The sequence below is a fragment of the Bradyrhizobium campsiandrae genome, assembly GCF_014529705.1.
GTDB classification, from domain to species: domain Bacteria; phylum Pseudomonadota; class Alphaproteobacteria; order Rhizobiales; family Xanthobacteraceae; genus Bradyrhizobium; species Bradyrhizobium campsiandrae.
This window is the reverse complement of the sequence record NZ_JAANIH010000039.1, coordinates 1-57,671: the sequence shown is the minus strand read 5'-3', so window position 1 is coordinate 57,671 and position 57,671 is coordinate 1. Positions and strand designations below refer to the sequence as shown.

Annotated in this window: 47 protein-coding genes and 1 pseudogene (1 of these 48 running past the window's edge); 23 read left to right on the top strand and 25 right to left on the bottom strand. The window is 64.3% G+C overall.

What is annotated here, in order from left to right; translation table 11 throughout:
- Positions 1 to 1,181, bottom strand: the beginning of a protein-coding gene (locus G8O24_RS26220; protein WP_188104426.1) for an ATP-binding protein. Its footprint begins 1,651 nt before the window's first position; 1,181 of the gene's 2,832 nt are visible here — the first part of the coding sequence; its start codon is at positions 1,179 to 1,181; its stop codon lies beyond the left edge, outside the window.
- Positions 1,182 to 1,377: 196 nt separating this feature from the next.
- Here G8O24_RS26220 and G8O24_RS26215 point away from each other — a divergent pair, with 196 nt between their 5' ends.
- The 4 genes from G8O24_RS26215 to G8O24_RS26200 all read left to right on the top strand — a co-directional run bounded on the left by G8O24_RS26215 (position 1,378) and on the right by G8O24_RS26200 (position 4,328).
- Positions 1,378 to 1,797 (top strand): organic hydroperoxide resistance protein, encoded by a 420-nt coding sequence (locus G8O24_RS26215; RefSeq protein WP_188104424.1) that lies wholly within the window; start codon positions 1,378 to 1,380, stop codon positions 1,795 to 1,797.
- A 33-nt stretch (positions 1,798 to 1,830) separates the two neighbouring features.
- The gene (locus tag G8O24_RS26210; protein WP_188104422.1) at positions 1,831 to 2,862 is read left to right on the top strand and encodes an alpha/beta fold hydrolase; all 1,032 of its coding nucleotides are present in this window, start codon (positions 1,831 to 1,833) and stop codon (positions 2,860 to 2,862) included.
- Between the two features lie 73 nt (positions 2,863 to 2,935).
- Positions 2,936 to 3,490 carry a cytochrome P460 family protein gene (locus tag G8O24_RS26205; RefSeq protein ID WP_188104420.1) on the top strand — a complete coding sequence of 185 codons (555 nt, stop codon included), beginning with the start codon at positions 2,936 to 2,938 and terminating at the stop codon, positions 3,488 to 3,490.
- Positions 3,491 to 3,503: 13 nt separating this feature from the next.
- Positions 3,504 to 4,328, top strand: coding sequence for an SDR family NAD(P)-dependent oxidoreductase (locus G8O24_RS26200; RefSeq protein ID WP_188104463.1), 825 nt, complete (start codon positions 3,504 to 3,506; stop codon positions 4,326 to 4,328).
- Positions 4,329 to 4,331: 3 nt separating this feature from the next.
- Here G8O24_RS26200 and G8O24_RS26195 read toward each other — a convergent pair whose 3' ends face one another.
- The 6 genes from G8O24_RS26195 to G8O24_RS26170 form a co-directional block, all read right to left on the bottom strand.
- Positions 4,332 to 7,841, bottom strand: a complete 3,510-nt coding sequence (locus tag G8O24_RS26195) for a PAS domain-containing hybrid sensor histidine kinase/response regulator (RefSeq protein ID WP_188104418.1) — start codon at positions 7,839 to 7,841, stop codon at positions 4,332 to 4,334.
- A gap of 358 nt (positions 7,842 to 8,199) precedes the next feature.
- A complete protein-coding gene (gene hemA / locus G8O24_RS26190; RefSeq protein ID WP_188104417.1) occupies positions 8,200 to 9,429 on the bottom strand; it encodes a 5-aminolevulinate synthase in 1,230 nt (409 codons plus the stop codon).
- A gap of 228 nt (positions 9,430 to 9,657) precedes the next feature.
- On the bottom strand, positions 9,658 to 10,719 hold the full coding sequence (locus tag G8O24_RS26185) for an MBL fold metallo-hydrolase (RefSeq protein WP_188104415.1): 1,062 nt from the start codon (positions 10,717 to 10,719) through the stop codon (positions 9,658 to 9,660).
- Positions 10,720 to 10,908: 189 nt separating this feature from the next.
- Positions 10,909 to 13,062: a methyl-accepting chemotaxis protein gene (locus tag G8O24_RS26180; protein WP_188104413.1), complete on the bottom strand. Its 2,154-nt coding sequence runs from the start codon at positions 13,060 to 13,062 to the stop codon at positions 10,909 to 10,911.
- A 168-nt stretch (positions 13,063 to 13,230) separates the two neighbouring features.
- Positions 13,231 to 13,950 carry an outer membrane protein gene (locus tag G8O24_RS26175; protein WP_188104412.1) on the bottom strand — a complete coding sequence of 240 codons (720 nt, stop codon included), beginning with the start codon at positions 13,948 to 13,950 and terminating at the stop codon, positions 13,231 to 13,233.
- A 223-nt stretch (positions 13,951 to 14,173) separates the two neighbouring features.
- A complete protein-coding gene (locus G8O24_RS26170; RefSeq protein ID WP_188104410.1) occupies positions 14,174 to 14,494 on the bottom strand; it encodes a hypothetical protein in 321 nt (106 codons plus the stop codon).
- 122 nt (positions 14,495 to 14,616) lie between these two features.
- On the opposite strand from G8O24_RS26170, the gene G8O24_RS26165 reads away from it, so the two are divergent.
- The gene (locus G8O24_RS26165) at positions 14,617 to 14,964 is read left to right on the top strand and encodes a hypothetical protein (protein ID WP_188104409.1); all 348 of its coding nucleotides are present in this window, start codon (positions 14,617 to 14,619) and stop codon (positions 14,962 to 14,964) included.
- 86 nt (positions 14,965 to 15,050) lie between these two features.
- Positions 15,051 to 15,344, top strand: coding sequence for a hypothetical protein (locus tag G8O24_RS26160; protein ID WP_188104407.1), 294 nt, complete (start codon positions 15,051 to 15,053; stop codon positions 15,342 to 15,344).
- A 90-nt stretch (positions 15,345 to 15,434) separates the two neighbouring features.
- On the opposite strand, the gene G8O24_RS26155 is transcribed toward G8O24_RS26160, so the two are convergent.
- The 3 genes from G8O24_RS26155 to G8O24_RS26145 form a co-directional block, all read right to left on the bottom strand.
- Positions 15,435 to 15,644 (bottom strand): hypothetical protein, encoded by a 210-nt coding sequence (locus G8O24_RS26155; RefSeq protein WP_188104405.1) that lies wholly within the window; start codon positions 15,642 to 15,644, stop codon positions 15,435 to 15,437.
- Positions 15,641 to 15,805, bottom strand: a complete 165-nt coding sequence (locus G8O24_RS26150) for a hypothetical protein (protein ID WP_188104403.1) — start codon at positions 15,803 to 15,805, stop codon at positions 15,641 to 15,643. Before G8O24_RS26150 ends, G8O24_RS26155 begins: the two co-directional genes overlap by 4 nt.
- Positions 15,806 to 15,971: 166 nt before the next feature.
- A complete protein-coding gene (locus G8O24_RS26145) occupies positions 15,972 to 17,264 on the bottom strand; it encodes an NADH:flavin oxidoreductase/NADH oxidase family protein (RefSeq protein ID WP_188104401.1) in 1,293 nt (430 codons plus the stop codon).
- 80 nt (positions 17,265 to 17,344) lie between these two features.
- Here G8O24_RS26145 and G8O24_RS26140 point away from each other — a divergent pair, with 80 nt between their 5' ends.
- Positions 17,345 to 17,797 carry a MerR family transcriptional regulator gene (locus G8O24_RS26140; protein ID WP_188104399.1) on the top strand — a complete coding sequence of 151 codons (453 nt, stop codon included), beginning with the start codon at positions 17,345 to 17,347 and terminating at the stop codon, positions 17,795 to 17,797.
- Between the two features lie 117 nt (positions 17,798 to 17,914).
- Positions 17,915 to 18,184, top strand: coding sequence for a hypothetical protein (locus G8O24_RS44455; RefSeq protein WP_244645997.1), 270 nt, complete (start codon positions 17,915 to 17,917; stop codon positions 18,182 to 18,184).
- Positions 18,185 to 18,199: 15 nt separating this feature from the next.
- On the opposite strand, the gene G8O24_RS26135 is transcribed toward G8O24_RS44455, so the two are convergent.
- The 5 genes from G8O24_RS26135 to G8O24_RS26115 all read right to left on the bottom strand — a co-directional run bounded on the left by G8O24_RS26135 (position 18,200) and on the right by G8O24_RS26115 (position 24,077).
- Positions 18,200 to 19,819 (bottom strand): ABC transporter ATP-binding protein, encoded by a 1,620-nt coding sequence (locus G8O24_RS26135; protein WP_188104462.1) that lies wholly within the window; start codon positions 19,817 to 19,819, stop codon positions 18,200 to 18,202.
- Between the two features lie 2 nt (positions 19,820 to 19,821).
- On the bottom strand, positions 19,822 to 20,661 hold the full coding sequence (locus G8O24_RS26130) for an ABC transporter permease (protein WP_188104398.1): 840 nt from the start codon (positions 20,659 to 20,661) through the stop codon (positions 19,822 to 19,824).
- Entirely contained in the window at positions 20,658 to 21,629 is a 972-nt protein-coding gene (locus G8O24_RS26125; protein ID WP_188104396.1) for an ABC transporter permease, read from the bottom strand. Before G8O24_RS26125 ends, G8O24_RS26130 begins: the two co-directional genes overlap by 4 nt.
- Positions 21,630 to 21,836: 207 nt before the next feature.
- Positions 21,837 to 23,387 carry an ABC transporter substrate-binding protein gene (locus tag G8O24_RS26120; RefSeq protein ID WP_188104395.1) on the bottom strand — a complete coding sequence of 517 codons (1,551 nt, stop codon included), beginning with the start codon at positions 23,385 to 23,387 and terminating at the stop codon, positions 21,837 to 21,839.
- A 378-nt stretch (positions 23,388 to 23,765) separates the two neighbouring features.
- Complete coding sequence (locus G8O24_RS26115) at positions 23,766 to 24,077, bottom strand: hypothetical protein (protein WP_188104393.1); 312 nt, start codon at positions 24,075 to 24,077, stop codon at positions 23,766 to 23,768.
- A gap of 163 nt (positions 24,078 to 24,240) precedes the next feature.
- Here G8O24_RS26115 and irr point away from each other — a divergent pair, with 163 nt between their 5' ends.
- The 3 genes from irr to G8O24_RS26100 all read left to right on the top strand — a co-directional run bounded on the left by irr (position 24,241) and on the right by G8O24_RS26100 (position 25,629).
- A complete protein-coding gene (irr, locus tag G8O24_RS26110) occupies positions 24,241 to 24,711 on the top strand; it encodes a Fur family transcriptional regulator Irr (RefSeq protein WP_188104391.1) in 471 nt (156 codons plus the stop codon).
- Positions 24,712 to 24,790: 79 nt separating this feature from the next.
- Positions 24,791 to 25,177, top strand: coding sequence for an alpha/beta fold hydrolase (locus G8O24_RS26105; protein WP_188104389.1), 387 nt, complete (start codon positions 24,791 to 24,793; stop codon positions 25,175 to 25,177).
- Positions 25,177 to 25,629, top strand: coding sequence for an alpha/beta fold hydrolase (locus G8O24_RS26100; RefSeq protein ID WP_188104387.1), 453 nt, complete (start codon positions 25,177 to 25,179; stop codon positions 25,627 to 25,629). Before G8O24_RS26105 ends, G8O24_RS26100 begins: the two co-directional genes overlap by 1 nt.
- A 33-nt stretch (positions 25,630 to 25,662) precedes the next feature.
- Here G8O24_RS26100 and G8O24_RS26095 read toward each other — a convergent pair.
- Positions 25,663 to 26,433, bottom strand: a pseudogene (locus G8O24_RS26095) (winged helix-turn-helix domain-containing protein); the annotation flags it as partial.
- 132 nt (positions 26,434 to 26,565) lie between these two features.
- Between G8O24_RS26095 and mddA the strand changes: the two are divergent.
- Positions 26,566 to 27,354 carry a methanethiol S-methyltransferase gene (gene mddA, locus G8O24_RS26090; RefSeq protein ID WP_188104385.1) on the top strand — a complete coding sequence of 263 codons (789 nt, stop codon included), beginning with the start codon at positions 26,566 to 26,568 and terminating at the stop codon, positions 27,352 to 27,354.
- Positions 27,355 to 27,450: 96 nt separating this feature from the next.
- Positions 27,451 to 27,873, top strand: a complete 423-nt coding sequence (locus tag G8O24_RS26085) for a GFA family protein (RefSeq protein ID WP_188104383.1) — start codon at positions 27,451 to 27,453, stop codon at positions 27,871 to 27,873.
- A 119-nt stretch (positions 27,874 to 27,992) separates the two neighbouring features.
- Here G8O24_RS26085 and G8O24_RS26080 read toward each other — a convergent pair whose 3' ends face one another.
- Positions 27,993 to 28,400 (bottom strand): BA14K family protein, encoded by a 408-nt coding sequence (locus G8O24_RS26080; RefSeq protein WP_188104381.1) that lies wholly within the window; start codon positions 28,398 to 28,400, stop codon positions 27,993 to 27,995.
- Between the two features lie 352 nt (positions 28,401 to 28,752).
- Here G8O24_RS26080 and G8O24_RS26075 point away from each other — a divergent pair, with 352 nt between their 5' ends.
- Complete coding sequence (locus G8O24_RS26075; RefSeq protein ID WP_188104379.1) at positions 28,753 to 30,009, top strand: aminopeptidase; 1,257 nt, start codon at positions 28,753 to 28,755, stop codon at positions 30,007 to 30,009.
- A 12-nt stretch (positions 30,010 to 30,021) separates the two neighbouring features.
- On the opposite strand, the gene G8O24_RS26070 is transcribed toward G8O24_RS26075, so the two are convergent.
- Positions 30,022 to 30,576, bottom strand: a complete 555-nt coding sequence (locus tag G8O24_RS26070; RefSeq protein ID WP_188104378.1) for a Clp protease/crotonase-like domain-containing protein — start codon at positions 30,574 to 30,576, stop codon at positions 30,022 to 30,024.
- Between the two features lie 237 nt (positions 30,577 to 30,813).
- On the opposite strand from G8O24_RS26070, the gene G8O24_RS26065 reads away from it, so the two are divergent.
- Positions 30,814 to 31,269, top strand: a complete 456-nt coding sequence (locus tag G8O24_RS26065) for a cupin domain-containing protein (protein WP_188104376.1) — start codon at positions 30,814 to 30,816, stop codon at positions 31,267 to 31,269.
- An 84-nt stretch (positions 31,270 to 31,353) separates the two neighbouring features.
- On the opposite strand, the gene G8O24_RS26060 is transcribed toward G8O24_RS26065, so the two are convergent.
- The 4 genes from G8O24_RS26060 to G8O24_RS26045 form a co-directional block, all read right to left on the bottom strand.
- Positions 31,354 to 32,406, bottom strand: coding sequence for an amidohydrolase family protein (locus tag G8O24_RS26060; protein WP_188104374.1), 1,053 nt, complete (start codon positions 32,404 to 32,406; stop codon positions 31,354 to 31,356).
- A gap of 207 nt (positions 32,407 to 32,613) precedes the next feature.
- Positions 32,614 to 33,429, bottom strand: a complete 816-nt coding sequence (locus tag G8O24_RS26055) for an MBL fold metallo-hydrolase (RefSeq protein WP_188104372.1) — start codon at positions 33,427 to 33,429, stop codon at positions 32,614 to 32,616.
- Between the two features lie 92 nt (positions 33,430 to 33,521).
- Positions 33,522 to 35,048, bottom strand: a complete 1,527-nt coding sequence (locus G8O24_RS26050) for a permease (RefSeq protein WP_188104370.1) — start codon at positions 35,046 to 35,048, stop codon at positions 33,522 to 33,524.
- Entirely contained in the window at positions 35,045 to 35,794 is a 750-nt protein-coding gene (locus G8O24_RS26045; RefSeq protein WP_188104460.1) for an ABC transporter ATP-binding protein, read from the bottom strand. Before G8O24_RS26045 ends, G8O24_RS26050 begins: the two co-directional genes overlap by 4 nt.
- Before the next feature lie 270 nt (positions 35,795 to 36,064).
- Here G8O24_RS26045 and G8O24_RS26040 point away from each other — a divergent pair, with 270 nt between their 5' ends.
- From G8O24_RS26040 to G8O24_RS26015, 6 genes are all read left to right on the top strand, one after another.
- Entirely contained in the window at positions 36,065 to 36,940 is an 876-nt protein-coding gene (locus tag G8O24_RS26040) for a branched-chain amino acid ABC transporter permease (RefSeq protein ID WP_188104368.1), read from the top strand.
- 4 nt (positions 36,941 to 36,944) lie between these two features.
- Entirely contained in the window at positions 36,945 to 38,096 is a 1,152-nt protein-coding gene (locus G8O24_RS26035; protein WP_188104366.1) for a branched-chain amino acid ABC transporter permease, read from the top strand.
- Complete coding sequence (locus tag G8O24_RS26030; protein ID WP_188104364.1) at positions 38,093 to 38,851, top strand: ABC transporter ATP-binding protein; 759 nt, start codon at positions 38,093 to 38,095, stop codon at positions 38,849 to 38,851. Before G8O24_RS26035 ends, G8O24_RS26030 begins: the two co-directional genes overlap by 4 nt.
- A gap of 4 nt (positions 38,852 to 38,855) precedes the next feature.
- Positions 38,856 to 39,644 carry an ABC transporter ATP-binding protein gene (locus tag G8O24_RS26025; protein WP_188104362.1) on the top strand — a complete coding sequence of 263 codons (789 nt, stop codon included), beginning with the start codon at positions 38,856 to 38,858 and terminating at the stop codon, positions 39,642 to 39,644.
- 73 nt (positions 39,645 to 39,717) lie between these two features.
- Entirely contained in the window at positions 39,718 to 41,556 is a 1,839-nt protein-coding gene (locus G8O24_RS26020; RefSeq protein ID WP_188104360.1) for an AMP-dependent synthetase/ligase, read from the top strand.
- Between the two features lie 72 nt (positions 41,557 to 41,628).
- Positions 41,629 to 42,828: an ABC transporter substrate-binding protein gene (locus G8O24_RS26015; protein ID WP_188104358.1), complete on the top strand. Its 1,200-nt coding sequence runs from the start codon at positions 41,629 to 41,631 to the stop codon at positions 42,826 to 42,828.
- Positions 42,829 to 42,883: 55 nt separating this feature from the next.
- Here the strand turns inward: G8O24_RS26015 and G8O24_RS26010 are convergent, their stop codons facing one another.
- A complete protein-coding gene (locus G8O24_RS26010; protein ID WP_188104356.1) occupies positions 42,884 to 44,008 on the bottom strand; it encodes a lysozyme inhibitor LprI family protein in 1,125 nt (374 codons plus the stop codon).
- A gap of 86 nt (positions 44,009 to 44,094) precedes the next feature.
- Positions 44,095 to 44,826: a transglutaminase-like cysteine peptidase gene (locus G8O24_RS26005; protein WP_188104354.1), complete on the bottom strand. Its 732-nt coding sequence runs from the start codon at positions 44,824 to 44,826 to the stop codon at positions 44,095 to 44,097.
- Positions 44,827 to 45,566: 740 nt separating this feature from the next.
- Between G8O24_RS26005 and G8O24_RS26000 the strand changes: the two genes are divergently transcribed.
- Together G8O24_RS26000 and G8O24_RS25995 are read left to right on the top strand one after the other, a co-directional pair.
- Entirely contained in the window at positions 45,567 to 54,539 is an 8,973-nt protein-coding gene (locus tag G8O24_RS26000; protein WP_244645996.1) for a VCBS domain-containing protein, read from the top strand.
- Positions 54,540 to 54,595: 56 nt separating this feature from the next.
- On the top strand, positions 54,596 to 56,830 hold the full coding sequence (locus G8O24_RS25995; protein ID WP_188104350.1) for a CHASE2 domain-containing protein: 2,235 nt from the start codon (positions 54,596 to 54,598) through the stop codon (positions 56,828 to 56,830).
- A gap of 171 nt (positions 56,831 to 57,001) precedes the next feature.
- Here the strand turns inward: G8O24_RS25995 and G8O24_RS25990 are convergent.
- On the bottom strand, positions 57,002 to 57,671 hold a 670-nt coding region (locus G8O24_RS25990; protein ID WP_244645995.1), incomplete at its 5' end, for an ABC transporter substrate-binding protein.

The following is a 57,671-nucleotide window of genomic DNA, read 5'->3' as shown; positions in this document are numbered from 1 at the left end:
TGATCGGACAGCAGCCCGTAGCTCCAGTCCAGCGTCGCCTGCAGCGTCTTCTGCCGCGGTGAGGCGGTGCGCTGCCCTTGCCAGAGCAGATTGAGACGCTCGTCGAGCAGCGATGCGGTCTGCTCCAGACCATAAGCTTCGACCCGGCCGGCGGCGAGTTCGATCGCGAGCGCCATGCCGTCGAGCTTGCGGCAGATGCCGGCGGCGATGGCGGCATTGGTATCGTCGAGGGCAATCCGGGCGCCGCTCGCCTCGGCACGTTCGAGGAAGAGTTCGACGGCGGGATAGGTGCGGGCGACCGCAGCCGTCAGCACGGGATCATCGGGTGGAACTTGCAGCGGCGGCAGCCGGTAGACCTGCTCGCCCTCGACGCGAAGCGCCTCGCGGCTCGTCGCCAGGATGTGCACCTGCGGCGCCGCCTGAAAGATCTCCGCGGCGAGCGGCGCGGCCGCCGCAATCACATGCTCGCAATTGTCCAGGATCAGCAGCATGCGCTTGTCGTGCAGATGCGCAAGCAGGGCCGGCATCGGATCGTCGGTCTGATCAGGCAGCCCCAGCATCAGCAGCAGCGAGGTGATCACGAGATCGGGGTCGCTGAGCGCGGCGAGGTCGACGAAATGTGCGGCTTCCGCAAATGCCGGAAGCAGGTCATGCGCGATCGCGACCGCGACGGCGGTCTTGCCGACGCCGCCAGGGCCCACGATCGTGACGAAGCGGGATGTGACGAGCTTGTCCGAGACCGCGGCGACCGCGTCGGTCCGTCCAACCATTCGCTGCAATCGGTTGGGCAGCTTCACGGGCGGCAATTCCGGGCGCGGCGCAGGGAGGGGCCCTGATTGAACGCCGGCTTGCGAGATCGGGGCCACGAAGCAATAGCCACGGCCGGACAACGTCGTGATGTAGCGGGCGCCGTCCTTGCCGTCGCCGAGCGCCTTGCGTAGCGCTGCAATGTGGAAGCGGAGATTGGATTCTTCGACGGTCATGCCGGGCCAGACCAGGCCCATCAGGTCCCATTTGCTGACGACCTCGTTCGGCCGCGACATCAGCGCGATCAGCGTATCGAAGCTCTTGGCGCCCAGCGGCAGCATGACGCCGTCGCGCATCACCAGCCGCTCCTGCGGCGTCACGGTGAATGGTCCGAACGAGAGTGTTGCGGCAGCGGGCTTGACCGGCTCGGTCATCACGAAATCTTGCTCATTTGCAGCATCGCATAGCCAGCGCGCGGCGATCCCGCAAGGCCGGCCTTGCAGCGGCATCGCGCCGCGTTTGCAGGCCTCGAAAGCCGGTTCCGCAATGGCCTCACAACTTCTCACAAGTCCAAACGGGCCTCCTGCGGGAGGCGCTGATAGTCAATGGCGTGACGCTAAGGAGACCTTCATGAGCCAAACGGAAAAACTGCTCTACACCGCCCGGACCCATACCTCTGGAGGGCGCCAGGACGGCATGTCCCGCAGCTCCGACGGCCGTCTCGATGTGCGGCTGTCACCGCCTGGCGGCGCCGGCATCGGCACCAATCCCGAGCAATTGTTCGCGGCCGGCTGGTCCGCCTGCTTCGAAGGCGCGATGGAGATCGCGGCCCGCAAGCGAAAGATCGTGCTTCCAAGCAAAAGCGCGATCGATGCGGAAATCGATCTCGTGCTCGACGAGGGATCCTATGCGCTGAGAGCGCGCCTCGGCGTCAGCCTGCCCGGTCTCGATCGCGAGGTCGCTCGCGACCTCGTCCATGACGCGCACCAGACCTGTCCCTATTCCAAGGCCGTACGCGGCAACATCGACGTCAGCGTCGAACTGATCTGACTGTTCCGACAACCATCAAGAAGGTATCCGACCATGACACAGACTATCGACCAGCATCGCCGCTACTTCCTGGGCGTCGCAGCCGGGACGGCCGCCGTCGGTCTCGGCGTGATCGGCCTCGCGCGTGGTGAAACGGAGACGCCGCGATCTTCTGCAGCGAACGCGTCCTTCGGTACGACCAAGCAGGTCCGTGCCGGCGTGCTCGATGTCGGCTATGCGGAAGCTGGTCCCGCGACCGGTCCGGTGGCGATCCTGCTTCACGGCTGGCCCTACGACATTCACAGCTTCGTCGAGGTTGCCCCAATCCTGGCGCAATCAGGCTATCGCGTCATCATTCCCTATCTGCGCGGCTACGGCTCGACCAACTTCCTCTCCAGCGAGACGCCGCGCAACGGCGAGCCGGCGGCGCTGGCCGTCGACATCATCGCGCTGATGGATGCGCTCGACATCAAGAAGGCTGTCATCGCCGGCTTCGACTGGGGCGCGCGCACCGCCGACATCATCGCGGCACTCTGGCCGGAGCGTTGCCGCGCATTGGTGTCGGTCAGCGGCTATCTGATCTCCAGCCAGGCTGCGGGCAATGCGCCGCTGCCGCCGGCAGCCGAGCTGCAATGGTGGTACCAGTTCTATTTCGCGACCGAGCGCGGCCGCGCCGGCTACGAGAAGTACACGCATGATTTCGCCAAGCTGATCTGGAAGCTGGCCTCGCCGCAATGGAAGTTCGACGACGCCACCTTCGATCGCAGTGCGAAGGCCTTCGAGAACAAGGATCACGTCGCGATCTCGATCCACAATTACCGCTGGCGGCTCGGGCTCGCGAAGGGCGAAGCGAAGTACGAGGAGATCGAGAAGAAGCTCGCCGCAGCTCCCGTCATCGAGGTGCCTGCAATCACGATGGAAGGCGACGCCAACGGCGCGCCGCACCCCGATCCCAGCGCCTATGCCAAGAAGTTTTCGGGCCGCTACGACTATCGCCTGATCACCGGCGGCATTGGCCACAATCTGCCGCAGGAAGCACCGCAGGCCTTTGCCAAGGCCGTCATGGACGCCGACGGTGGCGCCTGAGCGTTCGTTCGATGCTTCGGTCCGGCACGAGTCGGACCGAAGCTGCGCCGCGCCTCCAGCCTGAAGATGCGTCATGACGTCAATCGAACCTGAAAAGAAGAAATCGCCCTATGTTACGGTCATCGCGCTGGCCGTGGCGCTGCTCGTCGTTCTCCTGACTTGCGTGCCCTATCTGGTCTCGATCGCGCTTGCGGAAAGCGCTGCTACGGCGGAAGCCTCGCCGATCTTCGGCGTCACGATTCCCGCGGGCTACAAGCAGTGGGAATTCGTTGCGCCGGCTGAAGAGGCGGCGCCCTTGAACGAGTTGCGTGCGGTCGTCGGCAACCGGACCGCCGTCGACGCCTACCAGGACGGCAAGCTGCCATTCCCCGACGGCACCATTCTGGTGAAGCGCGCCTGGAAACGCACGCAGTCTCCCGACTTCGCCTCCGCGACCATTCCGGGCGTCCCCACCACGGTCCAGGTCATGGTCAAGGATGCCAAGAAATACGCCGCGAGCGGCGGCTGGGGCTTTGGCCGCTTCGTCAACGGCAAGCCGGTGGACGAGGCGCAACACCGCACCTGCTTCGCCTGCCATGAAGCCCGGGCCAAGGGCCATGACTACGTCTTCACGCGGCTCGCGCCCTGAACCCGGAGGCCTCATCGTGAAGACATGGTTCATCAGCGGCAGCGCGCGAGGGCTCGGGCGCGCCATTACGGAAGCTGCGCTCGCCGCCGGAGATCAAGTGGTCGCAACGGCCCGTAGTCTCGGTCCGCTCGAACCGTTGCTCGGCCGCTTTGGCGACCAGGTGCGGCTCGCAACACTCGACGTGACCGACGAGGCGGCGGCAGAAGCTGCGATCGGTCTTGCCGTCGGGGCATTCGGCGGCATCGATGTCGTCGTCAACAACGCCGGCTATGGCGACCTCGGATCGGTCGAGGACACCAGCTTGGTATCGTTCCGTCGGCAGATCGACGCCAATCTGATCGGAACCATCATCGTCACCAAAGCCGCGATCCCGGTATTGCGCCGGCAGCGCCGCGGGCACATCGTGCAAATCTCGTCGGTGGGCGGCCGAGTCGGTGCGCCGGCGCGCGCGGCTTATTCGGCCGCGAAATGGGGGATCGAGGGCTTCTCGGAGTCGCTCGCCCGTGAGATGGCCCTGATCGGTGTGCACGTGACCATCATCGAGCCCGGCGGCTTCCGGACAGGCTTTGCCCAAACCGCGCATGATACGGACGAAGGCCGCCCGGAGTACGACGCGGTCGTCGGTGCCACCGTCAGGATGCAGCGCAATTATGACGGCCGGCAGCCGGGCGATCCGAAGAGAGCTGCTTCCGTCGTGCTCGAGCTCGCGGCCATGGATCAGCCACCGCTGCGGATCGCGCTCGGCAGTGATGCCGTCAACGCCATCGCGGCGGCGGACCGGCAGCGGCTCGACGAATTGGAAACGTGGCGCGCGCTCAGCGTCTCGACGGACTACTGACGCTTATTCCGCCGCCACCATCTGCTGCGTCCGCCATTGCCCGAGCAAAGCGCGCAGCGAGGCCGGCTTCACCGGCTTGTTCAGCACCGCGATTTTTTCGTCGCGCGCCGCCGTCTGCACGGCGGGGCTGCGGTCGGCGGTGATCAGGATCGCTGGGATGGTGTCGCCGAAGCGGCGGCGAATCTCGCGGATGGCGGCGATGCCGTTGCCGCGGTCGAGGTGATAGTCGACAAGGAGGCCGGTGACGCGCCGGCCGGCGGTCTCGATGGCCGATATCGCGCCTTCGGGATCGGCCACGGCGATCACTTCGGCGTCCCAGGCCTTGAGCAGGGTCCGCATGCCGTCGAGGATCGCGGCGTCGTTCTCGATGCAGACGATCAGGGCGCCTGATATCGGTGTGCGCGCCAGCGGCGTTGCGCTGGTCACCGCGGCCGTGAGTGTCACGGCCTTTGCCGTCGGCACCGTCACGGAGAACAGCGAGCCGCCGCTCGCATTGGCGTCGATGGCGATGCTGTGGCCCAGCACGCGCGCCAGCCGCTCCACGATCGAGAGCCCCAGGCCGAGGCCGCGCGCGATCCGCGCGCCCTGCTCGAGGCGGTGGAATTCCTTGAAGATCTCGCCGCGTTTGACCGCGGGAATGCCGACGCCGGTGTCGTAGACGCAGATCTTGAGCGAAGCGCCGTGGCGGCGGCAGCCGACCAGCACGCGCCCGCGCGGGGTGTATTTGATCGCGTTCGAGATCAGGTTCTGCAGCAGCCGCCGCAGCAGCAGCCGGTCCGACTCGACCGGCAGCGAGCAGGGCACGAAAGTGAGGTCCAGGCCCTTGGCGCGCGCGACCGGTGCGAACTCGATTTCCAGCGAGCGCATCAGGTCGGCCATCTTGAAGCTCGAGATCGAGGTCGTCATGGCGCCGGCATCGAGCCTGGAGATGTCGAGCAGCGCGCCGAGGATCTCCTCGATGGCCTGCAGCGATTCGTCGATGTTCTCGACGAGGCGCGTCTCCTCGCCATTGTGCTGGCGTTCGACCAAGCTCGTGACATAGAGCCGGGCGGCGTTGAGCGGCTGGAGAATGTCGTGGCTGGCGGCCGCAAGGAAGCGCGTCTTGGAGATGCTGGCGTCCTCCGCGCTGCTCTTGGCCAGCGCCAGCTCGGAGTTCAGCCGGGTCAATTCCTCGGTGCGGTCGCGCACGCGCTTCTCCAGCGTCGCATTGGCGCGCTCCAGCGCTTCGGCCGCCTCGAAGGTCGGCGTGACGTCGGTGAAAGTGATGACGAAGCCGCCCCCGGGCATGCGGTTGGTGAGCACCTCGATCACCATGTGACGCTCGGTCAGGCGTTCGAGATAGGGCTCGCTGTCGGTGGTGTAGGCCACGAGCCGCTGCTCGATCATCGCCTCGCGATTTCCCTCATTGGCCGGATCGCTCACGCCCATGAATTCGAGAATTTCGCGCAAGGGCGTGCCGAACTGGATGAAATGCGGCGGAACGTTGAGGAGTTCGCCGAACTGCCTGTTGGAGCAGATCAGCTGCAGATCGGCGTCGAATACCGCGATGCCCTGGCGCACATGGTTCAGTGCGGTTTGCAGGATCTCGCGGTTGAAATGCAGCGCCGCATGGGAATCGTCGAGCAGTTTCAGCGCGGCTTGCGCGGACACGGTTCGCTTGCGCAGCAGCAGCGACATCACGAGGCGGGAGGACGCGGCCCCGATCGACGAGGCGATCAGGTGCTCGGCGTGCTGCAGCAGCTCGAAATCGGCGGGCGCTCCCGCCTCCAGCCGCATATTGCGTCGTGCCGAGAAGGCTTCGAACGAATGCTGGGCGCGCTCAGGGCCGAGATATTGCGCGACCGTGGCCTGGATGTCCTGCACCGTGATGGTGGTGCGCCAGCGGCGGAAGCTCGGGGCGATCGGGGCGAGCGTATTGGGCACGAACAGGTCGGCCTGCACGAGCTCGATGGACGAAGGCTGCCGCGCCAGCGACAGCAGCACATAGGTGAGGATGTTGAGCGAGAGCGACCAGACCACGCCATGCATCAGTGGCGGCAGATCGGCGCCGAACAGCGCCTGCGGCCGCAACGCCTCGATCCCGAACGGACCATGCTGGAGCAGCAGGATGCCCGACGTCGAGGAATCCATGAAGCTCGGAATGAACAGCGTGTAGAGCCACACCGCGAAGCCGACCAGCATGCCGCCGATGGCGCCACGCGCGGTCGCGCGCCGCCACAGCAGGCCGCCAAAGAACGCCGGCGCCAGCTGCGCGATGGCGGCAAAGGAAAGCAGGCCGATCGCCGCGAGCTGGGTGTTGCCGAGCGCGCGATAGTAGAAATAGGCCATCACCATGATGGCGAAGATGGCGAGCCGGCGCGCGCGCAGCAGGAAGTCGCCGAAATCGGTAGCTCCGGCGCGGCCCTCGGGGCGGCGTTGCAGCACCAGCGGCACCACGAGATCGTTCGAGACCATGATCGAGAGCGCGACGCATTCGACGATGACCATGGCGGTGGCCGCCGACAGGCCGCCGACGAAGACGGCGACGCTGAGAAGCCCGGCGCCGCCCTCCATCGGCAGCGCCAGCACGTACATGTCAGGATCGACCGCGCCGAACGGGAAGGTGATGAGGCCGGCGAGCGCGATCGGGATTACGAACACGTTGATGGCGACGAGGTAGAGCGGGAACAGCCAGCGCGCACGGCTAACCTCGGCGTCCGAGGAATTCTCCACCACGCTGACGTGGAACTGCCGCGGCAGCAGCATGATCGCGCACAACGACAGCAGCGTCATGGTCAGGAAGTTGCCGATCGACGGCGCATAGTCGATGGCGCGCACCGCCTCCGGCGTCTTCATCGCGCGCTCGATCAATTCGTGCGGCGAGAACATCCAGAAGGTGACGAAGATGCCGGCGGTGAGGAAGGCCGCCAGCTTGATGATGGACTCGGTCGCAACCGCCAGCATCAAGCCGTGCTGATGCTCGGTGGCGTCGGTCTGCCGCGTGCCGAACAGCACCGCGAAGGCCGCCATCGCGAGCGTCACCATCAGCGCAATGTCGCCGAGGATCGGGATGTGGGAGAACGCCTGGTCCTCGCTCAGGATGACTTCGAGCGAGGAGGCGACGGCCTTGAGCTGGAGTGCGATGTAGGGCACCGAGCCGATGATCGCGATCAGCGCCACCGTTGCCGCCACCGCCTGGCTCTTGCCGTAGCGCGCACCGATGAAGTCGGCGATCGAGGTGATGTTGTGGGCTTTGGCGAGCTGGATCACCCGGCGGAGCACGCCGGCGCCAAGCCCGATCATCAGGACCGGGCCGACATAGATCGCGAGGAAGTCGGTCGAGGTGCGGGTGGCGAAGCCGACCGAGCCGAAAAAGGTCCAGGAGGTGCAGTAGATCGCCAGCGACAGTGGATAGATCAGCCCGGACGCGCGGCCGGGCCCGGCCGGCGAGCGGCGGTCGCCATGGCTCGCCACCAGGAACAGAAAGCCGATATAGCCGAAGGCGGCAGCAATCACGCCCCAGTCGTGCAGCATGGCGAGCGTGCGTCTCCCTGGGCGCAAAGGCGCCCGATCTCATTTTCCCAGAAAATCTAGCGCGTTGTCGGGGTAGAGGCGACAGCGAAATGGCTGGGTGGGGCGGGAACTGCTGATGTCGTTAAGGTGCACGTCGCTCGCGGGTACCGAAAGAGTCCCCGTGTGGCACCCCCTCCCTGACCCACAAGGGGGGAGAGAACGGAGAGAGCTTTGATTGTTGCGATGGGACGAAACAGCATGGGTGGCAGACCAAGTGAGGCGGGCACGCCTCTATCGCTCCCTCCCCCCTTGTGGGGGAGGGTTGGGGAGGGGGGTAGCTCCGAAGGCGGTGAAAGTTAGATCGAAGAAGGCGGAGCGCCTACTCCGCGGCCAGCGACTTCTCGCGCAGCGGCAGTCCCAGTTGGTCCCACACCTGCAGCAGGGCTTCGGCGAGCCGATCGATCAGGCCGTCGTCATGGTAGGGCGAGGGCGTGATGCGCAGGCGCTCGGTGCCCTTGGGGACGGTCGGGTAGTTGATCGGCTGGATGTAGATGCCGTGCTCTTCGAGCAGGAGGTCGGAGGCCTGCTTGCACTTCTCGGCATCGCCGATGAACAGCGGCACGATATGGGTGTCGCTCGACATCACAGGCAGACCTGCGGCATTGAGGATCGCCTTGACGCGGGCGGCACGGTCCTGGTGGCGCTCGCGCTCCCAGCTCGAGGCCTTCAGGTGCTTGATCGCGGCCGTTGCGGCCGAGCAGATCGCCGGCGGCAGCGCCGTGGTGAAGATGAAGCCCGGTGCATAGGAGCGCACCGCGTCGATGATCTGGCCGTTCGCCGCGATATAGCCGCCGAGGCAGCCGAACGCCTTCGCCAGCGTGCCTTCGAGGATGTCGATGCGATGCATGACGCCGTCACGCTCGGCGATGCCGCCGCCGCGCGGGCCGTACATGCCGACGGCGTGGACCTCGTCGACATAGGTCATCGCGTTGTATTTCTCGGCGAGGTCGCAGATCCTGGCGAGCGGGGCGACGTCGCCGTCCATGGAATAGAGGCTCTCGCAGGCGATCAGCTTCGGCCGGTTCGGGCCGGCCGCCTTCAGCAGCTCTTCGAGATGCGCGAGATCGTTGTGGCGGAACACCTGCCGCTCGCAGCCGGACTGGCGGATGCCTTCGATCATCGAATTGTGGTTGAGCTCATCGGAGAGGATGAGACAGTTCGGAATGAGCTTGGCGATGGTCGCGATGCCGGTCTGGTTCGAGACGTAGCCCGAGGTGAACAGCAGCGCCGCTTCCTTGCCGTGGAGGTCGGCGAGCTCGGCTTCGAGCTGCACCAGCGGATGATGCGTGCCGGCGATGTTGCGGGTGCCGCCCGCGCCGGTGCCGACGCGCGTCGCGGTCTCGACCATGGCGCCAACCACTTTCGGGTGCTGGCCCATGCCGAGATAGTCGTTGGAGCACCAGATCACGACGTCGCGCTTGCCCTTCGGCGAGTGCCAGACCGCGTGCGGGAAGCGGCCGGCGGTGCGCTCCAGATCGGCGAACACGCGGTAGCGGCGCTCGGTATGGAGGCGATCGAGGGCTGAACTGAAGAACTGGGCGTAATCCATCGGCAAAACCTAAGACGGAACTGACCAAAAGAGCCGCATCTTCTTAGAGCTTTTCCGGCTCCAATGTCTATGCGCTATCCCACATTTGGCCATGAGGGGCATCTGGGCAAAATGCCCTATCGTGCGATTTGAAACTTGATCCGAATCAAGTTGGCGCGAGATCCGATGCTGCTCTGCAGCATCAGGTCGCTCCTTGCCCTTCTTGCGGGGGGACGCGAAGACCGGAGCTCACGTCGTCCTGAACTGCAGCACGCCGTCCTTGGTCTCGGCCGTCAGCCGGCCTTCGACGATCATGTAGTTGACGTGGGCGACGAGTTCGCCGGCGGCAAAGCCCATCTGGTGCTCGTCCAGCACGTGCTTGTTGAACACGACGGGCACCAGCGCGCGCGAGGTCTGCGGCACCTCGCGGCAGGCCTCCGCGATCAGGCGGCAGCGCTCCTCGTGGTGGTCGGCGAGCTGCTTGATGCGGGTCTTCAGGCCGTAGAACGGCACCCCGTGTCCGGGCAGCACCAGCAGGTCATAGGGCAGCGTCGTCGTGAGGCTTGCGAGCGAGGCCAGATATTCGCCGAGCGAGTTCTGGTCGGGCTCGACCGCCCAGACGCTGACATTCGGCGAAATCTTGCTCAGCACCTGGTCGGCCGAGAGGAACAGCTTGTCGTCCGCGCAATACAGCATCACCTGGTCGAGCGCGTGCCCGCCGCCGGTGATCACCTTGAAGCGGCGCGTGCCGATCACGACCTCGTCGCCATGCGAGATGCGGCGGTAGGATGGTGGCAGCACCGAGACCTGCTTGAGATAATCCTGGCCGCGGCCGAGCAGCTTCTCGGTGAGCGACTCGTCCATGCCGTGGCGGCGGAAGAACAGCCGCTGCGCGTTACGCCGTTCCTCAGTGCCGCGGTTCTGGTGGTAGACCGATTGCAGATATTCGACCTGCGACATCAGAAGCGGGCATTTGAACCGCTCGACGATCCAGCCGGCGAGGCCGACATGGTCGGGGTGCGAGTGCGTGACGATCAGGCGGGTGATGTTGACGCCCTTCAGCGGGCCGTCGAACAGTTTTGTCCAGGCTTCGATCGTCTCCTCGTTGCCGAAGCCGGCATCGACCATCGCATAGCCGTCGCCGTCGGCGAGCAGATAGATGTTCACATGGTTGAGGCGGAACGGCAGCTTCAGCCGCGCCCACAGCACGCCGGGCCTGATCTCCACGATCTCCTCGGGGCCGGGGTGCTGTTCCCAGGGGTAGCGCAGGGCCTCGGCGGAGGACTGCACGGTGTCGGTTTTCGCGTTCATGCTACCGGCTTAAACCCAGTGCGGGCAGGGCGCCAGCCGAAAAAGGGGGGGCCGTGGTCTCCGCATGGCGGTCATACCGGGCCGTATTTTCCGTAGCCCGGATGGAGCGCAGCGAAATCCGGGGCTCGTGCCGCAAGCGAGACCGCCCCGGATTTCGCTGCGCTCCATCCGGGCTACGGGAAGGCGTCGTTACGCCGCCCGCATGTTGTTGAGGAACGCGTCGATCTCACTGCGCAACATGTCGGCCTCGCGTCGGAGCGCGTCCGACGCGCTCAGCACCTCGGTCGCCGCAGCGCCGGCTTCGGCCGAGGCGGTAGAGACGCCGACGATGTTGCTGGAGACCTCGCTGGTGCCGCCGGCCGCATGCTGGATGTTGCGGGCGATCTCGCGGGTTGCCGCACCCTGCTCCTCCACGGCGGCCGCAATGGTCGTGGTGACGTCGTTGATCTCGCCGATGATGCGGCCGATGCCCTGGATGGCGCCGACGGCCGAGGTCGTGACCTGCTGCATGCTGGCGATCTGGGTGCGGATCTCTTCCGTCGCCTTCGCGGTCTGGCTCGCCAGGCTCTTCACCTCGGAGGCGACCACCGCAAAGCCGCGGCCGGCTTCGCCCGCGCGTGCCGCCTCGATGGTGGCGTTGAGCGCGAGCAGATTGGTCTGCGAGGCAATGGTCTGGATCAGGTCGACGACGACGCTGATGCGGCTCGCGCTGTCGGCAAGGCTCTGCACCGTGGTGTCGGTGGCGCCGGCCTCGTCCACCGCCTTCTTGGCGATCGCGGCCGAGGTGACGACCTGCTTGCTGATCTCCTCGATCGAGGAGGAGAGCTGCTCGGTGCCGGACGACACGGTCTGCACGTTGACCGACGTCTCCTCCGCGGCGGAGGCAACCGCGTTCACCAGCGCGTTGGACTGGTCCGCGGTGGTCGACATGCTCTGCGCCGTTGCCTGCATCGAATTGGCCGATTGCGCGAGGTTGTCGAGCGCGGCGCGCACGGTGCTCTCGAACTCGGCGATCCTCGCTTCCACATGCGCGGCACGCTCGGCCTTGGCGGCACGGTCCTTGTCCTGCTCGCTCGCAAGTGCACGGGCTTCGATCATGCTGTCGCGGAACACGGTCAGCGTTTCCTTCATCGCGCCGATCTCGTCGTTCTGGCGGGAGCGGACGATCTCGGTGTCGAGGTCGCCGGCCGACAGCAGCTGCATGGCGCGCTGCAGCTCACGGATGCGGCGCAGGATGTTGCGGCCGACATAGAGCCAGACGAACAGCGCCGAGCCGATCAGGGTGAGACCGCCGAGCGCCAGCATTGCCGTCGTGGCGAGCGAGATCTCCTGGCGGGCCTGGAAGGTCGAGGCGTTGGTCTCCTTCTGCACGCCGTCGACAAGCTGCTGCACGCTGATGCCGAGGCCGACATTGAGCTTGCGGGTCTCGTCCAGGATGGTCTGACCGTAGTCGATGGCATCGAGCTCCTTCTGGCGGATCTTGAACACGCCGGTCTTGCCCTCGCCGAAGGCGAACAGCTTCTGCACGGCATCGCGCACGGCCTGTATCGAGGGAATGTTCGGGAGGTCCTCGAGGTTGGACTTGACGCGGTCGCGCGTGGCCTTGAACTCCTTCTCGATCGCCTCGAGCGTATCGCTGTTGTTGGCCGAGAGGGCCGCCATCATGTCGGCGGCCATCAGATTGCCGTTGGCGGAGACGGTCGAGATCTGCGAGACGGTGCGGGCCGCTTCGGTCGCGTCGTCGGCGGACACTTCCGCCGCGCCGAGGATCGCGTTGAGGCGCGTCTGCGCATCCAGCATGGCCGGGCCCGCGGCCCCGACGAAGGAGAGCTGGGCCTTGCGTAGCGCTTCATACTGCTTGTCGTGCAGCGCGCCGGTATCGAGCCGCTCGCGCGCCGCCGAGACCAGGCTCTGCGTCGCCTCGTCGATGCTCTTGGCGGTGTCGCGGAGCGCATTGGCAATCTGCGGGTCGGCGCCGAGCTCGATGATCTCGCCGAGCTTGGCCATCGCGAGCTGCTGGATGTCCTTCACGTTCTTGGTGCGCTCCTTCAGCGCATCATCGCTGGGCGATGCGAGCAGGCCCGGGCCTTGTGCCGCGAGCGTCGCGCTTTGCGAGGCGAGCTGAAGGCTGGCGGAGAGGCGCGGGATGTCACGGCCGCTCAAATCCATCATGGTCGAGCCGAGATGGTTGAACACGAAGCCGGCGCCGGCTGCGATCACGAGGCCCATGCCAGCGATCACGGCGAAGGCCGCAATCAGGCTGCCGCGCAGGCCCCATCTGGGCATTTTGAAGCGAGGAATGAAACGGCCAAGAACACGGCCAAGGCCCAGACGAAACGCCATCGAAAATTCCCCCACACCCGTAATCTTTGTATTTTCGCCGCGCAGTATCCTCGGGCCGGGTTAAAAAATCGCAAGTTGCACAAATGCTTGGCAGTTCCGCAGAGCGAAAGCGGAAAGGGCCGGCATCGCTGCCGGCCCTTGATTTCGAACGGATGATTTCAGGCGCGATCAGTAGCGCGCGACGACCGGGCTGGCCCAGTTGAAGCGATAGTTGACGCCCGCCTTGAAGGTGTGGTCGTCGGTGGTGAAGTTGCCGGTGCCGACCAGCGGACCCGCGGTGAAGCGCGCGTCGCCGAAATTGTAGTACTGGTACTCGGCCTTGGCCGACCAGTTGGGCGCGAACATATATTCGAGGCCGGCGCCGACGGTGTAGCCGTTGCGATGATCGCCGGAGATGATGAAGGCGGCCGGCACGCCGCCGACGGTCACCTTCTCGTTGTTGTCCGAATAGGCGTAGCCGCCCTTCACGTAGACCAGGCCCGGACCCCAGGTGTAGCCGACGCGGCCGGTGATCGAACCGAGGCCGCGCTGGTCGTTGGTGTAGGTGCCACCCGGGAACACCGCGCCCACACTGCCGGAGAGCCAGGAATACTGAGCTTCGGCGCCGACCACGAAGTTCGGATTGACCTGCCAGTCCATGCCGGCCTGCAAGCCGCCGAGGAAACGGCCGTTGCCGTTGTTGCCGGTGGACAGGCCGCTGAAATTATTGTCGCTGGAGAACGCGCCGCCGAGATGCGCACCGATGTAGAAGCCGGTCCAGTTGTAGATCGGCGCGGCGTAGGCCGGCGCCTTGTTGTAATAGGGGCGGGCGCCGAGATCGGCGCCGATCGCCGGCGCAGCCGCGCCCAGCGCGAGCAGTGCAACGGTCGCAAACAGAATCTTCTTCATCGTCCTAACTCCAACACTAAGGTCCCCGGCAAGCGCGCTGTCCGCGCCGCGTTGGGTTTTGCAGATAGCTCGCTTTTGACGAAAATGCTGTCACATGCGTGGCACAAGTGTGCCCAACCTAACTTATTGGCCTGCAATTGATTTTCGTGCTTAATGGCGGCTTAAGAAGTGGTGAAGGAAGGCTTAACCCGCGCCTCTTCCGGTAACCTGCGCGCGCGTCTCGTTAACCAAGACGGCGCCGCACCTCGTCGCGCATCTGCGCGCGGAAGGCCGCGCGCTTTGCGGGACGCTCGTCCTCGCGCACGTCGTGGCGATCGAAGATGTCGAACTTCTCCAGGATCGGATAGCGCTCGCTCGCCATCGCCAGTACGCGCAGCACCTTGGTCGCGGCGAGCGTCGGGCCACGGACCTCCCAGCGCCGGATCGTGTCGGCGCCGCCGGTCTCCGGCAATCCGCACAGCTTCGCCATGTCGGCCGCGGTGAGCTTCCGCTCGATCGCGTCGGAGAGGTCGTCGCGGAGTTGCTTCAGTTCGGGGCCGGTCATGTCAATCGCAATCGGTGGAAGCTGCCAGAGCCAATCCACTAGCGCTGATTCGGGTCCATCCGAAGGCAGGCATGATCGTGTAACATCCCCGTGCCGGTCGAGCGTCAGCGAGGGAAATTGTCATGCCCGTGTTCAAGCTGCCCCTGTCGGGGGACGTCGTGCAGTCCATCAACCCGATCACCTCATTCTTCAGCCCAACTGGTAGCCAGTTCGGCCTCGTCAACATCACGCTTGGGCAATCCTCGGCGCCCGAGGTCGAGATGGACGTGCTGTCGGACGTCGCCAGCTACGGCAAGCAGATCGGCCAGGTCGCGGATGCGTTACTGGCGGTGATCGAGCATTTGGAAGAAAAGCATGGACACCCGCTTGGAGAAGACGAGGCGATCGCCGACTTCAAGAAGTTGATGCATGCGGTCGCGGCCGTGAAGGAGCGCCACAAGCGCAAGGCGTATCGCCCGAAGCGGCCGTGACCAGGCCTTGCGACGTCGGGCACATTTCCGCCCATGGCGCGTTGGGAAACGGTTTCCGAAGCGCCGCGCCCATGAAAGGACCAGCCATGACGACAATCAGGCTCGTTATTGCCGCACTCATCACGACCGGGCTCGCGGTGGCGCCCTTTGCGGCTGAAGCAAAGCGGCACCGGCACGCCAGGTACATCAGCACGGGCGTGCTGGCTCCATCCTATGGAAGCTCCGGCGCGATCGCGACGCAGCCGAGGCCGACCTACGGGTCGTCAGGACAGACGGTCGGTACGGTCACCGCCCCCTCGATCGGCACGTATAATTGGCCGTCGGTCGGCGTGACCAACGCCGTCCCGACCTGGAGCAATACGAATCCACCGGTGCGATAGACGGCGACAATCGTCGGCGCGGCCCGCGGGGTTGCGCGACAACGATCCGGCGCAGACGACCGCGGCGAGCGTGTCGAGCGGCGCGCGGCCTCAGGCGCCTCTGCCGGTCTGTTGACCGATCACGCAGCGCCATCCCGCCAGCCGTTCGGCCGGATGCTGGTTCATCCATTCGGCGAGTTGCGGGGCGCCCATCATGCAGGACTGCATCGAGACGTCGGCGAAGTCCGAGCTGGTGACGAGTTGCTCGTGGCAGCTTCCTGGCGAGGCGAGGCTGCAGAGGACGGCGATAATCTTGATCACGCGAGGTTGCCCCTGTCGCTCTGGTGCGCGGTGGCTCCGCTTGACGGCTCGCCCGCCGGATCAACCGGCGGGAAGATGCTGTCGTAGATCGCACGTGCTTCCTGGATGAGGCGAAGACGCTCGCGCTCGGACTTCGAAACGAACTGAACAACCTGGCCCATATCGGCCTCCAATTGATCCTCGATCCATCATCAAATGATGGAAATCATTCCATGAGGATGTGGGGGCAAGACCTCGGGTCTGCAGGCCCGCGCCCGTTCACAGGGGATAAAAAGCGCGTGACTGAGGCCAGAACGGGATACCGATGCGAGATTGGCTGCATCGGCCTCAATTGGTGCGGGGCGCCGGCAGGTCTGACGCGGCGGTGATCGACGATTTCGGCGCCGAACGCTGCGCGATCCACCGCCGGTATTGTCGCGTCCGCCATGCCGTGGCGGCCTGTTGCAGCACGAACGCCCAGAGCGGCGACACCTTCGGAACTGGACTTCCGCCGCGGCTCAATCGCCGCAACTGGAATTTGACGACGGCCATGTTGGCGAGCGAGGCCAGCGTCTTGTTCTTCCATGTGATCGGGGGATGTTCAGGGGCAACGTCCTTGCCGAGACGCCAGTCGCGCGGCAGATGCGGATTGATCGCGAGCGCGGTGCCCATGCCGACCATGTCCACGCCGCTGTCCAGCACCTGGTCGGCGATGGCACGACGGCGGATGCCTCCCGTGACCATCAGAGGCATCCTGGCCACGGTCTTGATGTCGCGGGCAAACTCCAGGAAGTAGGCCTCGCGGGCCAGTGTCGTTCCGTCGCGCGACTGTCCCTGCATGGCCGGCGCCTCGTAGCTCCCGCCGGACAGCTCCACGAGATCCACAGCGAGATGGTTGAGCATCTGCACTACTCGTCTGGCGTCGTCGGTGCTGAACCCGCCGCGCTGGAAGTCGGCCGAATTGAGTTTGACTGCGACCGCGAATCCCGGAGAGACCTTGGCGCGAACCGCCGTCACGATCTCCAGCAACAGGCGAGCTCTGTTCTCGAGCGGGCCGCCCCACACATCTGTTCGCCGGTTGGCCAGCGGCGAGAGAAACTGGCTGAGCAGATAGCCGTGCGCGGCGTGAATTTCGACGCCGGTGAATCCGGACTGCTCGCCCAGTTGCGCCGCCCGCGAAAAACGTCTGATCACATCAGCGATGACGTCCTCGGTCATCGCCTCTGGCATCGCAAAGCGGCTCGACATCTTGCCGAGGTCGAGCGCTACTGCGGATGGCGCGAACGTCTTCTGGCCGAGATTGGCCTGCATCTGGCGGCCCGGATGATTGATTTGAAGCCAGATCTGTGCACCCCTGGAGCGGCCGGTCTCGGCCCAGCGTTTGAACCGGTCGAGATGCCTGTCATCCTCCAATACGACGCCGCCCGGACCCGTCATCGCGCGGGCGTCGACCATCACGTTGCCGGTGATGATCAAGCCGACTTCGCCGTCGGCCCAGGATTTGTAGAGCTGCATCAATTCCGGCGACGGCGCCTGGTCCGCGTCGGCCATGTTCTCTTCCATCGCCGCCTTGGCAATGCGGTTGGGAATGACGGAGCCGTTGGGGAGCGTCAGCTTTTCGAAGACTTTCGCAGAGTTCATGCCGTTAGATGCCTTGTCTTGATCGTGGCCCGACCCTACCCTTAAAGTTAACTTTAAGGTCAACCCCATCGAGGCGCGGCATGAGAATTGGTGAACTGGCGGCCCGCAGCGGCCTGACCGCGTCGCGGATCCGCTTTTATGAAGCGAGCGGCCTGATCCGCGCCGTCGAGCGCGGCGCCAACAATTATCGCGAGTTCACACCGGACGCGGTTCTGCTGCTGGAAATCATCACCAGCGCGCAGAGCGCGGGGTTCTCGCTCGACGAGATTCGCCGTTTGATGCCGCCGCGGTTCGATGCCTGGCGCCACGACGAACTCGTGGGCGCGCTCAAGCGCAAGGCTGCGGAAATCGAGGCGCTACGAGAACGCCTCGCCGAGAGCCTGGAGCGTCTGCACGCCATCATCGAGACCATCGAGACCAAGCCCGATGGATTGAGTTGCGGCGACAATGCCAGGCGCGTGATGACCAGCTTGCGCAAACAGGGGGCGTCGGCTTCAAAGCCGAAAAGAATGTCCCGTACGAGGTCGTCCTGACCTTGGTTGATGGCGCTTCGCGGCATCGTGATGAACGGTGAACTCGCGCGGCGGTCCTGTCGCGGCACAATTTCGCGCGCGTGGAGTTGTCGGGGGTCGCGCTCGAAAGGATCAGTCATGATAACAATAAAATCCGCCATCGCCACCCTCGTCGCTCTCGGCTTGGCAGCTGCGCCGCTCGCCGCAAGCGCGCAATCGTCGTCGGGTGCACAAAGCAGCACGCGTCTCAGCCCGGGTGTGCCGGCACAACAGGGCACATATGGAAGTTCTGGACAGACTGTGGGGACAGTCACCGCGCCATCGATCGGAACGTCTAACCAGCCGTCCGTCGGTGTGACAAATTCGGTCCCCAACTGGAACAACACCAACCCTTCGACCAAGCGATAGTCGCGATTGGCGGCCTCACGCCGCCGGCGCGCGCTCGTTTTGGCCCGGCACGGCCGCGAGCAATTCGCGCGTGTAGGGATGTTCGGGAGACGCGAAGAGCTGTGCCGTCGGCTTCAGCTCGACGATGGCGCCCCGCTGCATCACCGCGATGCGGTCGCAGATCTGCGCGGCGACGCGCAAGTCGTGGGTGATGAACAGCATCGAGAGCCCGAGGCGCGCCTTGAGGTCCTCGAGCAGCCTCAGCACCTGCGCCTGCACCGAGACGTCGAGCGCCGAGACGGCTTCATCCGCGACGATGATCTCGGGGTCGAGCGCGAGTGCGCGGGCAATGCCGATGCGCTGGCGCTGGCCCCCCGAGAATTCGTGCGGATAGCGCTCCAGCGCGCCGGCATCGAGCCCAACCATCCTGAGCAGATCGCGGGCGCGCTCGAACGCGACCTTGGGATCGGTGCCGGCCGCGATCGGGCCGTCGGCGATGATGTGGCCGATCTTGCGCCGGGGATTGAGCGAGGCAAACGGATCCTGAAAGATCATCTGGATGCGATGCCGCTCGGCGCGCAGCGCCTTGCCCGAAAGGCTTGTGAGATCGGTGTCGCCGATCCGCACCGTGCCGCGATCGGCTTCGATCAGCCGCATCACGAGGCGCGCCACCGACGATTTGCCGGAGCCGGATTCGCCGACGAGGCCGAGCGTCTCGCCCTTGAGGATATTGAAATTGACCGCGCGCGCGGCATCGACGCGGCGGTCCTCGCGAAACCAGCCGCCCGGGGTGACGTAGGTCTTGTCCAGCCCGATCACCTCGACCGCCCTGGCCTGGTCATCGAGTGGCGCGCGCGCCGGCGGGTGCATCGACGGCACGGCGGCGAGCAGCGCCTTGGTGTAGTCGTGTTGCGGATTGCTGAACACGGTCGCCGCTAGGCCTTCCTCGACGACCTTGCCATGCCGGAGCACCACGACCTGGTCGGCGATATCGGCGACGACGCCGAAATCATGGGTGATGAACATCACCGCCATGTTGCGGTTGCGCTGGAGGTTGCGGATCAGCTTCAGGATCTGCGCCTGCGTGGTGACGTCGAGCGCCGTCGTCGGCTCGTCCGCGACCAGCACCGCCGGCTCGAGCGCGAGCGCCATCGCGATCATGGCGCGCTGGCGCTGGCCGCCGGAGAGCTGGTGCGGATAGGCGCGCACGATGCGCTCAGGATCGGGCAGGCCGACCTCGCGCGCCAGCGACAGCGCCTTCGCACGTCGCTCCCTGGGCGTTAGCAGACCGTGGGCCTCGAACATCTCTGCCATCTGGTCGCCGATCCGCATCAACGGATTGAGCGCGGTCATGGGCTCCTGGAAGATCATCGCGAGCCGGCGGCCGCGCAGGTCGCGCCAGCCGTCGTCGTCGAGCTTGAGCAAATCGCGGCCTTCGAACTGGATCTCGCCGGAGGCGATCGAGACGGTGTCCGGCAGCAATCCCATCAGCGCATGCGCGCACATCGATTTGCCGGAGCCGGACTCGCCGACGACGCAGACGATCTTGCCCGGCCGCAAATCGAGCGAGACGCCATCGACGGCGAAGGGCCGCTCGGCGCCCCTGGGCAGGGCGATCCGCAAGTTCTTGATGGAGACGGCGGGCGGGGCGGTCATCATCAGCGTCCCTCCCGCGACAGGCGCGGATTGAGCGCGTCATTGAGGCCTTCGCCGATCAGGTTCAGCCCGAGCACGGAGATCAGGATGGCGACGCCGGGAAACACGGTGATCCACCAGGCCTGCCGGATCACGGTACGGCCGGCGCCGACCATGTAGCCCCAGGAGATCAGATTGGGGTCGCCGAGGCCTAGGAAGGAGAGCGAGGATTCCAGCAGGATCGCGGTCGCCACCATGAGCGAGGCGAGCACGATGACCGGCGACAGTGCGTTGGGCAGGATCTCGCGCAGGATGATCCAGCTGTTGCTCTGGCCCGTGACAACCGCCGCCTGGACATATTCGCGCGTGCGCAGCGACAGCACTTCGCCGCGCACGAGGCGCGCGACCGGCGGCCAGCTCACCACCGCGATCGAGGCGACGATCGAATAGATCGAGGGCTGCAGGATCGCCACCAGCACGATCGCCAGCGCAAAGCTTGGAATGGTCTGGAAGAATTCGGTGAAGCGCATCAGGGCGTCGTCGACCTTGCCGCCGAAATAGCCGGCCATGGCGCCGATCGGGACGCCAACCACCAGTGCGACCAGCGTCGAGACGAGGCCTACCAGCAAGGAGACGCGCGCGCCAAAAATCATGCCGGCGAACACGTCGCGGCCGAGCGCGTCGGTGCCGAGGGGCACGGTCGAAAGCGTGAAGGGCGGCAGGAACGGCCGCTGCACCATGCGCCAGGGCGAATTCGGGAACAGCAGCGGCCCGAACACCGCGACCGAGATCGCGAGCAGCAGGATGATGATCCCGATGACGCCGCTCGGGCTCCTCAGCATGGATTTCCAGAACTGTTTCATGCGGCGAATTCAATGCGTGGGTCGACCAGGCGATAGACGAGGTCGGTGATGAGGTTGAAGATCAGCACCATGACCGAGCAGGTCACGAAGACACCGAGCAGGAGATTGTAGTCGCGCTGCAGCAGGGCGTCGTACATCAGCCGCCCGATGCCGGGCCAGGCGAACACCGTCTCGGTGATGACGGCGCCGCCGATCAGCGTGCCGGCATGGACGCCGGCGAGCGTCACGACGGGAAGCAGCGCGTTGCGCAGCACATGCCGGCGCTGGATCACGGCGTCGGAGAGGCCCTTGGCGCGCGCGGTCTTGACGAAGTCGAGCCGCTTCACTTCCAGCATCGAGGCGCGCGTCATCCGGGTGTAGGTTGCCATGAAGAACAGGCCGAGCGTCATCGCCGGCATGATCAGATGTTTTGCGACGTCGACCACATGGGCAAAACCGGTGAGGTTGGCGCCGACGGTCTCGTAGCCGAAGCTCGGCAGCCAATCGACCGTGACCGAGAACAGCAGGATTCCCATCAGGGCCACCCAGAAGATCGGCATGGCGTAGAAGATCAACGCAAAGATGGTGATGCCGGTGTCGAGGAACGTCCCGGCAAAGCGGGCGGCGAAGGTGCCAAAGGCAATTCCGAGCACGAGCGAGATCGCGAATGCGGTCAGCGTCAACAACAGCGTGGCCGGCAACCGTTCCGCGATCAGCTTGGCCACCGGCGCCTGCTGGCGGAAGGAGAAGCCAAGGTCGAGGGTCGCGATGCCCTTGACGTAGATGAAGAGCTGCTCGGGCACCGGCTTGTCGAGGCCGAACTTCTCCCTGAGCTGCTGGACGAAGACTTGATCGCTGGCGCCGGCCTCACCCGCCATCACGACCGCGGGGTCGCCGGGCGCCAGCCGGATCAGGAAGAAATTGAGAACGACGATCGCAAGCAGGACGACCACGCCCTTGACGACACGCTGAGCGACGAAGGAGAGCATATTAGGGAGTCATCTTGGTGACGTGACCTGTAGCCACAGAGACGGTGCGCCTCCCTCGCCTTGCTTGCGGGGAGAGGGTTGGGGTGAGGGGGAGTCTCCGCAGGGGTGCTGGCAGTTGGTCTCGCGGAGACTCCCCCTCACCCGAATATGCGCCTTGCGCATATTCGACCTCTCCCCGCAAGCGGGGAGAGGTGAAAGAACGGCTCCTCACTTGTCGAGCCATGCGTCCTTGAAGCCGTCATTGACCCCGATCCCCGTCGTGATCAGGTTCTTGACCTTGCAGCGCATGATGGTCGGGAATTGCAGCTCGAGCATCCAGGCCACCGGCACGTCCTCGACCAGGATCTTCTGCGCCTTGTCGTAGATCTCCTTGCGCTTGGAGTCGGGCGTGGCAATCGCGCCGTCGGCGAACAGCTTGTCAATCTCGGGGTTGGAGTAACCCTCGACATTGTTGAACACCTGGCCCTTGGCGATGTTGCTGGAGATGTAGTTGCGGCCGACGCCCAGTGCGGGATCGCCGTACTGATAGAGGTAGGTGAAGGCGATGTCGTAATCCCAGTCGCCGATCTTCTGGTTGCCGCCGGCAACGTCGGTCGAGATGGTCTCGATGTTCATGCCGACGTCCGTCAGGTTCTGCTTCACGGCTTCACCCCAGCGCTGCCAGGTCTCGCCATAGGCGAGCGGCAAGAGGCGGATTTTCTCGCCCTTGTAGCCGGCCTCCTTCAGCAGCGCCTTGGCCTTGGCCGGATCGTACGGATATTTCTTCACGTCGTCGGTATAGTATTTGATCGCCGAGGACGAAGGGCCGGTCGCAACCTTGCCGAGCCCGTTCCAGATCACGTCCTTGGCGAAATCGCGATCGACCGCGTACATGATCGCCTGCCGCACCCGCTTGTCCGCCAGCGGCCCCTGACGGTTGTTCAGCCACAGCCAGGCCAGCGGCGAGAAGAACTCCCAGCCGGCGCCCGTGACGCAGGTATCCTTCAGCTTGGACAGCCGCGGCACGTCGAAGTTCTCGACCGAGCCGCCGGGCAGCACGTCGACCTTGCCGGTCTCGTAGGCGACCGAGCGAGCCGCGGCGTCGGGGATGATCTGCCAGTAGATTTCGTCGATATAGGGCTTGCCCTTCTCGTAATAGTTCGGATTCTTGACCAGCCGGATGAACGAGCCCTTCTGCCATTCCTTGAACATGAAAGGGCCGGTGCCCACGGGCGCGTTGTTGTAGGGGTTGGTCTTCCAGTCGGTGCCCTCATAGAGATGTTTCGGCACGATCGGCATCGAGCCGACCTCGAAAATGCCGAGGAACGGGCCGAACGGCTGCTTCAGCGTGAACACCACCGTATAGTCGTCGGGCGCCTCGATCTTGTCGACCTGCGCCAAATTGGTGCGGGCGCGCGCGTGCGTCTGCTTCAGCATCTCCATCGAGAACAGCACGTCGGCGGCGGTGAAGGGCTTGCCGTCGTGCCAGGTCACGCCCTTGCGGAGCTTGAACGTGTAGGTCTTGGCGTCCTCGCTGACCGTCCAGCTCTCGGCGAGCTCCGGAAGCGGCTCCAGCTTGGGGCTGTAGCGCAGCAAACCCTCGAAGATGTTGCCCGACACCATCTGGGTCGGACCGTTCTGGATCATCGCAAGCATCAGGCCGGGCGGCTCGGGCTGGATCACCGCGTTGATCACGCCCCCCGTCTTCGGCTCTTGCGCCAGCGCTGAGGCCGAAAGGCCGCAAGCCAGGAGGAGACCAAGCAACACTCGTTTCGACATGTCGTATCTTTCTCAAGCGCGACCGGCCGCAAACGTTTCGTCGCGTCCCCGCGCGCGAAACGACGGCCGGCCCATCCCAGTCCCCATCCGGAGGTGAGGCTCACAGGTCCCGTTCCGCGCCGCAAGATGAAAGTCTCGACAGTATCCGCACAAAAAATGTACAGCCCGTCCTGTTTTTCCTTGATCATTGTGCTGTCACCGACGGGCGCTCGCGGCCGTTCGCAGGTCTGCTCGACGAGGCGCAGGAGACCGGGCTCGAAACTGCCCAAAGTCGCGCCTGCGGCCAAATGCGCCAAGGCGTCGTTTCGAGATTCTGAAAGACCGACTGGTCGGTTCCGGCGAGGGGAAAATCCAATCCACACCAAAGCCAGATCGTCTCTAGGGGGCTTTCAGCGCCTGTCGCAGTTCGTCGACCGCGTCGGCGAGCAGCTTGCGATGCGCGATGTCGTCCTTCGGGATCGCGGCAACGCTCGCCGCGAGCTCGCGCAGAATGCCGGCGAGCAACCCGAAATTGAGGTGCAGATGCACGGACTTGCGCACGTCCTCGGCTCCGGGGTGCTCGAGGATGAGCGCCACGCCGCTGCCGTCGAGCCGCGCCTCGAACCGCGATGAATGCTCGAAGGTGCCGGCGTAGAACTTGTCAGGGTATTCGAGCGCGATTTCCGCCCTGTCGGGAATGGGTTTTGACATGCTGGCCTCGTCGTATGCCAACATTTTGGCAGAACCGAGCGGCTGCGCCTTGCGATAGGTCAGAGGCGGGCGCCGGAAAATTTGATCCGGATCAAAGCGGGTTCGATGCATTTGCGATCCGATTGCTGGACGCGCAGCGACAGGCGCGCGGAGACGATTGGCATTGGACATCCTCGCGAGCCTTCCCGAAGCGGATTTGGACGATTTCGCTGCGACAGCCGCGGACGAAGCGGGGGCCCGTTGCGCCCGGTTGCTTGGCGATGCCGGCCTGCGGCCTACGCGGCACCGCCTGGCACTCGGCAAAATGCTGCTGCTGGGCCCTCATCGTCATGTCACCGCCGAGAGCCTGTACGAGGAGGCCCTGGCCGCCAATCTGCGACTGTCGCTCGCCACCGTCTACAACACGCTGAACCAGTTCACCGAAGCCGGCCTGCTGCGCCGGATCGCGGCTGACGGCATCAAATCGTTCTTCGATACCGACACGTCGGTCCATCCGCACTTCTATCTGGAGGACGAGGATGTGCTGGTCGACCTCGCCGGCGGCCTCCCCTTCAGCAAGGTGCCGGACGCACTGCCCGGCCACGAGATCGCGCGGCTCGATGTCATCGTCCATCTGCGCCGCAAGCGATCATAACTCGGCTTGGCCGTAGCGCCGTCCTGCGCGGCGTGCCAGACTGGTTCGCGATCATGAACGAGAACCAGAGCAAGTCAGCATGAGTGATCAGGTCTTTCCCGGTCCGGCGCTTCGTCCCCTTCAGCTGCAACTGGGCGCGCAGACTCTCGCGGGCTATGAGAGCGCCGGCACGGGTCGTCCGATCCTGCTGGTCCACGGCAATTCCTCCTCGTCGCGAATCTGGCAGAAGCAGTTGCAGGGGCCGCTTGGCGCCAAATACCGCGTGATCGCGATCGACCTGCCCGGCCATGGCGCCTCGTCGCCGGCGCCCCATCCGGAGACCGATTATTCCGGCCATGGGTATGCCGCGGCGATCGCGGCCGCTGCCCGCGCGCTCGATCTTGCGAGCGCCATCGTGGTCGGCTGGAGCCTCGGCGGCCATGCGGTGCTGAATGCAGCGGCGTCGCTGCCGATGGCGGCGGGCTGATGATCTTCGGGACGCCGCCGATCGGCAGCGGGCCTGCGGGCTTTGCCGGCTTCAAGAACCTGTCGCCCACAGCCTTCACGGCCGCGCCGACCGAGGCGCAGATCGAGGAATGGATGCACACGGCTTTTGCGCCCGGCTACGCGCCGATCCCCGCTTTCGTGCTGGAGGATTTCCGCAGGACCGACGGCAATGCGCGCGCATGCCTCGGCGCCGTCGCGCAAAGCGGCGGCCTTGCCGACGAAACCGAGATCGTGCGCAATCTGAAGATTCCGATCGCGATCGTGCAGGGCGCGGAAGAGCAGATCGTCGATCTCGGCTATCTCCAGCGCCTGGCCGCGCCGACCTTGTGGCGCGGTGCGGTTCAGGTTGTGGAGGGCGCCGGCCACTCCACGCAATGGGAGAGGCCGGAGGCCTTCAACGCGCTGCTCGACGCGTTTGCGTCGGGTGCGTGACGGCGGTCAATCCCGCACGTCCGCGTCTGTCCAGCGGAAATTTTCCGCTGCATGGATTTGCGGTTCGATCGCCGCGACGATCCGCTCGGTGATCTCGTCCTGCACGGCGAAGACGTCGTTGAGCTCGCGGTCGTAGCGCTCCGCCCAGAGATGGCCGCCGGTGGTGGCGTCGTTGAGCTGCGCGGTGATGCGCACGCGGTTATCCACCTTGCGGACGCTGCCCTCGACGATGTAGCGGACGCCGAGCTCCTCGGCGATCTGCTTGATGTGGACGGCGCGTCCCTTGTAGGTGAAGGACGAGTTGCGGGCGATCACGACGAACCAGCGCTGCTTCGACAGGGCGGTGAGGATGTCCTCGCTGATTCCGTCGCCGAAATAGTCCTGGGTCGGGTCGCCGCTCATGTTGTCGAAGGCGAGCACCGCAATGCCCGGCCGGTTGGTTGCGCCGCGCGCCGACCCCGGCGCGGCTTCGGTCGACGCCGGCTTTGCTGCCGCTTCTTCCCGGACCTCGCCGACGAAGCGAAAGCCCTTGCGCGGGATCGTCTTGATCAGCTTCTGCGTCGCGCCGTCGTCGCCGAGCGCCTTGCGTGCGGCATTGATCCGGCTGTTCAGCGCTGAATCCGAGATGATGCGGTCGCTCCAGATCCGGCTGATCAAATCGCTCTTGCTGACGACGCGGGCGCGCTCCGCGACGAGGTAGAGCAGCAGATCGAACACCTGCGGCTGCAGCGGCACGCTCGTCCCGGCGCAGGTCAATTCGCGCAGGTTCCCGTCGAGCACGTTGTTTTCGAAGATAAATCGCACGTTTCCGTCGTCTCAAGCGAAAATCAAAGTCGTCTCAGGCGAAAATCAATCGTCTGCGAAAGTCTTCCGTCCTTCGGTTCGGCATGGTGCAGCGACAGACAGTGCCGATGCTTCGGCACAATGGAGCTTTCCATGACCCAACTCGATCATCAGATTCATTCGATCAATCCCGAGGCTGCGGGCTCGCGCCTGTTCAAGCTCATCGCCTTTCTTTACGGAATTGCTGCGTATCTCGTGTTTTTCGTTACAATCGTCTACGCCATCGGATTCGTGATGGGGCTCGTGGTGCCGAAGACCATCGACACCGGGGCCAACACGCCGGCCACTGAGGCCGTGATCATCAATCTCCTGCTGATGACGCTGTTCGCCGTTCAACACAGCGTGATGGCGCGCCGGGGGTTCAAGGCGTGGTGGACGCAATTGATCCCCAAGCCGGTCGAGCGTTCGACCTATGTGCTGTTCGCGAGCCTGTCATTGCTCCTCCTGTTCTGGCAGTGGCGTCCATTGCCCACGGTCATATGGAACGTTGCCAACCCGGATCTTGCCGTGACGTTGATCACGTTGTCGCTCGCGGGCTGGGTGCTGGTGTTCACCTCGACCTTCATCATCAATCATTTCGAGTTGTTCGGATTGCATCAGGTGACCAATCATCTCGTCGGCAAGCAGGCCGCGCCGCCGCGATTCAGGACCCCGCTGCTCTACAAATTCGTCCGCCATCCGATCTATCTCGGCTTCATCATCGCCTTCTGGGCGGCACCGACCATGACCGCAGGCCATCTGCTGTTCGCGGCCGTGACCACGGCCTACATCTTCGTCGGCATCGCGCTGGAGGAGCATGATCTCGTCGATCTCTTCGGCGACGAATATCGGCAGTACAAACAACGTGTGTCGATGCTTATTCCCTGGCGGAGATCGGTGTAACCTTCGCGTGCCTCCGCCGCGTCCATCGAAAGGAGGATGCGGCACCGAGGCACGGGGGAAATGCCAACTCACAAAGACTCACAAACGGAGATGACGATGACACATGTCGGGAATTGTTTCTGCGGCGCGGTCGCAATCGAGGTCACGGGGGAACCGGAGGCGATGGGATATTGCCACTGCCGGTCCTGCCGCTCGTGGTCCGGCGGTCCGGTCAATGCGTTCAGCCTGTGGAAGCCCGAGGCCGTGCGTGTGACCGCGGGCGCCGAGCATATCGCGACCTACGCCAAGACGCCGGGCACCCAGCGACAATTCTGCAGGAAATGTGGCGGCCATCTCATGTCCAGTCATCCGGAGCTCGGGATGATGGATGTCTTCAGCGCCACGATTCCGACGCTCAAATTCACGCCTGGCGTCCACATCAACTACGCGGAGACGGTCCTGCCGATGCGCGACGGTCTGCCCAAGCTGAAGGATTTTCCCGCCGAGTTCGGCGGCAGCGGCGAAATGCTGCGGGAATAGGGGCTACGCCGACGCGTTGACGCAAATCCACCCTGTCCCGGCGAGGGAACAGGGTGGATGAAGCTTCGGCAGAACGTGATCAAGTGCCCAGGCCGGCCGCTCTCGCCGCGGCCATCGCGTTAGGGGCAGGGATGGCGCCGGCCGTCATTGCCGAGATACAGGCCCGTATTCGGATTGTAGGATTTGTAGCGCTGCATGCAGTACTGGATGTCGCCTTCTGGCGGCGGTCCGTAGGCCGCTTGCGGCGGTGGATAGGCCGGCCCGTCATAGTAAGGCGAACCGTAGTAATAAGGCGCAGCAACCGCGCCGCCGATGATCGCGCCGGCCGCGAGCCCGCCGACGAACGCGCCGCCACCCCAGCCCCAGCCCCGACGTCCGTACCAGCGCACCTGCTCGACCTGACCGGGCGTCGCCTGCGCCATGGCGAGCGGCTGGCCGAGCGGCGCCGCCGATGCCGCGGTCAATGTCGCAGCCGACAGGCTCGCCAGCAGACAAGCTCCCGCGACCAGGCGAAACGATTTCAACATTGTGGTCTCCTCGTCATGCGGCGGCCCTGCGCGCCGCATGCAAAGTGATAGTGCAACTGCCGAGGTGCGCTGAATTAAAGTTTTGACAGGATGATGTGATGGGATGCCGATGCTGCATTCCGGCCATATGCGGCGGCCAGAATTCGTCGTGCCGGGTTCGATGTCCTCACTTCACCGAAAAATGACCTGCACCATGCGCCGTCACTGGCCGGTCGGGCGCTGAATCGGCAACGCGTTGAAAACCAAGATGCGTGAAACTCCGTATCTTTCAGGTCCTGCAAGACGCTCGCATACTTGTGTCTCATGATGTTACACTTATGTTGAATAACAGACTTTCGGCAGAGGACCCGGCATGACCGATCACCGCAATACTTCCACGCCCATCGATCCCGTGAAACTCGACCGGCTGGCCGAGGTGGCGGTGAAGGTGGGGCTGGGCTTGCGGCCGGGACAGGATCTTCTCCTGACGGCGCCCGCAATCGCGCTGCCGCTGGTGCGGCGTATCGCCGTGCACGCCTACAAGGCCGGTGCCGGCATCGTGACGCCCATCCTCTCCGACGAGGAGATGACGCTGGCGCGCTATCGCTATGGCCACGACAGCAGCTTCGATCGTGCCGCCGGCTGGCTCTATGAGGGCATGGCGAAGGCGTTCTCCGACAACACCGCGCGTCTTGCCATCGTCGGCGACAACCCGATGCTGCTCTCCGGCGAAGATGCTTCGAAAGTGGCGCGCGCCAGCAAGGCCAATTCGATGGCCTATCAGCCCGCGCTGGAGAAAATCGTCAATTTCGACACCAACTGGAACATCATCGCTTATCCGAGCGCGTCCTGGGCGAAGCAGGTCTTCCCTGATGATCCCGAAGAGGTCGCGGTCGGCAAGCTCGCGGATGCGATCTTCGCGGCGTCCCGCGTCGATCGCGAGGACGCCACGGCCAATTGGGCCAGCCACAATGCGGTGCTGCGCGAGCGCACCAACTGGCTCAACGGCCAGCGCTTCCGCGCGCTGCAATATTCGGGTCCCGGCACCGACCTCACCATCGGGCTTGCCGACGGCCATGAATGGGAAGGCGGCGCCTCGCTCTCCAAGAACGGCATCAGCTGCAACGCCAACATCCCGACCGAAGAGGTCTTCACCACGCCGCATTGCCGGCGGGTCTACGGCCACGTCGTGAGCTCGAAGCCGCTGTCGTACCAGGGCACGCTGATCGACAATATCGCGGTGCGCTTCGAGGACGGCAAGATCGTCGATGCCAAGGCCTCCCGCGGCGCCGAGGTGCTGAGCAAGGTGCTGGACACCGACGAGGGCGCACGTCGCCTCGGGGAAGTGGCGCTGGTGCCGCATTCTTCGCCGATCTCGCAGAGCGGGCTGTTGTTCTACAACACGCTGTTCGACGAGAACGCGGCCTCGCACATCGCGCTCGGCCAGTGCTATTCGAAGTGCTTCATCAACGGCGCGCAGCTCACCCCGCAGCAGATTGCAGCGCAAGGCGGCAACCAGAGCCTGATCCATATCGACTGGATGATCGGCTCGGCCGAGACCGACATCGACGGCATCCTGGCCGACGGCAGCAAGGTGCCGGTGTTCCGCAAGGGCGAGTGGGCGAAGTAGGCCCTTCGCGCCTCACGCCGCCGCGTTGCGCAGCGTCGGGTTGTTGTCGATGCTGAAACGGTTGAACAGGGTCGTGAACGGGCTGCCGTCGGTGGCCCGCACGATGGCGTCCGACGCCGCGACGGCGTCGTAGAGCGCGCCGACCGGATCGTCCGGCTCCGGCAGATCGAGGCGCGCGCGGATTTCCTCCCTCGCCTCGTTGACGTCGTCCTCGTCCTCGAGTGTTGCTTCCAGCGCATCTGCCGCGCGCCGCATTTCCGCGAGATCGCCGCCGGCGGAGAATTTGAGGATGTCGAGCCAATAGGGGCGGGCGACGACGAGCTGGACGAACGCGTCAAAACTCCCGGCGATGATCCCGGCCCGGCCTTCCGATGAGACGTAGAGCACATCCTGTGACGGCAGCAGCACGAAGGCGCCGCCCGAGCTGTCGCTGCCGACCTGCCGGGGGCTGTCGAGGCCGTCGATTGTGAACCAGGGTTCGTCGTCCGCGGCGAACGAGACATCGAGACCGCCGAGCCAGGCGACGACCTCGCTGTCGGCTGTCAGAACCTCTGGGGTCAGGGGCATCGATCGGGCTCCTTCTGGGTCGTCTCGCGCACTTTGTCGCACCCCCGAAAAGACGGGTTCATGTGCGCGAATTTGCAGGGAAATCCTGACGTTATCGGCTTCGCATCTGCAACTTGCGGCTGATTGTCGGGGCCTGCGTAAGGAAGAATTAAAAACCGGCTACTAGCGTTCCCAACATCTTTCGAAACAATCCGGGATTAAGCCCGGTTAATTATATTATACCTCTCGGGGAAGCAGATGTCGCGGGCATTGATTGAAATCGGTAGTTGCAATGTGGATCTGGAGCTGCGGCCGATCGAGCCGGCCTGGATCATCGAGGGTAACCCGGTCTCGCGTTCGCACATCCTCTCGACCAGCTCGGACGGCACGTCCTCGACCATCATTTGGTCCTGCACCGAAGGCCGCTTCAACTGGTACTATGATTTCGACGAGACGATCATGATCCTGGAAGGATCGATCGTACTGGAAAGCGACGGGCTTCAGCCGAAGCGCTACGGCGTTGGCGACGTCATCTTCTTCCGCGACGGCGCGCATGCCAAATGGCATGTCGAAGGCCACGTCAAGAAGATCGCCTTTTGCCGCAAGACCAATCCGGCGGTCATTGGCTTCATGGTCCGCGTCATCAACAAGCTGAAGCGGATGTTGCTGTCGGCCGGCGAACGCCGCCCCGCGAGCCTCATGGGTGCCGGCTAACAGTATTGATCGAGTTTCAAGGACGCTTCCCAGCGGCCACGACGGGAGAGGGGGCGGGACCAACATCCCGGCCCCTCTTTTGCGTCATGACGGCAATTCGAGCCGGTAGAACTCGGTCGCAGTCTGCGAGAACAGCGCAGTTTTCTCCGCCTCGCTCAACGGTGCTGCGATGCGTTTGAAGGCGTTGAAGATCACCTGGTAGCTGCACTGGCCCTTGTCCGGCGGGAAATTGCTCTCGAACATCGCCCGCTTCGCGCCGAACGCTTCGATGCAGGTTTCGACATAAGGCTTCCACGCTGCGGCGAGTTCCTCGGATGACGGCGGCCTTTCGCGCAGATGAAAGTCGTAGCCGAGCAGGCACATCGCGAGCCCGCCGAGCTTCACCACGACGTTCTCGCAACGCGCGATCTGCCGGATCGCGGCGCGCCACTGCGCAAACACCTCTTCGCGCCGTCCTGCGAAGCGGCCGACCCCGGCCGGACCGCCGCAATGGTCGAGCACGATCCTGGTGTCGGGGAAGGCGCGGGCGAGTTCAGTCAGCTCGCCGATCTGCGGATGAAACAGCCAGGCATCGAAGCTGAGGCCAAGCGGCGCAAGGCAGGCAAAGCCCTTGCGGAAGGTCGGATCCTGCAACAGCCCCTTCGGCCGGGTCGCATACATGCCGGCAACGATCGGATCTTCGTCCCAGGCCGAGGAATGCCTGATACCCCGGAAGCGGCCGTTGCCGGCGGCAATCTCCGCCTCCAGCACGGGCCTGGCCGCATCGCCGAGCAGCAGGTTCACATGGCTGACGATGCCGGCGCAGATCGCAGCCTTGCCGTAACCGCCGCTCGCGCTCATCGCGGCCACGCCATTGGCGAACTCGACCTCGCCGACGGGCCGAAACGCCTCTGGCCCGTGCGCGCGGTACATCGAGCGGCAATCGACATAGACGGTGGCGATGATGTTGTGCCCTGAGGCGATGTCGGCTGCCATCTCCTCGATAAGATAGCGATGGCCGCGATTCCAGAGGTGATGATGCGGATCGACGATCGGTCGGGAGGGATCGATGATCTCTTCCCGATGTTGCGCGAGCCAGTCCTCGCGCGGTTCGACGAAGAGCCCGCTGGTGTTTGCGGGCAGACCGCTTGCAGCCATCGAAATTCGCTCCCTGATGTTTTTTATGGCGGGAGCCTAGCACCTCGTCTCGTCACGCAGCAGTGCGCCTTGCGCAACCGCGCCCTCCGTCGCGAGCGCAGGGGGGCGTCAGTTCTGCCGCCGTGTCGCCCGTACATCGACCACCAGCTGCCAATCGGTCGACGTGACCGGCTCGACCTCACGGCTTGCGCGGGGACAGATCGATCCTCAGACCCCGTCGAGAATGATCACCGTCGGCGTCGATGGCAGGGTGTCCCGCGACATCCGCAAGGAGTGCTCGGTGCGGCGGTCGATCTCGAACTGCTTGCCGATGCGCTGCATGAACTCGTCGAGCGGGGTGGCGAAGCGATGCATCGGCAGCACCACGGAGGCGCGCAGCCGCTTGGTAATCTCCGAGACGCCGTCCAGCGACATGGTGTAGGTGCCGTCGATCGGCACCATCACGATGTCGAGCCGGCCGATCTGGGCGAAATGGCTGTCGTCCAGCTTGTGGTGGAGATGGCCGAGGTGTCCGATGCAGAGGCCAGCGACCTCGAAGATGAAGATCGAGTTGCCATCGCGGATCATGTCGGCGCCGGAATCGTCGCCGAAATAGCGGCGGATGTCGGTCGTGACGTTGCGGATGAAGGTGTCGCCGATCCGTTCCGACACGATCGCCGGCTTGCCGTCCTCGCCCCAGCCATGCAGCACGTGGGGAATGCGCTTGTCGGGATTGAGCGAATAATGGGTGCTGTGCGCCCGGTTCATGGTGACGACGTCGGGCAGCCTGCCGACCTGGTAGGCGCCGCTATAGTCGGTCGCGATGCGCACGCCGCCCGGCGTGTCGATGAAATAGGTGGAGTGGCCGGCATAGGTGATCTCGACCTCGGGCGCGGCAGCGGCTTGCCGGAAGGCGACGGGTGTGATGCGAGGCGCAGCGTTGGCCATTGCCAGGCATTCGCTGCGCTGGGGCGGCTGCTGGGCCAGGGCAGGCGAGAGACACGCGCTCAACAGCGCAAAGGCCGCCGAAATGAATCGCCGCATATCCAGTCCCCAATGATCTTCAGGGAAAGTCTAGCGTGCAACGCAGCGGGTCGCCAACGGGATGCGATCAACAGCGCGTCAGTGTCGCACTTTTACCCACGTCTCGGGCTGAACTTCCAGGTCATCGCCACCAGGCCCGCGGTGATCAGGCCGCTGACGATGCCGGCGGTCGGCAACGTGAGCAGCAGCGCGGCGGTCGCGGCCCAGCCGATCGAGGAGAAGGCTTCGGCGAAGGTCGCGAGCCTGGACGAGGTCTGCCGGCGCCGGAATTGGCTGCGCCGGGCCTGGACTCGGAACCAGAGCTGGATCGCGGTGGCGGAGGTCGCACTGATGATGATCGTGGCGGCTGTGATCGCGGCCTGGAACGGCGAGGCGAAAACCAGCGCCGCAACCAGCGGGCTGAAAATCACGGCGATCGCGATCAGCACCACCTCGATCTTGGCGCGGATGACGCTGGACGGTGTCAGCGGCGCGGTCGCGACCAGATCAGGGGCGTCCTCGCCCGAGATCGTCAGCCAGGCGAGCCCGCCGGCGAGCTGGCCTGCGGCCATCACGATGACGGGCGTGATCAGCGTCAGTGCCGCGGAGCTGTCGCCAAAACTGCGCCATAGCAGCAGCGCCGGCGGCACCAGATAGAGCAACTGCATCAGCGTTTGCGAGATCAGCCAGGGGTCGCGACAGAGCAGCACGAACTCCTTGCGGCGGAGTGCCTGCTGTCGCGAGCCGCCGCGGAACGGACGCTCCTTGGCGCGCTTGCGGCTGGATGTGCCATAGGCGGCAGCATCGATCGCGGTGTCGGCGAAGCGGCCCGAGAAGATCGCCATGACGCATCCGAGCAGCGCCAGCCCCAGCGCGAGGAGCAGCAGCAGCGCCTCGCTGTCGCCCATGGCCGCCCGCGCCGGCCACCACCAGATGCTGTCGACATCGGGTGCGTGCGCGGCGAGGGTACCCGAGGTCAGGATGGTGAAGCGCGACAGCGTGCCGTAGGAGATGATCGCCGCGACCTGAAGCGCGATCACGAAGCCCGCGCCGATGATCGCGGCCAGGATCTGGGCCACGAAGCGTGTCCGCGCCGGGCCGATCAGGCGAAACAGGAGAATGGTGACGGCAATCGCGATCGCCGCCGCCGACAGCCCCATGGCGACGACCACGCCGAACGCTGCCAGCCACCGCGCGCCGCCGCCGATGACAAGCACGTCGATGAAGGGCGTTGAAAACAGCAGCGCCATCGCCGTGACGGTGAGCGCGATGGCGGCGATGCGTACCGAGAACAGATTGGCCAGCGTTGCCGGCGAGGACATGATGAGGTCGAGATCGGCGCGCGCGTAGAACACCCGCGTGACGGATTCGATTGCCTGCGACAGCATGAGCGTCCAGGCCAGAAAGATCGTCGCCGAGATCACGATCAGCGAGGATTTGTCGAGCGGCAGTTGCAGATCGGCGAAGCGGCCGATCACCGCCCAGGCCGGCACGTGCAGGAGCGCGGCGAAGAACAATAGGCCGATTACGGCAGCGCGGGCGCGCTGGCGCCTGCCGCCGGTCATCATGGCAAACCATTCGCGCCAGGCGAGCCTGAGCTCGTGACGGGCAAACCACGAAAGCGCGGTCGCCGAGATCATGCGGCGTCCTGCAGCGTCACCAGGGCGATGAAGAGGTCTTCCAGGCTGGTGTCGGCATGGCCGTTCTGCTGGCGCAGCTCCGTCAGCGTGCCCTCGGCGACGAGACGGCCTGCGGCGATCACGCCGATGCGGTCGGACATGCGCTCGGCGACCTCGAGGATATGTGTCGTCATGATGACGGTGCAGCCGGCGCGGACGCGATCGCCCAGCAATCCCTTCACATGACGGGCCGAGACGGCATCGAGGCCGGTCAGCGGTTCGTCGAGGATGATGAGGCGGGGGTCGTGCACCAGCGCGCCGGCGAGCGCGACCTTCTGGCGCATGCCCTTGGAGAAGCCTTCGCAGCGTTCGTGCCGGTGCGGCGCGAGCCCGAGTGATGTCAAGAGTTCCTCGGCGACCGGCTTCGAGACGGCGGGCGCGATACCCCAGAGTCCGGCGACGAATTCGAGATATTCGAGCGGGGTGAGCTTGTCATAGATCATGGGCTCGTCGGACACCCAGGCCATCGCCTGTTTGGCTGCCACAGGGTTTTGGAGCGCATCGATGCCGAAGATGGAGACGTGGCCCGCGTCGGGCCTGAGCAGACCTGCGACCATGCGCAAAGTGGTTGTCTTGCCTGCGCCATTGGGGCCGACCAACGCATAGAATTCGCCGGCATGGATGGTGAGATCGAGATTATCGACCGCCAAACGGTCAAAACGCTTCGTTAACCCTCGGACTTCCAGCGCCGAGCTGTCCGGCTTCATGACGGCCACACTATCTGGTTTTGCATCGGTCGCGACCATGACCGGAAGACGTTTCGGCACGGTGAATCGCGCTGCCGCAAATTCCGGCATCCACCTTGGACCAAAGGCAAGCCATCCTGAAAGTCACCGTTTGTTGACAGCGCTTGGCGGTTCAGGCTGAATTGGCGCCGGGACAAATGCCGCGCGCGGTGCACCCACTGCGTAGCGGCTGGACACAAGATACGGCAAGGCGGTCGTTAGAACCGCTGGTTGTATCGGGAGGACGCGGCGATGCTGGATTTCGTTCAGCAGCTGGTCAGCGGTGTTGCACTCGGCTGTGTCTACGGCCTGATCGCGCTCGGCTTCGTGCTCGTCTACAAGGCCACCGAGGTCGTCAATTTCGCGCAAGGCGATCTGATGATGCTGGGCGGTTTCTTTGCCTTCACCTTCATCGGCATGATGGGTCTGAACTACTGGATCGGCTTTGCCGGCGCGGTGGCCGCCATGGCGCTGTTCGGCATGCTGGCGGAGCGGATCGTGGTGCGGCCGATCCTCGGTTATCCGCAATTCTCCATTATCATGGCCACCATCGGCCTCGGCTATTTCCTGCGCTCGGTCGCCGGCATGATCTGGGGCACCGACGATTTCAAGATCGAGACGCCGTTCAGCCAGGGCGTGCTGCGCGTCGGCTCGCTGGTGCTCGCCCATGACAAGCTCTCGGTGATCGCGGCGACGATCATCCTGTGCACGCTGCTCTGGCTGTTCTTCAACAAGACCACGCTCGGCACCGCGATGCGCGCCAGCTCGGAGAACATGCTGGCGGCCTACTACATGGGGATTCCGGTCAAGCGCGTGGTGTCGATCGTCTGGGCGATCAGCGCGGCGGTCGCGACCTGCGCCGGCGTCCTGCTGGCGCCGATCACCTTCATTCATTCCAACGTCGGTCTCGTGCTTGGTCTCAAGGCGTTTCCCGCCGCGGTGCTCGGCGGCTTCGGCTCGATCCCCGGCGCGGTCGTCGGAGGCGTGTTGATCGGCGTGATCGAAAGCATGGCCGGGTTCTATCTGCCCGAGGGCTGGAAGGACGTCGCGCCCTACATCGTGCTGCTGGTCGTGCTGCTGTTGAAGCCCGAGGGCCTGTTCGGCCTTCACGCCCGCAAGAAGGTCTGAACGCATGCGCTTCCTGTTCAAGACCGACTATGAGGACGACATCAGGCTGTTCCCGCATTCGGGCTACGTCGTTTCCTATGGTCTGCTGCTCGCGGTGCTGCTGATCGCACCTTACCTGCTCTCCAGCTATCTGATGAGCCAGCTCGTCTTCGTCTGCATCTACGCGACCGTGGGTGTGGCGCTGCTGATCCTGACCGGCTTCACCGGGCAGGCCTCGCTCGGACACGCCGCGTTCCTTGCGATCGGCGCCTACACGGCCGCGTACCTGCAGAAGTACAATGTGCCGTTCCCGGTCTATTTCCTCGCTGCTGGCGCGCTGACCGGCTGCATCGGCGCGCTGGTCGGCTTTCCCGCGCTGCGATTGCAGGGCATCTACCTCGTCATCGCCACCATCTCCTTCGCCTTCATCGTCGAGGAGATCCTGGCGCGCTGGGAGAGCGTCACCAACGGCAATGAGGGCATGCGCGTCAAGGCGCTGTCACTGCTCGGCGTGACGGTCTCGCGCGACAGCCCGACCTTCTATTTCCTCTGCCTTGCGGTGCTGGTGCTGACCATCGTCGGTACGCTCAATCTGCTGCGCTCACCGACGGGCCGTGCCTTCGTCGCGATCCGCGATTCCGAGACGGCCGCGCGCAGCATGGGCGTCAACGTCGCGCTCTACAAGGTGAAGTCGTTCGCGATCTCGGCGGCGATCACCGGCTTTGCCGGCGTGCTGTTCGCGCACAAGCTCTCCTTCATCTCGCCGGAGATGTTCACGCTCCAGCTGTCGATCGAGTTCATCATCGTGATCCTGATCGGCGGCACCTTCAGCCTCCACGGCGCCGTGCTGGGCGCGATCTTCATCGTGATGATCGACCCGTTCCTGACCTACCTCAAGGACGACATGCCCGGCATCATCGCCGGCATTGCCGCGACGTTCGGCGCAGGCGCTGCGACCGCGGCCAATATCCAATCGAAAGTGGCGGCCTTCGCCGCGCTCAACGGGCTGAAGGGCGCGATCTACGGCATCATCATCGTCCTGTTCGTGCTGTTCGAGCCGCTCGGCCTCTACGGCCGCTGGCTGAAGATCAAGCTCTTCTTCCAGCTGTTCCCGCTCTACAAGCGCGCCACCTTCAAGCGGCAGAAGATCTACGTGAAGTCGGAGCGGAACCGATGACCTATTTCCGCGCCGAGAACCTGTCCTTGCACTTTGGCGGCCTCAAGGCCGTCGATGCGGTGTCCTTTGCGGTCGAAAGGGGCGAGATCCTCTCGATCATCGGCCCCAACGGCGCCGGCAAGAGTTCGATCTTCAACCTGATCTCGCGGATCTACCGCCCGACCTCGGGCCGTATCTTCTTCGAGGACCAGGACATCACCGAGCAGCCGCCCTACGACATCGCAAAACTCGGCATCGCCCGCACCTTCCAGAACATCGAGCTGTTCGAGAATGCGACGGTGCTGTCCAACCTGCTGGTCGGGCGTCACCGGCATTCCACCACGCAGCTCTGGCAGGAGTTGCTGTTCCTACCGAGCGTACGCGCCAACGAGAAGCTGCACCGACGCCGGGTCGAGCAGGTCATCGAGTTCCTCGACCTCGAGCCCTATCGCGACAAGCTGATCTCGGGTCTTCCTTACGGCGTGCGCAAGGTGATCGAGCTGGCGCGTGCGCTGTGCTCGGAGCCGAAGCTGATCCTGCTCGACGAGCCTTCCTCCGGCCTCAATGTCGAGGAGACCGACGACATGTCGTTCTGGATCCGCGACATGAAGAGCGAGCTCGGCGTCACCGTGCTGATGGTCGAGCACGACATGTCGCTGGTCAATCGCGTCTCCGATCGCGTCATCGCGCTGAACTACGGCCGGGTGCTGGCGATGGGCTCGCCGTCCGAGGTGCAGCAGCATCCCGACGTCGTCGCCGCGTATCTAGGAGCCTGACGCGATGGATGCGACGGCGGCGCCCGATATCATCTTGAAACTCTCCAACATCGAGAGCTACTACGGGCCGATCATGGCGATCCGGGGCATCTCGCTCGAGGTGCCGCGCGGCCGCATCGTCACGCTGCTGGGCGCCAACGGCGCCGGCAAGACGACGGTGCTGAAGACCATCTCCGGCATTCTCGATCCGCAGAAAGGCTCGATCGAGTTCATGGGCAGGCCGATCCAGCGCATGGAGGCGGACAGGATCGTCCGTCTCGGCCTTAGCCATGTGCCCGAGGGACGTGAGGTGTTCCCGTTCCTCTCGGTGCGCGAGAACCTGATGATGGGCGCCTATCCGCGCCGCGATCGCGACGGCGTGACGGAAGATCTGGAGCGGGTCTACGGCTATTTCCCGCGGCTGAAGGAGCGCATCGACCAGCCGGCCGGCCAGCTCTCCGGCGGCGAGCAGCAGATGCTCGCGATCGGACGCGCGCTGATGAACCGGCCGACGCTGCTGCTGCTCGATGAGCCCTCGCTCGGCCTGTCGCCGCTGCTGGTGAAGGAGATTTTCACGATCATCCGCCGCGTCAACGAGGAGCAGGGCATGTCGATCCTGCTGGTCGAGCAGAATGCGCGGGTGGCGCTGGAGACGGCGCATTACGGCTATGTGCTGGAGATCGGTCGCGTCGTCATGAACGACAGCTGCGACCGCCTGATGCATTCGCAGGACATCCAGGAATTCTACCTCGGCGCCAAGGAGGCCGGCGCGCGGGGCGAACGGCGCTGGAAAAAGAAGAAGACTTGGAGATGAGAACTTGGAGATGAGAACTTGGCGGCGAGAGTTTCGGCGATGAACCATTAGGGGCGACAAGAAGGAGACGTGCATGGCCCGGCCGGCGGTGCTGACGGTCGCTGATACGATCGCGAAGAGCTTCTTGCGCGCGGCAGAGTTGCGCGGCGACAGACCAGCGATCCGTGAGAAGAAATTCGGCATCTGGCAACCGACCAGCTGGCGCGAATGGCTTGAGATCTCGAAGGAGATCGCCTACGGCCTTCGCGCCATCGGCTTCATGCCCGGCGACGTCGCCTCGATCATCGCCAACGCCGTGCCGGAATGGATCTACGCCGACATGGGCATTCTCTGCGCCGGCGGTGTTTCCTCCGGCATCTATCCGACCGATTCAGCTGCCCAGGTCGAGTATCTCGTCAATGATTCCACCACGCGCGTGATCTTCGCCGAAGACGAGGAGCAGCTCGACAAGATCCTCGCCTGCCGCACCCGCTGTCCCAGCCTGCACAAGATCGTCGTGTTCGACATGGAAGGGCTCAGCGGCTTCTTCGACGACATGGTGATGTCGTTCGAGGAGTTTCGGGCGCTCGGCCGCAACTCCATGGTCGGCCACGAGGCGCTGTGGCAGGAGATGATCGACAGCCGCAGCGCCGATGATCTCGCCGTGCTCGTCTATACGTCAGGCACGACAGGTCCGCCCAAGGGCGCGATGCACGCCAACCGCAGCGTCACGCATCAGATGCGGCACGCGGGCGACTTCATTCCGGCGCGCGAGGACGAGGACCGGCTGATCTTCCTGCCGCTCTGTCACGTCGCCGAGCGCGTCGGCGGCTATTACATCTCGGTCGCGCTCGGCTCGGTGATGAACTTTGCCGAGAGCCCGGAGACCGTGCCTGACAATTTACGCGAGGTGCAGCCGACCGTGTTCCTCGCGGTGCCCAGGATCTGGGAAAAATTCTATTCCGCCATCACCATTGCGCTGAAGGATGCGACGCCGTTCCAGCAATGGGTCTATCGCCGCGCCATCGCGATCGGCTACCGCATGGTCGATTGCCGGATCGAAGGCAGGGCCCCGCCGCTGGGTTTGCGCATCGCCAACAGCGTCGCCTATCAGCTGGTCTTTCGCAACATCCGCCGCATGATCGGGCTCGACCGCTGTCGCATCGCCTTCACCGGCGCGGCGCCGATCGCACCGGATCTGATCCGCTGGTATCTGGCGCTCGGCGTCGACATGCACGAGGTCTACGGCCAGACCGAGAATTGCGGCGTCGCGACCATGATGCCGGCGGACAGGATCAAGCTCGGCTCGGTCGGAACGGCCGTACGCTGGGGCGAGGTCGCGCTCTCGCCCGAAGGCGAGATCCTGATCAAAGGCGACTTCCTGTTCATGGGCTATCTGAACCAGCCGGAGCGGACGGCGGAAACGATCGACTCCCGCGGCTGGCTGCATACCGGCGACGTTGGCACCATCGATGTCGAGGGCTTTGTCCGCATCACCGACCGGATGAAGGACATCATCATCACCTCGGGCGGCAAGAACATCACGCCGTCGGAGATCGAGAACCAGCTGAAGTTCTCGCCTTACATCTCGGATGCCGTGGTGATCGGCGACAAGCGCCCATACCTCACCTGCCTCGTGATGATCGACCAGGAGAACGTCGAAAAATTCGCCCAGGATCAGGACATCCCCTTCACCAATTACGCCAGCCTGTGCCGGGCCAGCGAGATCCAGGACCTGATCTGGCGCGAGATCGAAGGCGTCAACGCCAACTTCGCGCGCGTCGAGACCATCAAGAAATTCTACCTGATCGAGCGCCAGCTCACGCCGGAGGACGAGGAGCTGACGCCGACCATGAAGCTGAAACGCAATTTCGTGAACAAGCGTTACGCCGCCGAGATCGACGCGATGTATCGCGAGCGCGCGGTGGCTTAGCGGAACAAACCAGCGAAGCGGCGATGGCCCCGCCCTTCGCGTCATACGGGGCCTTGAGGAGAGGAGACGTCAATGTCGAAATCGTTGAAGGCGGTCGGCCTTGTTGGGAGTGCGCTGGCGCTCACCTGTCTGCCTGCCGCGGCGCAGACCAAGGTCACCAATGAAGGCATCTCGGCCAGCGAGATCGTCATCGGCACGCATCAGGACCTGTCGGGCCCGATCAAGGTCTGGGGCGTGCCTGTTTCCAACGGCATGAAGATGGCAGTCGAGGAGATCAATGCGGCCGGCGGAATCCAGGGCCGCAAGATCAGGATGATCCTCGAGGACAATGGCTATGATCCGAAGAAGGGCGTGCTGGCCTCACAGAAAATGGTCGAGCGCGACAAGATCTTCGCCATGATCGGCTCGATGGGGTCGGCGCCGACGCTGGCCGCCCAGGACATCCTGTTCGATGCCGGCGTGCTCCAGCTGTTTCCGCTGACGGCCGCCGAATTCACCTTCAAGTTCGATCCGGCCAAGCCCCAGGAACGGCTCAAGTTCAACAATTTGCTGCCCTATGTCGAGAGCACGCGCGCCGCGCTGAAATACATGATGGAGTGGAAGAACTTTGGGAAGCCCTGCATCATGCATCAGGACGACGAGTACGGAAAGAACGTGCTCGACGGCTTCAACCAGCAGCTTGCCGCGATGAAGGTGCAGCCCGCCTCGATCACGAGCTACAAGCGCGGCGCCTCTGATTTCAGCGCGCAGATCGCCAAGATGAAGTCCGACGGCTGCGATCTCGTCGTGCTCGGCACCGTGATCCGCGAGACCATTGGCGCGATGACGGAGGCCAGGAAGCTCGGCTGGGACGTCACCTTCCTCGGCGCAACCCCGACCAATGTGCTGGAGGTGCCGACGCTGGGCAAGGAGGCCGTCGAAGGCCTCTATGCGGCCTCGGGCTTCGAGATTCCCTATGAGGACACCGCCAAGGGCAAGGTCCACGACTGGCTGGTCAACTACAAGAAGATGTTCGGCACCGACGCCAACACGCAGGCGATCATCGGCTACAACGCGGTGACGACGTTTGCGTTCTACGCCGACAAGGCCGGCAAGGATCTGACCGGACAGAAGATGCTCGACTCACTCGAGTCGGGCGAAAAATTCCTCGACATCTTCAACTCGCCGCCGACCAAATTCTCCAAGACCGACCACCTCGCCAACACTATCACCCAGGTGCAGCAAGTCAGGGGCGGCCGCTGGGTGCTGGTGAAGGACAATCTGATGTTCTGATGCGGTGTCGCTTTCACCCTCCCCTGGAGGCCCACCAGGGGAGGGTGAGTGCTCCCTACGATCCCCCGTTCGCCGTCCCCGCATTCACCGGCGCCAGCTCGTCCTCGCGGCAGCGCCAGCCGTCGGCGGCCTTCACGAAAGCAAACGTCCGCTGGATCCGCAGGCGGCGCGTGACATTGAAAGCTGCTGCGGAGCGCTCCTTGTTGGCGGCGCCCGGTCGCGGAAGGCCGGTAGCTGCGTCCCAGCAGGTGCCGGTGCAGGTCGAGGCCACTTTGCTACAGGTGGCGAACGGCGCCAGCACCACCATCTCGATTTCGCCGGTGACCTGGGCCTCCTGATCGGTCACCTGGCTGTCGAGGGCATAGACGCGGTTGATGCGCAGGAAATTGCCGCACGAATTGGCGGCGTGGATGCGCGCGGCGCAGAAATCGACGGCGTCGGTGTCGGGCTCTCTCGCTGCAACCTGCCGGCCGAACACCTTCTTCGGATCGCCCTTGGCAGCCGCGATCTCGTCGGCCCTGCGCTTGAGATCATCGACGAGACAAGCTTCCGCGGAGCCCAGCTCCTCGAGCGGCACGTTCTCCTTGCCGACCAGATTGCATTTGCGGTCGCGCTCGCGCGTCCAGCGGCCGTATTCCGCAAAGGCAAAGCGCGCGGCGGTCGGGTCCAGCTTCCCGATCAGGCCGAGCACCTGGCTGTTCAACTCGGTCTCGGTCAGCGCCAGCGCCGGGTCCGCGCAGATCAGCGCGCCGGCCGCCGTGTTGGCGGCGAGACAGTCGAAATCCGGATCGCGGAGGATTGCGGCGCGCTCCTCGGTCACCTTGAGCAGGCAGGTCTTCACCCGGTCGAAATCCTCGGCGCGAACTGCGGTCTGGCCGACGATGCCGCAGCCGAGATTGCGCTGGCGATTCCAGACCGCGTTTTCCTCGATCGCGGGCAGGCGGTCGGGCAGGCGGGCGAGCCGTGCCTCGACAGCCGTGCTCAGTTTCTCGGCGGCCGCGGACAGTTCGGCGTCACCGCAGACCAATTGATTGCCGGGGTCGCGGATCGCCTGGCAGTTGTTCTTGGAAAACAGCGGCAGCCGGCCGGCGATGGAGGGGGCTGATGTGCCCGATTGCGCGAAGCCTGATGCTGCCGGCCAGGCCAGCAGCGCAAGCACAGTCAGCACGATCGACCGCATTCCATCGTTCCCCGCCATTGCCGGACGGCATGCTAGCGTCCCTGATGGCGCGACGGAATGGGTTTATGAAGGGGCTACGAGGCCACCTAGTGCGCCTCGGGGCCTGCCATCGAGAACTGCACGGGTTCGCCGACATATTTCAGCACGGCGGACTGGTTGAGCACGAACAGCGGCTGATAGATGCGCGCATTGTCGTCATCGACCATTGCCATGCGGCGATTGTCCAGCATCAGCCAGTGGCCGTCGAGCTTTGCCGCGGCAACCGCGTGCTCCTCACCGGCCCTGACGTCGCGCACCACGACGATGCGGAGGTCTTCCGCCGCGACGCCGGCAAGCCGCAGCGCGGCGAGCTTGGCGATGGCGTAGTCCTCGCAGTCGCCGGCGCCGCGCGCGAAGGTCGCGAGCGGCGAGCTCCAGATGTCGTCAATGCCGTCATCGGTTGCGCGGATGGCGAGGTTGATGGCCCGATTGGCCTCGCCGAGCCGCGCGCGGCCGTCGCGGCTACGGGCCTGGTCGACGATGGCGAGCAGCTTCAGCGCCGCGGGCGAGGTGCAATTGTCGCGGTCGCCGTCGCACAGTGCGAGCTGCACCATGTCGTCGTCGAGCTTCTCCTTCAGCGCGAGCCATTTCTGCCGGAGATTGCCGGCGGAAATGGCGTAGGCGAACACGCCGAATGGCTCGGCGGATTTGCGCACGAGCACGCCTGCGCCCGGCGACAGCAAGGTGCCGGCACGAAGATCGGCGGCCGACCCGAGCAGGATCAATCCGCACAGAGCAATGATGGCGCGCCAGGCGCGCCGGTGAGCGGCGGTCTCCATCTGACATCCCCTTCCGGCTTCGCTCAGGTCCCCTCGACCTCGACGTGCCGGGCTTGTTGCTTGCGCGGAGATAGTGCGAGACGGGCCGTTTTGTTCTGCTTAACGCGCCGGGGCGGGCCGCCAAAACCGTGTGGCACGCTGAAGCGGGTCTGCCGGAATTGCCTAAAATTTTAGGCGTCGGGCGCCGGCGGAGGTCCGGTCGCCGCGAAAGAGGGGCAATTGCATGCGGAGGTTGCGGGAGGAGCGATTCTGCCTGTTATGGCTAATGACCTGCTATTTCACGGGTTCTGTTAGTTGGCTCACAGATTTGGCCCCGTATTTGCCGCACTATGCCGCGGGGCTTCGCGATGCGAAGACGAAGCAAGTATCTGTTGTTGAATTTATACAGCAGAATACAGGGGACGGTCGAAAATGTATTCAGAAAGACGAGTTCATACCTGTGAAGTCGGCAATAAATACTCAATTTCTTCTATGGGTGTCGCGACAAGCATAGTCGCCGAAAGCCAAGTGACGCCAAATCACACAAGCAATAGATGGTTTCACTAAGGACTTGGTAATGATAAGCAAGCTTAGGCAGTTGATACTTTCATAAATTTTAACCCTTTTCGGGTGTCCGGTTGAATTACGCTGGCAAATTTGACGCCGCGCTTTCCGGGGATGGCCAGGGCTCTCGCTCGCCCGCCTCCGGCCATGTCGATTCCTTGACCGCCGAGTCCTTTACTGCGAAGGCTCATGGCCACTTGCCCGACGGCGCGGTCGTCATTGCCGATCCCAATCTGATCTTCCACGGTGATTTCAAGCGCAGCGGTCTCGATCTCGTGCTGTCCCATGACGGCCACGATGTCGTCCTTCACGACTATTTCAGGGGCGACAAGCGCGCGGCGATCGCCTCGCCCGACGGCGCCCATCTCACCGGCGACATCGTCAACGCCCTCACCGGCTACGTCCAGGTTGCGCAGGCCGCACCCGGGGCCGCCGCCGCGCAGGTCATCGGCCACGTCACCAAGCTGACCGGCAGTGCGACAGCGATCCGCAACGGCGTCTCGGTGATCCTGAACAATGGCGACAACGTCGAGAAGGGCGACGTGGTCTCTACCGGCTCGGACTCGACACTCGGCGTCACCTTCATCGACGGCACCGTGTTCGGCCTGTCCTCCAACGCCAGGATGGTGCTGAACGAGATGGTCTACGACCCCAACGGGTCGAACAATTCCTCGCTGCTGAGTCTCGTCGCCGGCACCATCACCTTCGTCGCCGGTGAGACCGCCAAGCACGGCGACATGAAGATCGACACGCCGGTCGCCACCATGGGCATCCGCGGCACGGCGGTGCTGACGGAGATCAACTTCGTCGTCCCCTCCGGCGGCGGCGATCCGCAGCCGCAGGCGAATTTCCAGGTGCTGGTCGAGCCCAACGGCACCACCGGCTCCTACATCCTGTTCGACAAGCTGACGCTGCTGCCGATCGCGACGGTCAACCAGGCCGGCCAGATGATCCAGATCAGCGGCGGCAACGTCTCGGTCACCAATGCGCTGCTGTCGCCTGACGTGCAAAAGCTGATCACGGACGTGTTCACGCTCAAGTTCACGGACAACAACACCAACACCAAGCTCACCACCAACTTCACCGACACGATCACGCAGAACGGCAACATCGTCGTGATCAAGACGGACACCGGCGCCACCGCGACCGCGACCTTCACCAACCCGGGCAACAGTGGCACCACCCCTGGGCAGAGCGGGCAGGACAAGGGGGCCGACCGCTTCCCCGGCGCACCCCGTGCGGCGAGTCTCGATGCCAATGGCACCGCGACGTCATCGTTCGCGTTGAAAGAACACGCGGGCGCGACCGCCGACCGCGCGGATGCGAACGGCGCGGCCGTCGGTCCCGACACGGTCACGATCCGGATCAACTTCGTCGATCAAAACCTGGGCGATCGACCGACGGTGTCGGTGGACCTCGGTGCGGCACCGAACTACGTCTACATGGACGCCGGCAAACACGACGTCACCGGTTCGCTCAATGCTCTGCAGAAGCAGGACATCGCGGCAACGCAGATCCAGATCAGCGTGGCCGCCGACGCGGGCAACACCAACAACGGTTCTGCGACCCTCACCTACACGATCCCCGACCACGTCTTCGATTTCCTCGGGGCCGGCGAAACGCTGACATTGACCTACATGGTCCACGTCAACGACAATTTCGCAATCAATCCTGAATCGAATGACTTCCCGATCACCATCACGATCACGGGCACAAACGACAAGCCGGTGATCACCACCAGCGTTCCGACCATCACGTTTTCGGGCGGCACCAGCACGGCAGGCGGCTCGCTCGCCACCAAGGTGCCGACGGCGGGGACGCTGACCTTCACCGACGTCGACCTGACCGACACGCACACGGTGGCGGTGTCCAAATTCAGCGCGGTCCTGCCCGGCGGGACGGTACCCCAGAGCATCCACGACTTCTTCGCGGCCGACCTCTCGGTCTCGATCGCGTCCGGCCACGACAGCACCGGGTCCGGCACGGGGACGGTGAATTGGTCGCTCGGAGATATTCCTGTCTATCTCGCCGACTTCATCCCGAAGGGTGAGGTGCTGACCCTGACCTACACCGTCACGGTCACGGATTCGCAAGGGGCAACCTCGGACCAGACCATCACGGTCACGATCACGGGCACCGATGCGCCTGCCGTGGTGTGGATCGCGACCAACAAGCCCTCGGGCGGCTTCTGGAAGACCGGCGCCAACTGGGAAACAGGCGTCGCGCCGACGATCGATGACGACGTCATCGTCATCACCGATCAGCTGCATGGGCTGACCCCGTCCTATCCCGTCACCATCGACATAGCGGCGTTCGGCAAGTCGCTGACGATGGACGATTACGACAAGACGGCCGGCCACACAGCGCCGGAGGTGGTCAATCACAGCACGCTGACGCTCGCCGGCGAGCTCAAGCTCAATGCCGACGCCAAGTTCACCAATGCTGCAGATGGCACTGTTCTCGTCGGCGGCGCGATCGATGTCGAGACGATCACCAGGACGAACGGCGAGGTCGTTATCAATACCGCCGCGATTACCAATGCGGGCTACCTCACGCTGGCCGCGGGCGGGACGATCGATACGCTGACCACCATCGTCAATTCCGGCACGATTGCACTTTCCGGCGGACCGCTGCAACTGAGCGCCAGCATTGCCAATGCCGGCGGTACCGTGCAGGTCGATTCCGCGGCGAATCTGATCGTTGACGGCGCAACGATCGATGGCGGCACTCTTAACATTATGGGTGCATTGGTGCTGGAGGGTGCCAGCCTGATCGAAAACGGTGCGCTGGACGTCGATAATTTCGGCGGTGTCTACGTCCAAGGCGTGGCCGAGTTCGCAAACGAGGCCGTCCACAACGCTGGCAAGATCGAGGTTCTTGCCGATCGTGTATTGACGATTGACCAGGGCTCCGATGTCAACAATCAAGGCGACCTCACTGTCGATGGCGATGGCAAGCTGATCGTCAACGGTGCGACCATCGACGGCGGAAAGATCGTTGTCCTCCCCGGAGCGGCGGCGATCGAAGGTGGCGAGAGCGACAGCACGTTCACCCTTGTGCTGCCAGGTACCGGCACGGTCACGAACAACGGCGAGCTCGACCTCACCGGCAATGCCGTGCTGAGCAACGGTGTCCTGAAAAACAACGGTACCCTCGATGTCAGCGGCGCGGGCAATGCGCTCAATGACGAGGCGGTGACCAATGCCGGAATCATCGAGGTGCTCACAGGCGCGCTCGCGATTGGTCCGGGCTCTACTGTCGATAACTCCAGCGGCAAAGTCGTTGTCGACGCCGCGTTGATCCTGAACGATGCCACGATCAGCGGCGGTGCGATCAAAGGCGTCGGCAGCATCGATGTCATCGGCGCCAGCACCATCGACAAGGGTGCCACGCTCAGCGTCGCGACGGTCACGGCCGATGCCAAGCTGACGCTCGACGGCATCACGGTGTCGGCCTCGGTCATCTCCGACAACGCCAGCATCGAGCTCGATAACACGGTCCAGCTCAAGGGTGGCGCCAGGATCCAGGGCGGTCATGTGACCAACGCTGGCACGCTGGAGATCTCGGGTGCTGCGACGCTGCTTAACGACGTCGTGACCAATAACGGCACCGTGCAGGTCGACGGCAGCCAGGCGCTGACGCTGTCGAACACGGAGATTTCCGGCGGAGCCATCGATGGCACCGGCACGATCGACGTCACGGTCGCCAGCAAGATCGACGGCGCTGCCACGCTGAGCACCAGCGCAATCATCGCCGACGCCAAACTGACGCTCAACGGCATCACGGTGTCGGGATCGACCATCACCGATAATTCCAGCATCGAGCTGGACAACACCGTCAAGCTCCAGGACGGCGCCAAGATCCAGGGCGGCCCTGTCACCAACAACGGCAAGCTGGAGATCGCGGGCGCTGCAGCGCTGCTCAATGACGTCGTGACCAATAACGGCACCGTGCAGGTCGACGGCAGCCAGACGCTGACGCTGTCCGGCACGGAGATTTCGGGCGGTGCGATCAACGGCGCCGGCGCGATCGACGTCACGGTCGCCAGCAAGATCGACGGCGGTGCCACGCTGAGCACCAGTGCAGTCATCGCCGACGCCAAACTGACGCTCAACGGCATCACGGTGTCGGGATCGACCATCACCGATAATTCCAGCATCGAGCTGGACAACACCGTCAAGCTCCAGGACAGCGCCAAGATCCAAGGCGGCCCTGTCACCAACAACGGCAAGCTGGATATCGCGGGCGCTGCGGCGCTGCTCAATGACGTCGTCACCAACAACGGCACCCTTCAAGTCGACGGCAGCCAGACGCTGACGCTGTCCGGCACGGAGATTTCGGGCGGTGCGATCAACGGCGCCGGCGCGATCGACGTGACCGTCGCCAGCAAGATCGACGGGGGCGCAACGCTGAGCACCAGCGTGGTGACCGCCGACGCCAAGCTGACCCTGAACGGCATCACGGTGTCGGGCTCGGTCATCACCGACAATGCCGGCATCGAGCTCGATAGTACGGTCCAGCTCAAGGGTGGTTCCAGGATCCAGGGCGGTCCTGTCGCCAACAACGGCACGCTGGAGATCGCGGGTGCTGCGGCGCTGCTCAATGATATCGTGACCAACAAGGGGACGGTGCAGATCGATGACGGCCAGATCCTCACGCTGTCGGGCACCGAGATCAGCGGCGGCATCATCAACAACTACAACGGCGCCTCGGGCGGCGCGATTGGTGTCACCGGCGACAGCGCGATCGATGGCCATGCGACCCTGAACAAGGGAGTCGTGACGGTCGGGAGCGGCGTCGTTCTGTCATTCGGCGACGCAACCGTGTCGGCGAGCGCCATCGCCAATGGCGGCACCGTCAAGGTCGAGGCCGACCGGAAGCTGACGCTGGCTGGCGCTACCCTGACCGGCGGTGCGCTCACCATCGCCGGGACGCTTGTGTCATCGGGTATCAGCGCGATCACCGATACCAGCATCTCGAACACTTATCTGCTGGAATCCACACTCGGCGGCCTGCTGACGTTGGCGGCGACGACGCCCGCGCCTGTGATCACCAACGACGGCGGCACGATCCGGGCCAACAATGCCGAGCTCGACATCGACGGAGAAGCCGTCAGCAACACCGGAGCGCTGTCCGCGATCAACGACGGCGTCTTGAAGCTGATCTCGACGACTGTGACCAACACCGACGGTGCGGTGTTTGTCGAAACCGGCTCGACGCTCGATCTTTCCGATGCGACCATCGCCGGCGGCACGATGACGATAGCGGGCACGCTGGAATCGACAGGCACCAGCGCCATCACCGACGCCGACATCACCAACACCGGCACGATATCGGTCACCAGTGGCAAGCTGACGATCGACCCTGCCCTGATCCATACGCTGACCAACAGCCACCTTCTCCAGGCCAATGGTGGCGAGCTCGATGTCGTTGGCGAGCACATCGTCAACACCGCTGATATCAAGGCGATCAACGGCGGCATTTTGAAGCTGTCGAGCCTTGGTGTGACCAATGATGGCGGCGCCGTCACGGTCGACGGCGTCTCGAAACTCTATCTGACGGCAGCCTCGATCAACGGCGGCAGCCTTACCAATTCCGGTCATCTCTACGGCGTCTCCGGCCTCAACACGATCTCGGCCGGGGTCACCAACACCGGCACGATCGAGGTAGAGGCGGGGACACTGAACCTCTCCGCCGGCCTGACCGGCATCGGCACGCTGGTTATCGATGACGGCGCAACGTTGGAGCTCGCGGGAGCGACGGCGCAGACCGTGACCTTCGCCGGCGGCGCCGACACGCTCCTGCTCGACAAGGTCGCCGGCCAGGGCTTCACCGGCACCATCGCCGGCCAGTCGTCGAAGGGCGGCATATTCAAGGTCGCGGGCGCGGCCGATATCGCGGCGTCGAGCGGTGACGCGCTTGACTTCACGGCGAGCGGCGGCACCTCGGCAAAGCCCGCCAATATCGTGCTGACGCCCTCGGGCGCGCTGAAAGGCGCGGCCAATGGTGTTGTCGTCACCGAGAACGGCACCGGCGACATCTCGCTCACCGCGACCGGGAACATCGCCGGCCTTGCCGGCAACGGCATCACGCTGCGCGACAGCGCCACGGGCTTCGGCAACATCACCATCGACAATTTGACCGGAACGGCGACCGGCAGCGGCGCAAATTCGGAAGGCATTCTCGTCGAGAACCTCAACGCCGCCAATGCCGGCGACATCTCGATCACCCAGCACGGCGGTGCGGCCGGCGGCGCCTTCGGCATCGAGGCGACGACTCACGGCGATGGCGACATCACGATCGATGCCGGCGGGGCGGTCACCGGCAGCTCGGCCAATGGTATTCGCGCGCGTAGCTTCGGCTCCGGCGACGTGACCGTCACCACCGAAGCCGGCAGTGCCATCACATCAGGCTCCGGCGGCATCGTTGCGATCAACTCGGCAACGGCGATTGCCAAGGATGTTGGCAGCACGATCTCCGTGATTGCGCATGGGACGATCAATTCGGGTCCCACGGTCAATGTCGACGGCTCGCCGTCGGCCGGCATTGCCGCCGGCTACACGCCAGGCCTCAGCTTCTCGACGGGCACTCCGACCACCGTCTATGGCGATGTGACGGTGGATAGCGACGCAACAATCGTCGCGGCGGGCGAAGGCATCCAGGCCTTCACTTGGGGGCTTGGCAACGTCACGGTGACTGCGGAGGCGGGATCCTCGATCACCGCCGCGGATCACGCGATCGTCGCTTTTGCTCATGGTGGCGGCGACGTCGCCATCACCAACGATGGCCTCGCCACAGGTGCATACGGGATCGAGGCCGATGCCTTTGGCGCGGGCAAGATCACCATCAGCAACGATGGGACCGTCGCGGGCACCTTTGGCGCCGGCATCGAGGTGAATCAGGACCTCCTCGGCACCGGGCTGATTCACATCACCAACGATAGTCACGGACATATTGCTGCGGGAAGCGGCTCGGCCGCGATCTCGATTTCGGGTGGTACGGGAAACGTTCTGATCGACAATTCCGGCGCCATCGGGCCCGACGATGCCACGACGGTCGGCTCGACGACCTCCGCGATTCTCCAGACCGGCGGCGCGATCGCGATCAACAACAGCGGGCACATCAACGGCAACGTCTCGGTCGCAAGCGCGACGTTCGACAACGAGAGCGGCGGCACCTGGACGGTTTCCGGCACCAGCGTGTTCGGCACGCTGTCGACGATCGACAATGCCGGCGACGTCAAGCTCCTCGACGGCGCCTTGGTCTCAAGTGCGGACGGCGTCGCATTCGCCATCACCAATTCCGGCGAGATCGAGAGTTGGGGCACGACGGTCATCAAAGGCGCCATCACCACCACCGATACCAGCGCGATCGAAATCCACACGGGCACCCTGACGCTGTTCGGCTCGCTGTCGGGCTCTGGCACTGTCAAGATCGACGCCGGCGCGACGCTCGACGTCGGCGCCACGGTGTCGCAGACCATCACCTTCGGCGGCGGCAGCGCCGAGCTTCAGATCGATACGGCGAGCTTCGCCGGTGCCGTTGCGGGGTTCGCGACCACCGACAAGCTCGACCTGGCGAACATCGTCTACGACGGCGGTACCTCGGCGACCTACGACGCCAAAACCGGCAATCTTGTCGTCAGCGATGCCCATGGCCACAGCATCACGATCAAGCTCAACGGTGACTACAGCAATGCGCATTTCGCTGGCAGCAGCGACGGTCATGGCGGCACCCTGATCACTGACGTCGCGGCCGACGACAAGCCGGCCTTCAATCCTGCCGAAACCTCGCCGACGGCGGTCGTGGCGGAGCAGTCCGGCGTCACGGGCTCCTCGAGCCCGGATCAGTCTAGTCCGGCCAGCGGCACGATCCATTTCACCGATGTCGACCTGACCGACCGGCCGACGGCGACGGTCACCGGCCAGTCCGCGACCTGGCTCGACACCGACGGCCACACCCAGCTCACCCTGACATCGAGTCAGGCGAGCGCGCTGGAGAATGCGCTCTCGGTCCTGACATCGGGCAAGAACAACGGCAGCGCCGACTGGAGCTATTCGATCAAGGACAGCGCGCTGGATTTCCTCGGGCAGGGCCAGACCGCGACCGTGGTCTCGACCATCACGCTCGATGACCATCACGGTGGCACCGACACGGCGCAGGTCACGGTCACGATATCAGGCGCGAACGATGCGCCGACGCTGGCCCCGGTCACCACGGGGCCCCTCGTGGACACCGCCGCGACCGACACCTTCTCCAATCTCACCGGCAAGCTGGCCGGCACCGATGCCGACAGCGGCGAGACCGCGACGCTGACCTATGCCGTGCTCGACGCAGCTCACCATGCCACGACGACGGTTGCCGGCCTCTATGGTTCGCTGACCGTCGCGGCCGACGGCAGCTACAGCTATGTTCCGAATGCCGCGGCGATCAACGCGCTCACGGCAGGCAATTACACCGACAATTTCACGGTCCAGACCACGGACGTGCATGGTGCAACGGGGACGGCGGCGTTCAAGGTGAACGTCACTGGTGCCGACGAAGCGCCCGTGATCAACATCGACAATGTCAGCGTGGTCCAGAACGATGACGAGTTCATTGTGGTTCGCGGCCTCAAGGTCACCGACACGGATGCTGTCGCGGGCGAAACTTTCACGCTTCACGCGACCACCGTGGGTCCGGGCAGCAGTGCCGGTCCGTCGTCGGGATCGGGTTCTCTCGCCAGCATCAATACGTTGCTGCGCACCGTGACCTACAATGAGGGCAGCGGCGAACCCGCGACTGACAAGATTGCGCTGACGGTGGCCGATGGTCACGGTGCGACCGACACGCTCAACCTGATCTTCAATCTTCGCGAAGAAGGGGACATGAGCAGGCTCGCCGTCACCGGGACGACGGGCAAGGATGTGTTCTTCGGAACGGTCGGGCCCGATCAGTTCGTGTTCGCAGCCAACTCGAACCACGACACCATCGTGAACTTCACCTCCGGTGTGGATCTGATCGATCTCAGGGCCGTCGTGACGACCGGCAATATTTCCAACTGGATGGCGCAACATGTGAGCCTGTCGCCGGCAAACCCGGCGGATACCCTCATCACGATCGATGCGGCCGACACCATCCTCCTGAAGGGGATAACGCACCTCGCCGCGAACGACATTCTCCACGCCTGACGAGGGGCCATCCGATGTCCCTGCCGTTCGTCGCGAAAGCGTGATATTGATCCGGCATGAAACGTCTCAAAATTCTGCGCCGGTGGTTCGCGCGAAAGTTCGGCTTGGCGCGGCTGGTGTGCCTTGGGCTGCTGGTCGTCTTCGCAAGCTTGCGCGTCTGGGATCCGCCGCCGGTCCAGGAGCTGCGGCTTCGCGTCTTCGACATATTCCAGTTGCTCGATCCGCGCGACAAGAAGGAGGTGCGGCCGGTCACCATCATCGACATCGACGACAAGAGCCTCGCCAGGTTCGGCCAATGGCCGTGGCCGCGAACGCGGATCGCGGACATGATCATCAACCTCACCAATCTCGGCGCGGTGGCGATCGGTTTCGACGTGGTGTTCTCGGAGGCCGATCGGCTCAATCCGGACCTCGTCGCCAACCAGATGCGCTATCTGGATGAAGTCACCCGCACCCGCCTGCGCGAGCTGCCGAGCAACGACCAGATTCTGTCCGAGGCGATCAAGCGCTCCCGCGTGGTGCTGGGCGAGACCGGCCAGCCGGAGGTCGGGGGCGAGCTCGACAAGACGCTGCCCTTCACCGGCGTCGCGACGGTCGGCGAGGCGGATGCCGACAAATTCCTGTTCGAATTCCCCGGCCTGCTGCGCAACGTGCCAGTCATCGAGAAGGTTGCCGCCGGCCGTGGCCTGTTCTCGATCAAGACCGAGCGCGACGGCCTGATCCGCCGGGTGCCGATGATCATGCGCGCCCAGGGCAACATCATGCCCTCGCTGAGCCTGGAGATCCTGCGGGTCATCACGGGAACGCCGACACTGCTGCTCAGGACCGAGAAGACCGGCATTCGCGCCATCCGCCTCAAGGGCTTCGAGATCCCGACCGACAAGAACGGCCAGCTCTGGATCCACTACGCCCGCCGCGATCCCACGATCTACGTCTCGGCGGCCGACGTGCTCGACAACACTGTGCCGCCGAGCATGATCCGCGGCAAGCTGGTGCTGATCGGCACCTCCGCCGCCGGTCTGAACGACATCAAGACCACGCCGGTGTCCTCGACCATGCCGGGAGTCGAGATCCACGCCCAGGTGCTCGAAAGCGTGCTGAGCAAAGCGGTGATCTCGCAACCGAGCTATGCGCTCGGTGTCGAGATGCTCGCCGCGGTCATCATCGGCATCCTCGTCATCATCTTCACGCCGAACCTCGGTCCCGTCCGGCTGGTGCTGGCGGGCGCGATGTTTGCCGCGGTGCTGGTCGGCACCTCGTGGTTCTCCTACTGGAAGTCCCGCTATCTGATCGACTTCACCTATCCGCTGCTGTCGACCACCGCGATCTACCTGACCTTCATCTTCGCGAGCTTCGTGCGCGAGCAGCGCCAGCGCGTGCAGATCCGCGGCATCTTCGCGCAATACATGTCGCCCGTGCTGGTCGAGCAGCTGGCGCAATCGCCGGAGAAGGTCGTGCTCGGCGGCGAGGAGCGCGAGCTCACGATCATGTTCTCCGACGTACGCGGCTTCACCACGATCTCGGAGAGCTACAAGCACGATCCGCAAGGCCTGATCACGCTGATGAACCGCTTCCTGACGCCGCTCACGGACGTGATCATCGAACAGAACGGCTACGTCGACAAATATATGGGCGATGCCATCATGGCGTTCTGGAACGCACCGCTCGACGATGCCGAGCACCAGGTCCATGCCTGCGAGGCCGCGATCCGGATGCTCGAGAAGATCGACGTCGTCAACGCCGAGCGCGAGCAGGAAGCGGCCCATGGCGGCCACGTCTACATTCCGCTCAATGTCGGCATCGGCCTCAACACCGGTATCGGCGTGGTCGGCAACATGGGGTCCGACCTGAAGAAGAACTATTCGGTGCTCGGCGACAGCGTCAACCTGGCCTCGCGCCTGGAGGGCCAGACCAAGGAATACGGCTTCCCGATCATCGTCGGCTCCCGCACCGCGCTCGCCGCCAAGGACAGGTTCGCGATCCTCGAGCTCGACTTCATCATGGTCAAGGGCAAGACCGAGCCGGAGGTGATCTATGCCATTGCCGGCCGCGAGGACGTGATGCAGTCGGCCGCGTTCCAGCGCCTGCGCAACATCACCATCGAGATGCTCGGCTGCTACCGTGGCCGCGACTGGCAGGGCGCACTCGATGCCATCGAGCGCGGCCGCCGCAGCGAAGATGCCGATACGCTGGAAAAGCTGTTCAAGCTGTACGAAGCTCGCATCGAGGAGTTCAAAGCCAATCCGCCGCCGGAGGGCTGGACCGGCGCGTATGCGTTGCTGACGAAATAGGATGTGTGGTTTGTAGGGTGGGTTAGCTCAGCGGATGCGCGAAGCGCAATCCGTTGAGCGTAACCCACCAACTTCGGTCGGCATTCGCGGAAGCATGGTGGGTTACGCTCTGCAGATGCTCTTCGCGCATCTGCAGAGCTGACCCACCCTACGGTAGCTGTGCCTGTGTCCTCACTCCACCCCGATCGTCGTCAGGTCCTGGAACCAGTGCTGTGCCTGCACGAACTGCTTGATCTTCGGCGACAGCGCGTGCGGGTTGGTGTCGTGGACGACCCAGACCAGCACGGCATCGTCGACCACCAGCGCATGCGCCTGCGCGATCAGCTCGTCCTGCTTGGCGGTGTCGAAGGTCTGCTTGGCCTCGTTGATCAGGGCGTCGACCTTGGGATTCTTGTAGCCGCCCCAGTTGACGCCGACGGGTGCGATCTGGTCGGAGGCGAAGAAGCGGACGATGGCGTAGAGCGGATCGGACGTGACGTAAGCGATGTTGTTGGCGGTGATGCCGGCGTTGATCTCGTCGGCGGCACCCTTGCGCCAATGGGTGTAGAGCGTCTCGAGCTCGACCACCTTGAAATCGACGTCGATGCCGATTTCCTTGAAGCTCTGCTGCAGGAATTCGTTCATCGGCAGCGACAGCATCTGGCCGGTGCCTCCCTGCGCGATGATGAAGGTGGTCTTCAGCGGCTTGGCTTTTGAGTAGCCGGCTTCCTCGACCAGCTTCTTCGCCGCGGCAAGATCGTACTTCAAGTCAAAGCTCGGCTTGCCGAACCACGGGCTCGACGGGTCGACTTGTCCCTTCGCGGGCTTGGCGAGCCCGTTCATCAGGCCGACGACCTCGTCG

What these genes read in the sequence shown, in the direction of transcription:
- G8O24_RS26215 (WP_188104424.1), top strand. Translation starts at nt 1,378, where the DNA reads ATGAGCCAAACGGAAAAACTGCTCTACACCGCCCGGACCCATACCTCT.
- G8O24_RS26210 (WP_188104422.1), top strand. Translation starts at nt 1,831, where the DNA reads ATGACACAGACTATCGACCAGCATCGCCGCTACTTCCTGGGCGTCGCA.
- G8O24_RS26205 (WP_188104420.1), top strand. Translation starts at nt 2,936, where the DNA reads ATGACGTCAATCGAACCTGAAAAGAAGAAATCGCCCTATGTTACGGTC.
- G8O24_RS26195 (WP_188104418.1), bottom strand. Translation starts at nt 7,841, where the DNA reads ATGCTGCACGACTGGGGCGTGATTGCTGCCGCCTTCGGCTATATCGGC.
- hemA (WP_188104417.1), bottom strand. Translation starts at nt 9,429, where the DNA reads ATGGATTACGCCCAGTTCTTCAGTTCAGCCCTCGATCGCCTCCATACC.
- G8O24_RS26185 (WP_188104415.1), bottom strand. Translation starts at nt 10,719, where the DNA reads ATGAACGCGAAAACCGACACCGTGCAGTCCTCCGCCGAGGCCCTGCGC.
- G8O24_RS26180 (WP_188104413.1), bottom strand. Translation starts at nt 13,062, where the DNA reads ATGGCGTTTCGTCTGGGCCTTGGCCGTGTTCTTGGCCGTTTCATTCCT.
- G8O24_RS26175 (WP_188104412.1), bottom strand. Translation starts at nt 13,950, where the DNA reads ATGAAGAAGATTCTGTTTGCGACCGTTGCACTGCTCGCGCTGGGCGCG.
- G8O24_RS26170 (WP_188104410.1), bottom strand. Translation starts at nt 14,494, where the DNA reads ATGACCGGCCCCGAACTGAAGCAACTCCGCGACGACCTCTCCGACGCG.
- G8O24_RS26165 (WP_188104409.1), top strand. Translation starts at nt 14,617, where the DNA reads ATGCCCGTGTTCAAGCTGCCCCTGTCGGGGGACGTCGTGCAGTCCATC.
- G8O24_RS26160 (WP_188104407.1), top strand. Translation starts at nt 15,051, where the DNA reads ATGACGACAATCAGGCTCGTTATTGCCGCACTCATCACGACCGGGCTC.
- G8O24_RS26150 (WP_188104403.1), bottom strand. Translation starts at nt 15,805, where the DNA reads ATGGGCCAGGTTGTTCAGTTCGTTTCGAAGTCCGAGCGCGAGCGTCTT.
- G8O24_RS26145 (WP_188104401.1), bottom strand. Translation starts at nt 17,264, where the DNA reads ATGAACTCTGCGAAAGTCTTCGAAAAGCTGACGCTCCCCAACGGCTCC.
- G8O24_RS26140 (WP_188104399.1), top strand. Translation starts at nt 17,345, where the DNA reads ATGAGAATTGGTGAACTGGCGGCCCGCAGCGGCCTGACCGCGTCGCGG.
- G8O24_RS44455 (WP_244645997.1), top strand. Translation starts at nt 17,915, where the DNA reads ATGATAACAATAAAATCCGCCATCGCCACCCTCGTCGCTCTCGGCTTG.
- G8O24_RS26135 (WP_188104462.1), bottom strand. Translation starts at nt 19,819, where the DNA reads ATGACCGCCCCGCCCGCCGTCTCCATCAAGAACTTGCGGATCGCCCTG.
- G8O24_RS26130 (WP_188104398.1), bottom strand. Translation starts at nt 20,661, where the DNA reads ATGAAACAGTTCTGGAAATCCATGCTGAGGAGCCCGAGCGGCGTCATC.
- G8O24_RS26125 (WP_188104396.1), bottom strand. Translation starts at nt 21,629, where the DNA reads ATGCTCTCCTTCGTCGCTCAGCGTGTCGTCAAGGGCGTGGTCGTCCTG.
- G8O24_RS26120 (WP_188104395.1), bottom strand. Translation starts at nt 23,387, where the DNA reads ATGTCGAAACGAGTGTTGCTTGGTCTCCTCCTGGCTTGCGGCCTTTCG.
- G8O24_RS26115 (WP_188104393.1), bottom strand. Translation starts at nt 24,077, where the DNA reads ATGTCAAAACCCATTCCCGACAGGGCGGAAATCGCGCTCGAATACCCT.
- G8O24_RS26105 (WP_188104389.1), top strand. Translation starts at nt 24,791, where the DNA reads ATGAGTGATCAGGTCTTTCCCGGTCCGGCGCTTCGTCCCCTTCAGCTG.
- G8O24_RS26100 (WP_188104387.1), top strand. Translation starts at nt 25,177, where the DNA reads ATGATCTTCGGGACGCCGCCGATCGGCAGCGGGCCTGCGGGCTTTGCC.
- mddA (WP_188104385.1), top strand. Translation starts at nt 26,566, where the DNA reads ATGACCCAACTCGATCATCAGATTCATTCGATCAATCCCGAGGCTGCG.
- G8O24_RS26085 (WP_188104383.1), top strand. Translation starts at nt 27,451, where the DNA reads ATGACACATGTCGGGAATTGTTTCTGCGGCGCGGTCGCAATCGAGGTC.
- G8O24_RS26080 (WP_188104381.1), bottom strand. Translation starts at nt 28,400, where the DNA reads ATGTTGAAATCGTTTCGCCTGGTCGCGGGAGCTTGTCTGCTGGCGAGC.
- G8O24_RS26075 (WP_188104379.1), top strand. Translation starts at nt 28,753, where the DNA reads ATGACCGATCACCGCAATACTTCCACGCCCATCGATCCCGTGAAACTC.
- G8O24_RS26070 (WP_188104378.1), bottom strand. Translation starts at nt 30,576, where the DNA reads ATGCCCCTGACCCCAGAGGTTCTGACAGCCGACAGCGAGGTCGTCGCC.
- G8O24_RS26065 (WP_188104376.1), top strand. Translation starts at nt 30,814, where the DNA reads ATGTCGCGGGCATTGATTGAAATCGGTAGTTGCAATGTGGATCTGGAG.
- G8O24_RS26060 (WP_188104374.1), bottom strand. Translation starts at nt 32,406, where the DNA reads ATGGCTGCAAGCGGTCTGCCCGCAAACACCAGCGGGCTCTTCGTCGAA.
- G8O24_RS26055 (WP_188104372.1), bottom strand. Translation starts at nt 33,429, where the DNA reads ATGCGGCGATTCATTTCGGCGGCCTTTGCGCTGTTGAGCGCGTGTCTC.
- G8O24_RS26050 (WP_188104370.1), bottom strand. Translation starts at nt 35,048, where the DNA reads ATGATCTCGGCGACCGCGCTTTCGTGGTTTGCCCGTCACGAGCTCAGG.
- G8O24_RS26045 (WP_188104460.1), bottom strand. Translation starts at nt 35,794, where the DNA reads ATGAAGCCGGACAGCTCGGCGCTGGAAGTCCGAGGGTTAACGAAGCGT.
- G8O24_RS26040 (WP_188104368.1), top strand. Translation starts at nt 36,065, where the DNA reads ATGCTGGATTTCGTTCAGCAGCTGGTCAGCGGTGTTGCACTCGGCTGT.
- G8O24_RS26035 (WP_188104366.1), top strand. Translation starts at nt 36,945, where the DNA reads ATGCGCTTCCTGTTCAAGACCGACTATGAGGACGACATCAGGCTGTTC.
- G8O24_RS26030 (WP_188104364.1), top strand. Translation starts at nt 38,093, where the DNA reads ATGACCTATTTCCGCGCCGAGAACCTGTCCTTGCACTTTGGCGGCCTC.
- G8O24_RS26025 (WP_188104362.1), top strand. Translation starts at nt 38,856, where the DNA reads ATGGATGCGACGGCGGCGCCCGATATCATCTTGAAACTCTCCAACATC.
- G8O24_RS26020 (WP_188104360.1), top strand. Translation starts at nt 39,718, where the DNA reads ATGGCCCGGCCGGCGGTGCTGACGGTCGCTGATACGATCGCGAAGAGC.
- G8O24_RS26015 (WP_188104358.1), top strand. Translation starts at nt 41,629, where the DNA reads ATGTCGAAATCGTTGAAGGCGGTCGGCCTTGTTGGGAGTGCGCTGGCG.
- G8O24_RS26010 (WP_188104356.1), bottom strand. Translation starts at nt 44,008, where the DNA reads ATGCGGTCGATCGTGCTGACTGTGCTTGCGCTGCTGGCCTGGCCGGCA.
- G8O24_RS26005 (WP_188104354.1), bottom strand. Translation starts at nt 44,826, where the DNA reads ATGGAGACCGCCGCTCACCGGCGCGCCTGGCGCGCCATCATTGCTCTG.
- G8O24_RS25995 (WP_188104350.1), top strand. Translation starts at nt 54,596, where the DNA reads ATGAAACGTCTCAAAATTCTGCGCCGGTGGTTCGCGCGAAAGTTCGGC.